Annotated in this window: 64 protein-coding genes and 1 other RNA gene (2 of these 65 cut by a window edge); 8 read left to right on the forward strand and 57 right to left on the reverse strand. The window is 45.9% G+C overall.

Going from position 1 to position 56,913, the window contains the following annotated elements; all coding sequences use genetic code 11:
- From tatC to AXG56_RS05250, 9 genes are all read right to left on the reverse strand, one after another.
- A protein-coding gene (gene tatC / locus AXG56_RS05210) for a twin-arginine translocase subunit TatC (protein ID WP_008640500.1) crosses the window boundary here: on the reverse strand, positions 1-330 show its beginning. 435 nt of this gene lie to the left of the window's left edge; 330 of the gene's 765 nt are visible here — the first part of the coding sequence; it begins with the start codon at positions 328-330; its stop codon lies beyond the left edge, outside the window.
- Between the two features lie 55 nt (positions 331-385).
- Positions 386-574: a twin-arginine translocase TatA/TatE family subunit gene (tatA, locus tag AXG56_RS05215; protein ID WP_008640498.1), complete on the reverse strand. Its 189-nt coding sequence runs from the start codon at positions 572-574 to the stop codon at positions 386-388.
- Between the two features lie 38 nt (positions 575-612).
- Positions 613-786, reverse strand: a complete 174-nt coding sequence (locus AXG56_RS05220) for a twin-arginine translocase TatA/TatE family subunit (RefSeq protein WP_062513489.1) — start codon at positions 784-786, stop codon at positions 613-615.
- Positions 787-910: 124 nt separating this feature from the next.
- Positions 911-1,498, reverse strand: coding sequence for a molybdenum cofactor guanylyltransferase (locus AXG56_RS05225; protein WP_062513491.1), 588 nt, complete (start codon positions 1,496-1,498; stop codon positions 911-913).
- Positions 1,495-1,995: a dihydrofolate reductase gene (locus tag AXG56_RS05230; RefSeq protein WP_008640485.1), complete on the reverse strand. Its 501-nt coding sequence runs from the start codon at positions 1,993-1,995 to the stop codon at positions 1,495-1,497. Before AXG56_RS05230 ends, AXG56_RS05225 begins: the two co-directional genes overlap by 4 nt.
- Before the next feature lie 22 nt (positions 1,996-2,017).
- On the reverse strand, positions 2,018-2,977 hold the full coding sequence (locus tag AXG56_RS05235; protein ID WP_062513492.1) for a thymidylate synthase: 960 nt from the start codon (positions 2,975-2,977) through the stop codon (positions 2,018-2,020).
- 13 nt (positions 2,978-2,990) lie between these two features.
- Positions 2,991-3,584, reverse strand: coding sequence for an HD domain-containing protein (locus AXG56_RS05240; protein ID WP_062513494.1), 594 nt, complete (start codon positions 3,582-3,584; stop codon positions 2,991-2,993).
- A 12-nt stretch (positions 3,585-3,596) separates the two neighbouring features.
- Positions 3,597-4,451, reverse strand: a complete 855-nt coding sequence (locus AXG56_RS05245) for a DUF72 domain-containing protein (protein WP_062513495.1) — start codon at positions 4,449-4,451, stop codon at positions 3,597-3,599.
- A 95-nt stretch (positions 4,452-4,546) separates the two neighbouring features.
- Entirely contained in the window at positions 4,547-6,217 is a 1,671-nt protein-coding gene (locus AXG56_RS05250; protein WP_082794441.1) for a formate--tetrahydrofolate ligase, read from the reverse strand.
- 298 nt (positions 6,218-6,515) lie between these two features.
- Between AXG56_RS05250 and AXG56_RS05255 the strand changes: the two genes are divergently transcribed.
- The 3 genes from AXG56_RS05255 to AXG56_RS05265 all read left to right on the forward strand — a co-directional run bounded on the left by AXG56_RS05255 (position 6,516) and on the right by AXG56_RS05265 (position 7,973).
- The gene (locus tag AXG56_RS05255) at positions 6,516-6,716 is read left to right on the forward strand and encodes a cold-shock protein (RefSeq protein ID WP_008640480.1); all 201 of its coding nucleotides are present in this window, start codon (positions 6,516-6,518) and stop codon (positions 6,714-6,716) included.
- A gap of 163 nt (positions 6,717-6,879) precedes the next feature.
- Entirely contained in the window at positions 6,880-7,557 is a 678-nt protein-coding gene (locus AXG56_RS05260; RefSeq protein WP_008640569.1) for a queuosine precursor transporter, read from the forward strand.
- Positions 7,558-7,568: 11 nt separating this feature from the next.
- A complete protein-coding gene (locus AXG56_RS05265) occupies positions 7,569-7,973 on the forward strand; it encodes a ribonuclease HI family protein (RefSeq protein ID WP_008640571.1) in 405 nt (134 codons plus the stop codon).
- Between the two features lie 2 nt (positions 7,974-7,975).
- On the opposite strand, the gene AXG56_RS05270 is transcribed toward AXG56_RS05265, so the two are convergent.
- The 3 genes from AXG56_RS05270 to AXG56_RS05280 form a co-directional block, all read right to left on the reverse strand.
- Entirely contained in the window at positions 7,976-8,275 is a 300-nt protein-coding gene (locus AXG56_RS05270; RefSeq protein ID WP_008640573.1) for a DUF6123 family protein, read from the reverse strand.
- A 316-nt stretch (positions 8,276-8,591) separates the two neighbouring features.
- Positions 8,592-9,104 carry an isoprenylcysteine carboxyl methyltransferase family protein gene (locus AXG56_RS05275; RefSeq protein ID WP_008640575.1) on the reverse strand — a complete coding sequence of 171 codons (513 nt, stop codon included), beginning with the start codon at positions 9,102-9,104 and terminating at the stop codon, positions 8,592-8,594.
- Between the two features lies 1 nt (position 9,105).
- Positions 9,106-10,191 carry a type III polyketide synthase gene (locus AXG56_RS05280; RefSeq protein ID WP_026577379.1) on the reverse strand — a complete coding sequence of 362 codons (1,086 nt, stop codon included), beginning with the start codon at positions 10,189-10,191 and terminating at the stop codon, positions 9,106-9,108.
- A 216-nt stretch (positions 10,192-10,407) separates the two neighbouring features.
- Here AXG56_RS05280 and AXG56_RS05285 point away from each other — a divergent pair, with 216 nt between their 5' ends.
- Positions 10,408-10,950, forward strand: coding sequence for a hypothetical protein (locus tag AXG56_RS05285; RefSeq protein WP_008640578.1), 543 nt, complete (start codon positions 10,408-10,410; stop codon positions 10,948-10,950).
- Between the two features lie 42 nt (positions 10,951-10,992).
- Here AXG56_RS05285 and AXG56_RS05290 read toward each other — a convergent pair whose 3' ends face one another.
- The 7 genes from AXG56_RS05290 to AXG56_RS05320 form a co-directional block, all read right to left on the reverse strand.
- On the reverse strand, positions 10,993-12,483 hold the full coding sequence (locus AXG56_RS05290) for a carboxypeptidase M32 (protein ID WP_062513498.1): 1,491 nt from the start codon (positions 12,481-12,483) through the stop codon (positions 10,993-10,995).
- A gap of 15 nt (positions 12,484-12,498) precedes the next feature.
- On the reverse strand, positions 12,499-13,635 hold the full coding sequence (locus AXG56_RS05295; protein WP_062513500.1) for a class I SAM-dependent RNA methyltransferase: 1,137 nt from the start codon (positions 13,633-13,635) through the stop codon (positions 12,499-12,501).
- A gap of 101 nt (positions 13,636-13,736) precedes the next feature.
- An RNA gene (gene rnpB / locus AXG56_RS05300) (RNase P RNA component class B) lies at positions 13,737-14,115 on the reverse strand.
- 85 nt (positions 14,116-14,200) lie between these two features.
- Positions 14,201-14,509 carry a cell division regulator GpsB gene (gene gpsB / locus AXG56_RS05305; protein ID WP_008638483.1) on the reverse strand — a complete coding sequence of 103 codons (309 nt, stop codon included), beginning with the start codon at positions 14,507-14,509 and terminating at the stop codon, positions 14,201-14,203.
- An 81-nt stretch (positions 14,510-14,590) separates the two neighbouring features.
- Positions 14,591-15,157 (reverse strand): SLOG family protein, encoded by a 567-nt coding sequence (locus AXG56_RS05310; RefSeq protein ID WP_008638484.1) that lies wholly within the window; start codon positions 15,155-15,157, stop codon positions 14,591-14,593.
- 97 nt (positions 15,158-15,254) lie between these two features.
- The gene (locus AXG56_RS05315; protein ID WP_008638485.1) at positions 15,255-15,743 is read right to left on the reverse strand and encodes a CotD family spore coat protein; all 489 of its coding nucleotides are present in this window, start codon (positions 15,741-15,743) and stop codon (positions 15,255-15,257) included.
- 152 nt (positions 15,744-15,895) lie between these two features.
- On the reverse strand, positions 15,896-16,297 hold the full coding sequence (locus tag AXG56_RS05320; RefSeq protein ID WP_008638486.1) for a cytidine deaminase: 402 nt from the start codon (positions 16,295-16,297) through the stop codon (positions 15,896-15,898).
- Between the two features lie 176 nt (positions 16,298-16,473).
- On the opposite strand from AXG56_RS05320, the gene AXG56_RS05325 reads away from it, so the two are divergent.
- Positions 16,474-19,542, forward strand: coding sequence for an efflux RND transporter permease subunit (locus AXG56_RS05325; RefSeq protein WP_062513502.1), 3,069 nt, complete (start codon positions 16,474-16,476; stop codon positions 19,540-19,542).
- Positions 19,543-19,581: 39 nt separating this feature from the next.
- Here the strand turns inward: AXG56_RS05325 and AXG56_RS05330 are convergent, their stop codons facing one another.
- Positions 19,582-19,932 (reverse strand): YppE family protein, encoded by a 351-nt coding sequence (locus tag AXG56_RS05330; RefSeq protein WP_008638489.1) that lies wholly within the window; start codon positions 19,930-19,932, stop codon positions 19,582-19,584.
- A gap of 55 nt (positions 19,933-19,987) precedes the next feature.
- Positions 19,988-20,254: a hypothetical protein gene (locus tag AXG56_RS05335; RefSeq protein WP_026577373.1), complete on the reverse strand. Its 267-nt coding sequence runs from the start codon at positions 20,252-20,254 to the stop codon at positions 19,988-19,990.
- Between the two features lie 499 nt (positions 20,255-20,753).
- Here AXG56_RS05335 and recU point away from each other — a divergent pair, with 499 nt between their 5' ends.
- Together recU and AXG56_RS05345 are read left to right on the forward strand one after the other, a co-directional pair.
- A complete protein-coding gene (gene recU, locus AXG56_RS05340) occupies positions 20,754-21,344 on the forward strand; it encodes a Holliday junction resolvase RecU (protein WP_008638494.1) in 591 nt (196 codons plus the stop codon).
- 16 nt (positions 21,345-21,360) lie between these two features.
- Positions 21,361-24,015: a PBP1A family penicillin-binding protein gene (locus AXG56_RS05345; protein WP_026577372.1), complete on the forward strand. Its 2,655-nt coding sequence runs from the start codon at positions 21,361-21,363 to the stop codon at positions 24,013-24,015.
- A 13-nt stretch (positions 24,016-24,028) separates the two neighbouring features.
- Here AXG56_RS05345 and nth read toward each other — a convergent pair whose 3' ends face one another.
- From nth to AXG56_RS05420, 16 genes are all read right to left on the reverse strand, one after another.
- Entirely contained in the window at positions 24,029-24,703 is a 675-nt protein-coding gene (nth, locus tag AXG56_RS05350; protein ID WP_026577371.1) for an endonuclease III, read from the reverse strand.
- 8 nt (positions 24,704-24,711) lie between these two features.
- Entirely contained in the window at positions 24,712-25,407 is a 696-nt protein-coding gene (locus AXG56_RS05355; RefSeq protein WP_026577370.1) for a DnaD domain-containing protein, read from the reverse strand.
- 99 nt (positions 25,408-25,506) lie between these two features.
- Positions 25,507-26,799 carry an asparagine--tRNA ligase gene (asnS, locus tag AXG56_RS05360; RefSeq protein ID WP_026577369.1) on the reverse strand — a complete coding sequence of 431 codons (1,293 nt, stop codon included), beginning with the start codon at positions 26,797-26,799 and terminating at the stop codon, positions 25,507-25,509.
- A gap of 21 nt (positions 26,800-26,820) precedes the next feature.
- Positions 26,821-28,005: a pyridoxal phosphate-dependent aminotransferase gene (locus tag AXG56_RS05365; protein ID WP_026577368.1), complete on the reverse strand. Its 1,185-nt coding sequence runs from the start codon at positions 28,003-28,005 to the stop codon at positions 26,821-26,823.
- 14 nt (positions 28,006-28,019) lie between these two features.
- Entirely contained in the window at positions 28,020-28,556 is a 537-nt protein-coding gene (locus AXG56_RS05370; RefSeq protein WP_235601464.1) for a DUF5590 domain-containing protein, read from the reverse strand.
- Positions 28,510-28,680, reverse strand: a complete 171-nt coding sequence (locus tag AXG56_RS19000) for a YpmA family protein (protein WP_008638509.1) — start codon at positions 28,678-28,680, stop codon at positions 28,510-28,512. The genes AXG56_RS05370 and AXG56_RS19000 overlap by 47 nt, the downstream gene beginning before the upstream one ends.
- Positions 28,681-28,767: 87 nt before the next feature.
- Positions 28,768-31,566 (reverse strand): ATP-dependent DNA helicase DinG, encoded by a 2,799-nt coding sequence (gene dinG / locus AXG56_RS05375; protein ID WP_062513504.1) that lies wholly within the window; start codon positions 31,564-31,566, stop codon positions 28,768-28,770.
- 84 nt (positions 31,567-31,650) lie between these two features.
- Complete coding sequence (gene panD / locus AXG56_RS05380) at positions 31,651-32,040, reverse strand: aspartate 1-decarboxylase (protein WP_026577365.1); 390 nt, start codon at positions 32,038-32,040, stop codon at positions 31,651-31,653.
- Positions 32,041-32,065: 25 nt separating this feature from the next.
- Positions 32,066-32,920: a pantoate--beta-alanine ligase gene (panC, locus tag AXG56_RS05385; protein ID WP_008638516.1), complete on the reverse strand. Its 855-nt coding sequence runs from the start codon at positions 32,918-32,920 to the stop codon at positions 32,066-32,068.
- An 11-nt stretch (positions 32,921-32,931) separates the two neighbouring features.
- Positions 32,932-33,753: a 3-methyl-2-oxobutanoate hydroxymethyltransferase gene (gene panB, locus AXG56_RS05390; protein ID WP_026577364.1), complete on the reverse strand. Its 822-nt coding sequence runs from the start codon at positions 33,751-33,753 to the stop codon at positions 32,932-32,934.
- Positions 33,746-34,738, reverse strand: a complete 993-nt coding sequence (locus AXG56_RS05395) for a biotin--[acetyl-CoA-carboxylase] ligase (RefSeq protein WP_035387990.1) — start codon at positions 34,736-34,738, stop codon at positions 33,746-33,748. The genes panB and AXG56_RS05395 overlap by 8 nt, the downstream gene beginning before the upstream one ends.
- Entirely contained in the window at positions 34,714-35,919 is a 1,206-nt protein-coding gene (locus AXG56_RS05400; RefSeq protein ID WP_026577362.1) for a CCA tRNA nucleotidyltransferase, read from the reverse strand. Before AXG56_RS05400 ends, AXG56_RS05395 begins: the two co-directional genes overlap by 25 nt.
- On the reverse strand, positions 35,912-37,039 hold the full coding sequence (bshA, locus tag AXG56_RS05405; protein ID WP_008638524.1) for an N-acetyl-alpha-D-glucosaminyl L-malate synthase BshA: 1,128 nt from the start codon (positions 37,037-37,039) through the stop codon (positions 35,912-35,914). The genes AXG56_RS05400 and bshA overlap by 8 nt, the downstream gene beginning before the upstream one ends.
- Before the next feature lie 7 nt (positions 37,040-37,046).
- Complete coding sequence (mgsA, locus tag AXG56_RS05410; RefSeq protein ID WP_008638525.1) at positions 37,047-37,460, reverse strand: methylglyoxal synthase; 414 nt, start codon at positions 37,458-37,460, stop codon at positions 37,047-37,049.
- A gap of 18 nt (positions 37,461-37,478) precedes the next feature.
- Entirely contained in the window at positions 37,479-38,279 is an 801-nt protein-coding gene (gene dapB, locus AXG56_RS05415; protein ID WP_008638526.1) for a 4-hydroxy-tetrahydrodipicolinate reductase, read from the reverse strand.
- On the reverse strand, positions 38,272-38,616 hold the full coding sequence (locus tag AXG56_RS05420; RefSeq protein ID WP_008638527.1) for a nucleotide pyrophosphohydrolase: 345 nt from the start codon (positions 38,614-38,616) through the stop codon (positions 38,272-38,274). The genes dapB and AXG56_RS05420 overlap by 8 nt, the downstream gene beginning before the upstream one ends.
- Positions 38,617-38,745: 129 nt before the next feature.
- On the opposite strand from AXG56_RS05420, the gene AXG56_RS05425 reads away from it, so the two are divergent.
- Complete coding sequence (locus AXG56_RS05425) at positions 38,746-39,645, forward strand: YitT family protein (RefSeq protein ID WP_035387989.1); 900 nt, start codon at positions 38,746-38,748, stop codon at positions 39,643-39,645.
- A gap of 39 nt (positions 39,646-39,684) precedes the next feature.
- Here the strand turns inward: AXG56_RS05425 and AXG56_RS05430 are convergent, their stop codons facing one another.
- From AXG56_RS05430 to menG, 20 genes are all read right to left on the reverse strand, one after another.
- A complete protein-coding gene (locus AXG56_RS05430; protein WP_008638529.1) occupies positions 39,685-40,359 on the reverse strand; it encodes a zinc metallopeptidase in 675 nt (224 codons plus the stop codon).
- A 63-nt stretch (positions 40,360-40,422) separates the two neighbouring features.
- On the reverse strand, positions 40,423-41,121 hold the full coding sequence (locus AXG56_RS05435; protein WP_062513506.1) for a hypothetical protein: 699 nt from the start codon (positions 41,119-41,121) through the stop codon (positions 40,423-40,425).
- A gap of 56 nt (positions 41,122-41,177) precedes the next feature.
- Entirely contained in the window at positions 41,178-41,762 is a 585-nt protein-coding gene (locus tag AXG56_RS05440) for a DUF1405 domain-containing protein (protein WP_008638531.1), read from the reverse strand.
- 69 nt (positions 41,763-41,831) lie between these two features.
- Positions 41,832-42,731, reverse strand: a complete 900-nt coding sequence (locus AXG56_RS05445; protein ID WP_062513507.1) for a menaquinol-cytochrome c reductase cytochrome b/c subunit — start codon at positions 42,729-42,731, stop codon at positions 41,832-41,834.
- 29 nt (positions 42,732-42,760) lie between these two features.
- Positions 42,761-43,435: a menaquinol-cytochrome c reductase cytochrome b subunit gene (gene qcrB, locus AXG56_RS05450; protein ID WP_008638535.1), complete on the reverse strand. Its 675-nt coding sequence runs from the start codon at positions 43,433-43,435 to the stop codon at positions 42,761-42,763.
- Between the two features lie 2 nt (positions 43,436-43,437).
- Positions 43,438-43,944, reverse strand: a complete 507-nt coding sequence (locus AXG56_RS05455) for a ubiquinol-cytochrome c reductase iron-sulfur subunit (protein WP_008638537.1) — start codon at positions 43,942-43,944, stop codon at positions 43,438-43,440.
- Between the two features lie 119 nt (positions 43,945-44,063).
- Positions 44,064-44,528, reverse strand: coding sequence for a DUF2487 family protein (locus tag AXG56_RS05460; RefSeq protein WP_082794442.1), 465 nt, complete (start codon positions 44,526-44,528; stop codon positions 44,064-44,066).
- Between the two features lie 147 nt (positions 44,529-44,675).
- The gene (locus AXG56_RS05465) at positions 44,676-45,236 is read right to left on the reverse strand and encodes a ReoY family proteolytic degradation factor (protein ID WP_008638541.1); all 561 of its coding nucleotides are present in this window, start codon (positions 45,234-45,236) and stop codon (positions 44,676-44,678) included.
- Between the two features lie 34 nt (positions 45,237-45,270).
- Positions 45,271-46,524 carry a lipopolysaccharide assembly protein LapB gene (locus tag AXG56_RS05470; RefSeq protein ID WP_062513509.1) on the reverse strand — a complete coding sequence of 418 codons (1,254 nt, stop codon included), beginning with the start codon at positions 46,522-46,524 and terminating at the stop codon, positions 45,271-45,273.
- Positions 46,525-46,542: 18 nt separating this feature from the next.
- On the reverse strand, positions 46,543-47,349 hold the full coding sequence (locus AXG56_RS05475) for a hypothetical protein (protein ID WP_235601465.1): 807 nt from the start codon (positions 47,347-47,349) through the stop codon (positions 46,543-46,545).
- A gap of 135 nt (positions 47,350-47,484) precedes the next feature.
- Positions 47,485-48,774 carry a 3-phosphoshikimate 1-carboxyvinyltransferase gene (gene aroA / locus AXG56_RS05480; RefSeq protein ID WP_026577356.1) on the reverse strand — a complete coding sequence of 430 codons (1,290 nt, stop codon included), beginning with the start codon at positions 48,772-48,774 and terminating at the stop codon, positions 47,485-47,487.
- A 12-nt stretch (positions 48,775-48,786) separates the two neighbouring features.
- Positions 48,787-49,884 (reverse strand): prephenate dehydrogenase, encoded by a 1,098-nt coding sequence (locus AXG56_RS05485; RefSeq protein WP_062513512.1) that lies wholly within the window; start codon positions 49,882-49,884, stop codon positions 48,787-48,789.
- Between the two features lies 1 nt (position 49,885).
- Positions 49,886-50,980, reverse strand: coding sequence for a histidinol-phosphate transaminase (gene hisC, locus AXG56_RS05490; protein WP_008638552.1), 1,095 nt, complete (start codon positions 50,978-50,980; stop codon positions 49,886-49,888).
- A gap of 4 nt (positions 50,981-50,984) precedes the next feature.
- The gene (aroH, locus tag AXG56_RS05495) at positions 50,985-51,356 is read right to left on the reverse strand and encodes a chorismate mutase (RefSeq protein ID WP_026577353.1); all 372 of its coding nucleotides are present in this window, start codon (positions 51,354-51,356) and stop codon (positions 50,985-50,987) included.
- Positions 51,349-52,431, reverse strand: a complete 1,083-nt coding sequence (gene aroB / locus AXG56_RS05500) for a 3-dehydroquinate synthase (protein ID WP_008638554.1) — start codon at positions 52,429-52,431, stop codon at positions 51,349-51,351. The genes aroH and aroB overlap by 8 nt, the downstream gene beginning before the upstream one ends.
- Before the next feature lies 1 nt (position 52,432).
- On the reverse strand, positions 52,433-53,602 hold the full coding sequence (gene aroC, locus AXG56_RS05505; protein ID WP_008638557.1) for a chorismate synthase: 1,170 nt from the start codon (positions 53,600-53,602) through the stop codon (positions 52,433-52,435).
- A 164-nt stretch (positions 53,603-53,766) separates the two neighbouring features.
- Positions 53,767-54,540 (reverse strand): protein-glutamate O-methyltransferase CheR, encoded by a 774-nt coding sequence (locus AXG56_RS05510; RefSeq protein ID WP_062513515.1) that lies wholly within the window; start codon positions 54,538-54,540, stop codon positions 53,767-53,769.
- 164 nt (positions 54,541-54,704) lie between these two features.
- Positions 54,705-55,154, reverse strand: coding sequence for a nucleoside-diphosphate kinase (ndk, locus tag AXG56_RS05515; RefSeq protein ID WP_026577352.1), 450 nt, complete (start codon positions 55,152-55,154; stop codon positions 54,705-54,707).
- Positions 55,155-55,242: 88 nt separating this feature from the next.
- Positions 55,243-56,214: a heptaprenyl diphosphate synthase component II gene (hepT, locus tag AXG56_RS05520; RefSeq protein ID WP_008638565.1), complete on the reverse strand. Its 972-nt coding sequence runs from the start codon at positions 56,212-56,214 to the stop codon at positions 55,243-55,245.
- A 12-nt stretch (positions 56,215-56,226) separates the two neighbouring features.
- Positions 56,227-56,913, reverse strand: partial view of a demethylmenaquinone methyltransferase gene (gene menG / locus AXG56_RS05525; protein WP_008638568.1) — the 3' portion only. Its footprint extends 24 nt past the window's final position; 687 of the gene's 711 nt are visible here — the last part of the coding sequence; its start codon lies off the right edge, out of view — the gene reads right to left on this strand; its stop codon occupies positions 56,227-56,229.

The raw sequence follows: 56,913 nt of genomic DNA on the forward strand, positions 1-56,913 counted from the left end.
GGACAGCGAAACTTTTCTTTCTTTCGGCGTAAGTGCCGGTTTAACAAACAACCACGCCTGAAAGGCTAGAACGGGAAGCGTCCCGATAATTGCAACAATGGTTGCGATGGTAAAGATGATCCAAATGATTTCTCCAGGGCTCGTCATATTCAATTCAAAAGGGAGGTCTTTCACAAAAAATGCCTGAATCGGTTTAACATAGAGGAAACCTGCAATGAAAAAAAGGACGAAGAAGAGAAGGGTCCAAATAATTCTTCTGCGCAGTTCACTCAAGTGCTCCGTTACATTCATCTCTATATCTCTGTCATATTTCTCTTCAGCCAATTCCATTACCTCCCATACGCGACGTGAAAAAAGATGCAAGGGAGTCCCCTTACACCTTTCATTATTCTTTGCCCGGCTTGTCTGCCTTCTGCTGTTCTCCGTCAGAAAGAATATCCCCTGCCGCTTTCTTAAATTCCCTCAGGGACGAGCCGAAAGCTCTTCCTATCTCAGGAAGTTTAGAAGGGCCGAAAACGACGAGAGCAAGCACAAGGATCAAGATAAGCCCTGGTATCCCTATATTAGAAAACAAGACAATTCCTCCATCCATTAGACAAAGAGACAGGACCTTTATTTCCCTGTCTTATCGTCTTTGCTCTCCTCTGTAAGCTCCCGTGTAGACTTCTTGAATTCCTTCAATGTTTCCCCGGCAGCCTTTCCAATCTCAGGCAGTTTCTTCGGTCCAAAGATGACAAGTGCAATCGTAAGTATGAGGATCAATCCAGGTACACCTATGCTGGCCATACAGCTTCACCGCCCTCTCAGATAACTTGCATTCTTAGTTTAACCGTTTTCATAAGAAAAAGACAGAAGCGGGAAAAGAAACCGCTCTTTCTTTCATCATACCATGTTCTGGTAGAGATTGTCTCTATCTGCCGGTAAATTTCGAGAGCTCTTTCGCTTGTTCAAACTCATTCCATGTATTCATGTTAAAGAAGTGCCTGTTTAGTATTTCGGGTTTTAATGAGCTGAAATCAGATACTTTTGTATAACCAGTCGTTTCCAGCAGTCCTCTCACGGATCTTCCGCCTTGATGAAGATAGCGGTCAAGTGTATCAAGCATCGTCCTTGGGTAAATGCCTGACATAGGCTGGAGGAGACCGTCAAAGGAAGGGATGACGGCCTTATCTTTTCTCTGCATAAGTAAATAAGTATAAACTTCGGGTTGAACAAAGGGCATGTCGGTTGCTGCTACGATGAACCAATCTTCTTCCCTTTCTTCCATAGCCGCATGGAGCCCGGACAGCGGCCCTGCATCATTCAGGTGGTCCATTACAGTCGGATACCCCGGGTAATCCCCTCGGTTCTGACTGATGACAACAATAGAAGTGAGCCGCTCCATTGTATCAATTACATGTGCAAGAACCGGACGATCTCCAAGGACGAGTGCAGACTTATCCGTCCCCATTCTCGTAGATTTACCACCGTTTAATACGAGTCCGCAAAGGCGGGTCATTTACTCCCTTCCTTTTTCTCGTATGTGCGGAAGTAATAATCATACGGATTCTTCTCGTCTTTCAACCCTTTCGTTTCAGCTACCAATTCCCAATCTTCCAACCGGAAAGCTGGAAAGTACGTATCCCCTTCAAAACTTTCATCGATATAGGTTAAATACATTCGATCCGCATGTGGAAGCATCTTTTCAAATAATACGGCTCCCCCGATGACAAACCATTCTTTATCAGGCTCGTCCCTTTCAAGCTTTAGGATATCTTCCATAGAGTGAATCACTGTGCAGCCGTCCCTGTCATAGTCCGGATTGCTGGTAATAACGATATGTTTACGCTCTGGAAGAGGCTTACCGAACGATTCAAACGTTTTACGTCCCATGATGATCGTCTTTCCCCATGTCATGTCTTTAAAAAATTTAAAATCGTTAGGTATATGCCAAGGAAGGTCGTTGTCCTTGCCGATTAAACGATTTTTATCCATTGCGAAAATGAAAGATATCATTTTTCCACATCCTTTATGTTTTTTAGACAGCTACAGGCGCTTTAATACCCGGGTGAGGCTCGTACCCTTCGATTGTAATATCTTCCATTTCAAAATCGAAGATGGATTTTTTATCCCGGTTCAGCTTCAATTGAGGGAAATCCTTCGGTGTGCGTGCAAGCTGTGTGTCGATCTGTTCTAAATGATTGCTGTAAATATGGGCATCTCCAAGCGTATGGATGAATTCCCCGACATCCAGTCCACATTCATGTGCAATCAGATGCGTAAGTAATGCGTAGCTCGCAATGTTAAAAGGAACGCCGAGGAAGATATCTCCGCTTCTTTGATACAGCTGACAGGAAAGCTTGCCATCTGCGACGTAGAATTGGAAAAGAGCATGGCATGGCGGCAGCGCCATATTGGATGGAACATCTTCCGGGTTCCAGGCTGTTACGATATGTCTTCTTGAATCCGGATTATGCTTAATTGCTGTTACGACATTTTTAAGCTGATCAATCGTATCTCCTCTTGACGTACGCCATTCCCTCCACTGTTTTCCATAAACAGATCCGAGGTCCCCGTAAGTTCTTGCGAATGCATCGTCTTCAAGAATACGATCCTTAAATGCTGCCATCTCTTTATCATAGCGTTCCTTGAAGGAATCATCCTCGAGACTCCGACGTCCGAAATCTGTCATATCAGGCCCTTGATAGGCATCACTTTCAATCCATTTCTGAAACGCCCATTCATTCCAAATATTGTTGTTATGCTTCAGCAGATACTGGATATTCGTATCGCCTTTAATGAACCAGAGCAATTCCGATGCAATCAAACGAAAGGGGATCCGTTTCGTTGTCAGCAGTGGAAACCCATCCTTCAAGTCAAACCGCATTTGATGACCGAAAACCGACTTTGTACCGGTCCCTGTCCGGTCCTGCTTTATCGTTCCTTCATTTTTCACCATTCTGCATAAATCTAGATAAGCCTGTTCATTCTTCACCATGTTGATTCTCCTTTTACTCTGAAGCTGTTTCCCTGTTGAATTGATTGATAAACTCTTCCATGAACTGATGCCGTCGATCTGCTTCCTCCCTGCCGGAGGGCGTATTCATTTTGTCTTTAAGAAGAAGCAGTTTCTCGTGAAAATGAGAAAAAGAGCTGCCCCCTTCTTTTCGATAAAGGGGTTGGTTCTTCGCGCCGCCGAACGCAAATGTTCGAGCAATCCCAATCGCACCAATGGCGTCGAGACGGTCCGCATCCTGCACGACTTTTCCTAATAGAGTGTCCGGAGTTTTCCCTTTTCGAAATGATACGGTCTCAATGGCATGATGGATATAAGTGATGTCTCTTTCCGAAAAATGAAGATTCCTCAACAGCTCATCCCGCTCTTTTATCGCCTCTTCCTTCGATGCAAACAGCTTGTCATCGCCAACGTCATGAAGCCACCCGGCCACCTCAGAAAGAAATGGGTCCGCGCCTTCCTTCACGGCAAGTAACCTCGACCACTCTGCGACCCTTTGCATATGATTATCATCGTGCCCTGTAACATCGTCATGGAAAAGCCGGAATACAAATGCTTTTATTTCTGTCAGTTTCTCCGCTTCCTTCAACAAAGATCCCCCTTAAAATCCGAATAGATCCATCTGCCTTGGATTGAGATCATGGTATTGAATCTTCAGCAGATCCTGCATTTCTTTTGCGTTATCTGCCGCATCTCCACCGGAATTATTATTAAAAAGCAGGGTGATCTCCGGTGTTTTTTTCTGCAGTTCTGTTATACGATCCGCCCACTCCTGCAGCTCTTCTGCGTTGTATCGGTATAAGAAACGAACTTTCCGCCAATCTTTCCGGCCGTTCTTGTTCCATCCATGAATATTTCGTCCATGGAAGCGTACCAGTGTTTTTTTGGGATGGGTGGGTACAAGCACTCGCGGGACAGAACCTTCCCCCGCCTGTGGTTCATCACAAATGGTATGAATCCACTCTTGATCTCTCATAAAATCCAATGTCTGTGCTTTATACCCCTCTTGGAACCAAGACCGGTTACGGAACTCCAGGGCCAAGGGGTATGATTCCATCCAGTCACGTATGTATCTCAATTTCCTTATGTTTTCTTTTCTGACATCAAACCAGGGAGGAAATTGGAACAAAAGGCAGTCGATCTGTCCTTTCTCCCACACTGGTTGAATGGACTCTTCGTACCGCTTCATTAAATCCCTGGCTTCCTGCACAGACCTGGATTCCCTGTCATGTCCGGTCAGCTGCTGAAAGGCCTTAATAACGAAGGAAAACGAATCGGGCGTCTCCTTCAGCCATTTCTCATACCTTTCTCTGGGCTGAATGGCATAAAAAGCCGTATCTACTTCCACCACCGGAAAGTGAGAACCATATTCCGCAAGCTTTTCTTCTGATCTGGTCTGTTCCGTATATAAAGCCGGATGGTCTCCCCAACCGGTTAAACCGATCTTCACGCCCACCCACCATACCTCCTTTACTCAAGCTTTCTTCACTTAAGACTATCGATATTGTACCAAAAAAGGACTCTTCCTGACTAGAAGAGTCCCGGTACTCCTTAAAACAAACCGGTGATGGTCCCGTTGTCCTTCACATCCATTTGAAGCGCTGCAGGGTTTTTAGGCAGCCCCGGCATTGTCATCACGTCACCTGTCAAAGCAACGAGAAATCCGGCACCCACAGAGGCATGAAATTCTTTCACATGAATCGAAAAGCCTTCCGGCCGGCCGAGCTTTTCCGGGTCATCCGTTAAAGAATACTGCGTTTTAGCCATGCAGACCGGCAAGTTCCCATATCCCAGTTCTTCCAGCTGGTTGATCTGCTTCTTCGCTTTGGATGACCATTCCACTTGATCGGCCCCGTACACGTTAACCGCAATCTTTCTCACCTTTTCTTCAATGCTGTCTTCTATATCATACATATACCTCATGGAACCCGTCTTTGCTGCCGACGCCGTTACAACTTTTTCTGCCAAGTCAATACCGCCTCTGCCCCCTTCTTGAAACACATTAACAAGAGAGACAACGGCTCCTTCATTCTCACACCAATCCACTAACGTATCTTTCTCCCGATCCGTATCTGTCGGAAATGCGTTGATGGCAATAACATAAGGAAGATTGAATTGTTCTATGGTCTCCATGTGCTTCTTCAAGTTCGCAACACCTCGTTTTAAAGCGGCGATATCTTCCGTCTCCAGCGCATCTTTTTTTACTCCACCATGCATTTTCAGAGCTCGGATTGTTGCGACTATGACGACAGCATCGGGTTCAAAACCACCGGCACGTGTTTTAATATTTAAGAATTTCTCTGCTCCGAGATCTGCACCGAATCCGGCTTCTGTAACTACATAGTCACCGAGTTTCGCCGCCAGTCGTGTGGCAATAACGCTGTTGCATCCGTGAGCAATATTGGCGAATGGTCCTCCATGGATAATGGCAGGCGTGTTCTCAAGCGTCTGGACGAGGTTTGGTTTTACAGCATCTTTCAAAAGAAGCGTCAACGCACCTTCAAAACCAAGGTCCTTCACATATACCGGCTGTTTATCGTATGTATAACCGACAACGATATTAGACAGACGCTGCTTTAGGTCTTTTAGATCTGTAGCGAGACAGAGGATTGCCATAATCTCAGACGCTACGGTAATCTGAAACCCATCTTCTCTCGGCACTCCTTTCACAGGACCTCCCAATCCTACTACGACTTGTCGAAGTGCACGGTCATTGATATCCAGGACGCGCTTCCATTCTATTCTCCGCGGGTCAAGGTTGCACGCATTCCCTTGATGGATATGGTTATCAATGAATGCTGCCAAAGCATTGTTCGCGGCCGTAATGGCGTGGATGTCTCCTGTGAAATGCAGGTTGATGTCATCCATCGGAACGACTTGAGAATATCCTCCGCCGGCTGCACCACCTTTTATTCCCATAGTCGGACCAAGGGAGGGCTCCCTTAAAGCGATGACGGTCTTTTTGTTGATTTGGTTCAGCGCCTGACCAAGACCGACAGTCACGGTGGATTTCCCTTCTCCTGCCGGGGTTGGATTAATGGAAGTCGTAAGTATGATCTTTCCATTTGGACGATCAGACAATTTATCGAGCAGGCGGTCGGATAATTTTGCTTTATAATGACCATAAGGCTCCCAATCTTCCTTACCTAAGGACAGTTGATCAATGATTTCATTAATCGGTCTCATCTTTGCTTCCCTTGCGATTTCTATATCTGTTTTCATGATGTCCTTCATCCTTTCCAATAAACGGTTTCGACCTTATTGTACCCCACTATCTACTATAGAAATAGGGAAGTGCTGAAACCTCTTATTCTTCACCCTTCATATAGTCTGAATATTGACGCTTTTAAGCGGATAAGATATATTGAAATCAAGCAAATATACTGAGCGTAATCACAAAAGCAAGGTAGCTCCCATAGAAATGCTTGGCGTTTTATTATTCCCTTGCCGTCTATGTTTTTTTCGTTTGGATATTTGTAATTCCCACGTTTTACGTGCAAGTTACAGGAGGAAGAAGCCTATGCAAAACGGAACAGTGAAATGGTTCAATGCTGAGAAGGGCTACGGTTTCATACAGGTAGAAGGCGGCAGCGATGTATTCGTTCACTTCTCCGCCATCCAGGAGGAAGGATTCAAATCATTGGAAGAAGGACAGGCGGTCACATTTGAAATCGTTGAAGGCGATCGCGGCCCACAAGCTGCCAACGTCGTGAAAGCATAAACAGAGCAGCCGAAAAAGGCAACCGCTGACGGTTGCCTTTTTCAGCTGCTTTCTAAAACTTTACATATTGCATTGTCTACCAATCCATCGTATAATTTAGGGCTGTTGGTCTATTACCGCGGTTCGAAACCTCCCGCGATACCAAAACTAAGGAGGAACTAAAATGAGTAACGAATGGATTTGGATAGGCTTTGCCCTTATTAATTTCCTACTATTGATATCTATGTACCGTCTGTTCGGTAAACCCGGGTTGTTCGTATGGATCGGGATGTCAACGGTACTTGCAAATATCCAGGTCGTCAAAACCATCGAACTTTTCGGGCTGAACGCAACGCTCGGGAACATTGTCTATGGGACTGCTTTTCTGGCGACGGATATATTGAATGAAAAATACGGAAGGAAAGACGCACAAAAAGCGGTTTGGATGGGATTCTCCACCCTGATCATCATGACGATGATCATGCAGACAGCACTGCTGTTTGCACCCGGGGAAAATGATATGGCCCAGCCGGCTTTGGAGACGTTATTCGGTATTGTACCTAGAATAGCAATAGGAAGCCTTGCCGCCTATATTGTCAGCCAGTATTTTGACGTTTGGCTTTACTCCAGATTGAAAAAGCTGTTTCCAGCCGATCGTCATCTATGGATCCGCAACAATGGAAGTACGATGATCAGTCAGCTGCTTGATACAGCAATCTTCTGTACCATCGCGTTTTACGGACTGTATCCAGGCGGAATTTTCTTGGAAATCTTCCTGACGACCTATATAATTAAATTTGCAGTGGCGGCGCTTGATACCCCGTTCTTCTATTGGGCTAAGAAGATCAAACCTTCAGAATAGGAGATGTTGCAATGATCGAAGCCTACACAGATGCAGCTTCCGGCGGTGATCCCGGACCGAGTGCCGCAGGGGTTGTTATCAAGAAAAAGAACCAAGTGTACGAGTTTCCTAAATATCTTGGGACTTGGTCCAATCATGAAGCTGAGTTTTTAGCTATCATCCATGCATTAGAAGTATGTGTACACCATTTCCCGGATGAAATCATTTCCATCCGGTCTGATTCTAAGACAGCCGTCGAGACGATTGAGAAGAACTTTACAAAAAACGGTAAGTTTCTTCCGCTCCTTGAACGGATACAAACCCTTCAGGCGTCCTTTCCTTTTGTATTTTATAAGTGGATTCCTGAGAAACAGAATAGAAACGCCGATCGGGTGGCTAAGCAATGCCTGATCCAACATGAGAGTCTGGACCATTAAGGTCAGACTCTTTTTTTTGCAGCTGACCCGCCGACGGAGAGCCGCTGATCAATGTGCCTGTAGGCGTGACGCTTTGTACGGATGGACGGGGCAGCAATTAATTCTAAAATACTGATATAAAAGCTTGGATCGAAATTTTGTTGGACTTTCAGAGTGGTACGTACAGCTATGATCGTCTTCCACTCGGAGGCATTGGTGGAATTCTTTCCAAAATAAATGAAGCGTACGTCTTCATCACTCAATTTGAAGCCCTTCGACCATAGATCTTCTAAGAAATAAGCGAGTGCATGCTTCTTCTCCATAATTCGCTCCTTTTCTTCCTGGAAATCACTATCCTTTGTATTCGTTCGACAATTTCTCTTTTCTTTCTACCAATCATAACAAAAAATAAAAGCCAAGTGGGAATCACCTGGCTGAAATAATTTGATCCTATTCATCTTTTTTATGATTAGATGCAGGCGGTATGGGCCGACCCTTCCACCCAGCCAATACCGACCGTGCGGGCTGAAAACCAATTTCCGATAATAAGGAACACCATCCCACTTCGCACCTTCCTCATTGAAAGTGTTTTCCTTAGTGGGTTAGAAATACAGTGGATCCAATGCCTGGCTGTAATAGTTACACACGCTCCCGTAGAGCCCTTTCTTCCGCGGGAATCCTCACCTGTAAAACAAGCAGGTGGAGAAATGGAAATACGAAAGCTGTTACATACGCTTGAAAAAGGACGGGAATGACGAGCAGTTCAAAAAAGACAATCACGTAATTCGGGTGTTTGATGTACCTGTACAGACCTCTGTTAATTGGTTCTTCGTCCGGCAGTACGATAATTCTGGTGTTCCACCTCTTTCCGAGCGTCCCTATACACCAAATCCGGAGCGCTTGTAAGACGATGAACGACAAAAGTGCTGTAAAGAACAGCGGTCCCGGCTCTGGAGCAGGGGTAAGGAGAAAATCTCCAAGCAGGGAAAGAAAGAATAACGTATGAAGAATCAGAAATAAAAAGTAATGACCCTTCCCCCATTCTTTGGCTCCCCGTTCCATCATCCACTCCTTGTTCCGGTCCGCTATTTGAAGCTCTGCCAATCGCTGAACGACTAAGAAGATAAGAATCAACCATAGAAGCAGTTCCATCTTACACCCACTCCAAACTGACGATTTCCGAACTGAATCCAGGTCCAAGGGAAGCCATAAGGGACTTCACTCCCTTATGCGGTCGATCCTGCAGAACCCGGTCTAGGACGAAGTGAACGGTCGGGGACGACATGTTCCCATGTCGGGCAAGGACTTCAGAAGAATGGCGTAAAACGCTTGGATCCAATCCGAAAATCTCTTGATAGCTCTCCAGAACTTTTCTTCCGCCGGGATGCGCAATCAAAAATGGCAGCTCCTCCACTCTCCAACCGTTCCGATCCAATACTTCCTTTGCATGTCCACTCCAAAAATCTCTAACCAATTTCGGAATGCTTTTATTAAAAATAACTTCAAATCCGGTATCTACAATACGCCAGCCCATCACATCCGTACTATGCTTCTTCGTCTTTGAATCGAATCCGGTTATCTTTGGAACAGAACCTCTCCTCTTCTCATTTAATGTTGAAGCGTCCCCGGTCAAGAGAACCGCAGAAGCTCCATCACCAAAAAGTGCGGTGCCTACGAAGTTGCTCACCCGAGGGTCTTTCCTTTGAAAAGTAAGGCTGCAAAGCTCCACACAAATAACAAGGACGTTCCCTTCCGGGTTACCAAGCAGCCATTCGTACGCCTTCCCCACCCCGCTCGTCCCTCCTGCACAGCCGAGGCCGAACAGCGGAGTCCGCTTTACATTTTCCCTCATCCCCATTTCGTTCATGATATAGGTATCGAGCGTCGGCGTTGCTATCCCCGTTGAAGAAACGAATAAGATATGGTCAATCTCCGAGGGAATTACCTTATCCTTCAACAATTCCTTGTTATTCAGACACTTCTCAACCGCACCGATCGAATAACGGAGTGCTTTATCCTGGTATATCTCGTTCCTTTCCTTTAATCCATGCGAGGTACGGAACCAATCGAGAGGCTGAGAAAATTGCCGCTCGGAAATATGAGCGTTCTCAAAAATAGGAAGCAATCGTTTCTTCTCATGGGGTTTCAATGGGAAAAGGTCATCGATCATATCCTGTACCGTACTCTGTTTGGCGGAGTAATCCGCTTCCTGAATACCACTTGTTAGTATGTAAGGCATGTTCTTCCGCCTCCTTTTTTCCTTATCATCTGCAAAAAGGAGAAAAATATTCCATTATTCTTCATTCCTGCGTAAAACTAAGAAAGACCCACCTCTAAAAGCAAAAAATAAATATTAGAATAATCAGTATAGTTTAACATTTTAGCAAATTCTTTACATTTTACTCCGTCTCCCTTAAAATGGAATTTGCTATACATATAGAAAGGGGTAGGTCACATGAAGAAATGGTTATTGGCTTTGGGCTTGACCAGTGCCATCGTCGTTGCAGGCTGCAGCTCGGACGACGAATCGGCAGAAGAAAACACGGATCAGACAGAACAAACAGATGAGAAATCCGGCGATGAACAAGACGCTAAAAAAGCCGTCATCGATGCGCAGATGAACATGAAGGACACGTTCCATCCTTATCAAGAAAAGATCACCGCTTATCAAACAGCAGCATCCGCGGAAGAACCGGATGCCGAAGCAGTGAAAGCTGCCGGTGAAGAAGCAAAAACAGCGGCTGATGAAGCAGCTGAGGCCGCTACTGGTTTTGAAGTAGAAGCGGATGTATCCGATGAGGTGAAGACACAGATTGAAGAAGCTGTTCCATCCCTGCAAGCGTACTACGAAGAAGTATCCAAGGCTCTCGATGAGAGCATCGAAGAAGCAGACTTCACAGCAGCCGATGAAAAAGCAGCAGAATTCAATGAAAAGATCGGAAAAGTATTTGAAGATGCTGGACTTGCAGCACCTGATATGATGAAAGAACTTTCCTAAAAACACACCCCCTGGTGCATCTGAGCACCAGGGGGTTTTTATTCAAAATTGATATATATGTTTATATTTGGTTTCGAGATAACGGAGCAGGTAGTCCGGATTAAGTCCTTCTCCTGTGACTTCCGTCAAAATTTCCAGCGGTTTTTTCATTTTTCCATGCCGGTGGATCTTTTCCTTCAGCCATTCCTTAATTATTCGAAAATCGCCTTCCCGAACAGCTTTGTCAACGTCGATTTCTTCTCTCATTTGCGCATCGAATTGAGCAGCGTACATATACCCAAGTGCATAGGATGGGAAATAACCAAAATCACCGCCGGACCAGTGAATATCCTGAAGGACTCCTTCCGCATCTGTATCCGGTCTTACACCGAGGTACTCTTCCATTTTGTCATTCCAGCGCGAAGGGAGATCTTTCGCATCCATATCACCGGCGATAAGGGCTTTTTCCAGCTCATAACGAATCATAATATGAAGGCAGTAAGTCAGTTCATCCGCTTCAATTCGGATAAGCGATGGTTTCACTTCGTTGACGGCAGCAAAGAACGAGTTAAGGGAAAGTTCGCGGAAATTATCCGGGGCATACGTTTGAAATAGCGGATAGTGATTTTCCCAGAACTGTTCACTGCGGGCGATGAAATTCTCCCAAAACAATGATTGAGATTCATGGATCCCCATGGACGTGCCTGTAGCAAGGGGTGTGAAAGATAGATCCTCAGATATATTTTGCTCATAAAGGGCGTGTCCGCCTTCATGGATTGTTCCGAAAACAGCCGTTCGGAAGTCGCTCTCATCGTACTTGGTCGTTACCCGTACGTCGTTCACGTTCAATCCGATGGCGAAAGGGTGAACGGTCTCATCCAAGCGTCCTGCATCGAAATCATAACCCATCCGCTTCAAAATTTCTTTACTGAACGCCGTTTGTTGATCTTTAGGAAAATGCCCTTTCAATACAGAAGGATCAGGTTGGGCCGGAGCTTCTTTCACACGACCGAGCAGTTCTGTCAACGCTTTTCTTACCTTTGGAAATACTTGATCCAGCAGTTCCACTGTCACTCCGGGTTCATAATTGTTCAACAACGCGTTATAACGATGTCCATCATAACCCCAATAGTCAGCGAAGGTACGATTGAATTCTACGAGCTTCTCTAAGTACGGGAGAAAACCTGCAAAGTCATTCTGCGCTTTTGCTTCGGACCACTTTGATTCTGCCTTTGACTGCAGGGTGACGTAAGCCCGATACTCATCTGTTGGAATTTTAGCTGTTTTATTATACGTTTCCTCCGCCTCTTCCAGGCATTTGATCACCACAGGGTCTGAAACATTCCCTTTAAGCTTATCGATGCAGTTCCGCATTGCTTCGGAGGTTTGAATTTCATGGACTTTCTGCGCTAGAACACCGAGGACTTCCGAGCGGTTATCCATCGCTTTTTTCGGTGCTTTTGTCCGCATATCCCATGCAATTAAACCAATCGTTTCCCCGTAGGAAGTTTGTTCCCTTAATAAATCCATGAACTCATTCACTGTTTCCTTCATCCCGCGACCTCTCCTTTATCGATTTCTTTTACCGAAATACTGATAATAGTCCGTCTTGATGAATCCGTTAAAAAGCTTCCGTCTCTTTGTAGCCGGCTTTCCATAAAGCTTTTCAAAACCTTCATGGGAAGTAAGGATGTACACGCTCCATGATGGATGATCACGCATGATCGAACCGAGATCCCGGTACATCTGTTCTACCTGCTCCTTCTCTCCCATCCGTTCTCCATAAGGAGGGTTGGAGACAATATACCCATCTTCCTGCTTAGGAGAGAGATCACTCATCTGCATTTGTTTCCACGTGATTAGATCACCCAGTCCTGCCTCCATTGCATTCTCTTTGGCGATATCTATCATCTTCGGATCGATATCGGAGCCTGTAATGGAAAGGGGTTGATCGTAGTTCGCCGCTTCTTCAGCTTCCTGAAAAGCATCATCCCATGCTTTCTGCGGGATAAAGTCCCATCCTTCAGAAGCGAATTCCCTGTTGAAGCCAGGTGCGATATTCTGCCCGATCAGCGCCGCTTCAATGGCAATCGTACCTGAACCACAGAAAGGATCTACAAAGGGTTTATCCGGGTGCCAGTTAGTAATTTGAACGAGAGCAGCAGCAAGGGTCTCTTTAAGGGGAGCTTCCCCCTGACCTGCTCGATAACCGCGTTTATGCAGCCCACTCCCGGAGGTGTCCAATGTGAGAAGAACCTCATCTTTATGAATAGCGACCTCCGTCCGGTAAAAGGCACCCGTTTCCTTCATCCAAGAAGAAACTCCATGCCTTTGTTTTAAACGGTCGACCATTGCTTTCTTAACGATCGATTGACAGTCCGGAACACTGTAGAGCTTGGACTTGACGGATTTACCTATGACAGGAAATTCTCCGTCTTCCGGTATGAATTGTTCCCATGGCAATGCTTTCGTCTGTTCGAACAAATCATCGAATGTAGTTGCTTTGAATCTCCCAACAAGAAGCTTGACACGATCAGCTGTACGAAGCCATAGGTTCGCACGTGGGATTGCGCTTACATCCGCTTCGAAAATAACGCGTCCGTTCTCCACCGTTACTTCGTCATATCCGAGATCCTTTACTTCTTTTGCTACAATTGCTTCCAAACCCATGGCTGCAGTTGCAATCAGTGTGATGTTCTTTTGCAAGTGATTACCTCCTTTAGTTATGTATAAACAGTAAAAAACCCTCCTAAAAAGCAGCGGCTTTTCAGAAGGGTGTATTGTCATCATAAAGCGACCTTTGAATACTCTGTAAGCCATGTTCTGTTCCATAGTACTGCAGACGGTGGTCAACCTCGTACTCCGGTGGCAATCATCTATCTGCCGTCTTACAACGACCTCTCCTTCCGTTTGATTCCTTCCAGAGAGTGCCCCTACCTATATTTGGGTTGCTCGCTCGCGGGGTTTACCTCGTTCCACCCGGCGTATTTCTACGACGGCTCCGTCACTGTGGCACTTTCAAGGTATTCCTTCCTTATCCGAAGACTTAGGAAGTTTCCCTGCCGTTAGTTCAAAAAGAACTACCTTGACTTATGGTTTCGTCAAGCACGAACACTACAGACATTTCAGCCTGTGCGAGCATGGACTTTCCTCTGCATGTAGGACATGCAGCGATTACCCGAGTATTCAAATGTTTGGTTGTGACGTACATAAGTGACGCACTTGACAAAGTATAGCAGATATTACTCTGTTTGTCATTGGTAATCTTGCATCAATCTGCGTATTTGTTGCCAAAAACCGCTTTTTCCAAATTGGAAACTCGTTTCAAAATATCATAGTTGACTTGGTGATTACCTGTATTGCTTTGTCTTTGGCGGGGCGCCTGTTCTCTTGATGAGAGCTTCTTCAAGCGTTCGTTTTCCTGTTGTAGACGCTCAATTTCCTGTTGAAATCGATCGTAATCCTGAATGATAAGGTCCAAATACTCATCGACCTCTTCCTGGTTGTACCCCCGCATGGAGGTCTTGAAATCTTTCTCCAGTATGGCCTTGCCTGTCAAGTGATATTCTTCTGAATTCATTATCATTTCACCTCTGTTCAGCACATTATATATATTTTTTCAAAAGGTTGGCCAAATGTCAATTTGACTTTATGGAAAGTTTCATTGATTCCAGTAATCCGGATCGCTCATACGCCTTTCCTCCACCGTTTCTTCAAGGTCCAGGGGAGTAATGTAAAGAATTTGATAATCTTTTGTTTCTTTATACTTTTCCGCCGTTTTAAGGAAATAATCAGGACTCCCCTTCGTATCTTCATCGTAAAGAACGAGGCAGCCGTCCGAGTGCTCAACCAGAAACTGGTCTCTGGCACGGAACTGATATGGTCCGTCATATCCTTTCTGGTAGAGGGGGCGGAAGAAGTCTGCCAGCATCGTCACTTCTTCATACACTTGCTGAAGATCTTCCGGCCAGCGCTCCTGCTGATTTTCGAACGGCGGGAGGATTCCAAGCCTAATATCATAGCCCTCCTCCTTCAAATCCAGAACAACCTCTGCTGTCCACAGTTCCACACCCATTTGACCGGAGTGGATCACCCACTCCAGCCCCTCTTCCATATAGGCTAACAATCGTTTACGTATCGTTTCTTTCACAAATTCAATTTTATGGTCGTTGGCTTTAAATATACCAATTTCCATCGGTTTGTATCCTGTGACGACGACAGTCTTCATTATGTACCCTCCTGCATCCGTGTAACCTTTCTCTATTTTAATACGGATATTGGGAAAAATAAAACAAGCCCCGGGTCCCGAGGCTTATTTTATTCTGTTATTCCATTTCAGGACCCATCATCATCGGCATTTGGTTCATCATCGGCATTTGGCCCTGACCCATCATTTGCTGCGGCATTTGGCCCTGACCCATCATCGGCATTTGATTCATCATCGGCATTTGGCCTTCCTGACCCATCATCTGCTGAGGCATCATCGGCATCTGCCCTTGACCGCCCATAGGCATCTGCCCCATATCCTGGTTCATATACTCCATCCAGTTATAGTCTGGAGATGACCCTTGCGGATAAGCGAACTCTTGAGTTTGGAAACTGTTCTGTTCGGATACCATATAAGGGAAGTAATGGAAGTTATTTAACAAATGATGATTTTGGACAAGCACGTGAGTCGGATGAATATAATCCTGATTTTCTACGAAGTGGTTATCTACCACACACTGTTGAACGGGACATACGATAGGTCGACGGTTGCACGCAGGTTGAGCAGCAGGACCGCAACCGCAGGAACCTTGCATTGAATGATGCATACAGCTTTCACTCCTTGTTCTGTTATTCCTTATCAGCGTATGTCATCATTCCTGAGAACGTACTGGGCGATATCACCATCTATTCCTATTTTATGCTGTGTCCCTTCCTTTTTCCATACAAAAAAAGGGTGCTCACACACCCTTTTGCATCATCATTCTCCGGTTAGATCGGTGGACTGGAACGAAAACGGCAGAATCTCGTCCATTGTAAACGTCTTCGTTTCGCCTCCTAGATTCGTCGTATAAATCGTAGTATCGGTTGTAAAGAATTCGCTCATTACTTGACGACAGGAACCGCATGGCGGTACCGGACGCTTTGTATCAGCGGCGACAGCCAGTGCCTGAAACCTGCTGTGACCTTCCGACACAGCTTTGAAAATGGCAACCCTTTCTGCACAGCAGCTGACAGGATATGCCGCATTCTCAATATTACAACCTGTGTAGACACTGCCGTCTTCTGTAATTAAAGCAGCACCTACAGGAAATTTCGAATAAGGAACATAGGCATGTTCTCTGATTTTTTTCGCTTCTTCGATCAACTGTGTATGATCCACGTTATCCCCTCCCTTAATATGGGAACGTAATTATATATAAATTTTCTGAATTTGTAAAGCGATTACAAAATAAGGGCTCAGCACATCGGCAGGTTAAATAGTTGACACCTGTGTCAGAAAAAAGTTTATACTTAGAATGCATCATATAAAACATAGATTTGGGAGGGAAAAACAAGGTGAAATCTATCCTTACTTACAAAAAGATTGTATGGGTGTTCATAGCGCTTCTCGTTTTCACGGGAATTTTCACTTATCTACAGCTTCCGAAAAGGGAAATTCCGGAGATCAACGTTAATGTAGCATCCATATCGACTGTATATCCCGGGGCAACACCGGAAGAAGTGGAAAGGACCATCACGAATCCTGTGGAAGAAGAACTTCTTTCCATTGAAGGTGTCGATGAAGTAACTTCCGCCTCCACTGCCGGCTTCGGTTCTATAACCGTGACCCTGGCCGGGGATGCGGATCGAAACACGGTAAATTCGAAAATCAATCAAGCTGTATCAGACGTTTCCAGAAGTTTTCCTGACGAAGTTCAAGACCCTTCTATTAATACGGACGTATCCGGCTCAGCAGTAGCTTCTTATCATCTGCTCGCGGAAAATACAGAAACTCTTTACGGTCTCCGCGATCAACTGAATGATTGGGAGGAAGAGTTAACATCGATTAACGGTGTGGATTCCATTATGATTAAGGGCCTTCCGGATCAGAAGGTTTCCGTTTCTCTCGATAATGAGCAGCTCGAAGAGAATCAAATTCAACCGTTCAACGTTATTAGTACTATTCAGGAAGAAATCGGTCCTGCAGCCATTGGAACGGAAGAACAGGACAATGAAATCAAACAGCTCATTTTCAACAAATTTAAGAGCGTGGATGAGCTGAATGATCTTGGGGTCGGAACGAACGACCAGGGAGATTCCGTCACATTGTCAGATATAGGCTCCGTATCAGTGGCAAATGAGGATGCGGATGATTTAATTACTTATGATGGTCAATCGGCACTTTCGGTTACGGTAATGGCCGATGAAGGAGTAAACATCTCCTCCGTTCAAGATCAAATTACTGAAAAGTTGGATACCTTGAAAGAAGAGCTTCCAAGCGAGATAACCGTCGATCGTTTTTATACACAAAGTACGATTATCGATGAAGTTTTTAATAACTTAATAACATCCCTTGCTATTTCATTCTTTGCAGTTATCGTCATCATGGTCTTGGGACTTCCATTGTCATCCGCCCTTTTGGTTGCTTTGGCCATCCCCATTTCCATTATCATCGGACTGATTCCGCTGCCTTATGCAGGGGTGGACCTCAATCAAATATCCATAATTGGAATGATTATAGCCATTGGTATCCTTGTTGATGACGCCATTGTCGTTAACGATAACATTCAACGAAGATTCCAGCTTGGAGACGGGCCTTTGGAAGGAACTGTTAAGGGTGTACAGGAAGTAGGTAAATCGATCATCACCTCTACGTTGATGATTATTTTCAGCTTCTTCCCGTTAACGTTCATCTCTGGTTCCAACGGCGATTTCATACGTGCCCTTCCTTCTGTACTCATCTTTACCGTCATTGCTTCAACCTTTATCGCATTGACATTCATCCCAACTGTTCAATACGCAAGAAAACGGAACAGTAAGAAGAAGACGAAAGCGAAGACGGGACTGCTTGGCGGCCTGTTCAATGGAATGGAGAAAGTTTATGCAGACAAAATCCTTCCGAAAACAACGAAGAAACCATGGTTAACGACCATATCCGGTCTTGTCCTTTGTCTGCTGCTTGCTTTATTGGCTATCAAAATTCCATTTGAGTTCTTCCCGGCAGCCGACCGCCAGGAAGTTACCATTTCCATCGAGAATCAGCAGGGTACACCTCTCGAGGAGACAAAAAATCAGCTGCAATCTATGGAAGAATACTTGGAAAGCAAGGATGAAAATATTACCGAAACGGCTGTTTATGCCGGATCCGGCCTTCCTAATATCTTTAATTCGGGTCTTCAGCGTTCTGGAGAAAATACCGGACAGCTGCTCGTTCGTATTGACAGAGAAAAAACGAGCGCATCCGATTTTATTAAGGAATGGGAAGAACCTTTAAGAGAAGAATTTCCAGATTCTGAAATATTCCTGGAAACGATTGTATCCGGACCACCTCCTTCTCCACCAGTTCAAGTGAAGATTCAAGGGCCGGAGCTTTCCCCACTTGTCGAGGAAGCGAAAAAAGCACGGGACCTGCTTTCGGATGTTGAAGGTGCAGAAATCGCGACCGTCAATGCTGGTGAAGGACAGTCCTTTATTGAATATAATCCGGATCGTGAATTACTCAAAGATAATAACATCACGATCGATCAAGTCACATCGCTCATCCAACTGGCAAATACCGGCGTGCCGCTTGGTACTTTCGACAATGGCGTGGAGCGTCTTCCAATAGAAGTGAAAATTGATGACGGAGTGGCGGACGGCGTCGACTTAAGTGCACTTTCCATTGCCGGAAACACGGCAGGCCAATCCGGACCTCCGGAAACTATATCTCTTGAAGACGCGATTTCTACCGAAGAGGTTGAACAAATCGGAGTAATTCCCCACCTTGACGGTACGAGGACGATTACCATTGAGGCCTATCCGGAGGAAGGTAAGGATCAAACGTTCTCTGCTGGAGCAGAAGACGTGATCGCAAAAATCAAAAACGAACTTCCGGAGAACTATTCCCTCGTTGAAACAGGTGAATCAGATGCTACAACAGACTTCTTCGTGGAAGTCGCTAAATTGTTTGTTATCGTCTTGTTCCTTATTTACTTGACGATTGCTATCCAGTTCAATTCCCTGTTGATGCCGCTGCTTATTACAGGAACGGTATTCTTGGCGATTACAGGTGCCATCGTAGGACTGTTTGTATCCGGTGAACCATTGAGCTTCCTTGCAGTTCTCGGTATTGTTTCTTTATCTGGAATCGTAGTAAGGAACTCGGTCATTCTGGTCGAATTCATCGAGCAGAACATTGAAAGGTATGGTTCTATAAGGGAAGCCGCCATCGAGGCAGGAAGGGCAAGAATACGCCCGATTGTTCTGACGTCCCTCACATCGATTGCTGCTCTTGTGCCAATTATCATTACAGGAGACGTATTGTTTAAACCACTCGCGATATCGATTGTCTCGGGTCTGTTGTTCTCGACCATACTAACCTTGTTGCTTGTTCCATCTTTCTATTTGATTATTGCAAAGGTCACGAAAAGAAAGACAGCAGAATAAAATGAAAAGAAGCTCCCGTCCGGGAGCTTCTTTTACATATCAATCCATATCTGAAAGGAGCATATCCAGTACATAATGAGAAGACTGGTACAATTCTTTATACCTTTTCCTCTCGACATCCAAATAATAGCTGTGCAAAATAATCATTTCGACATTCTCGTGGGTGGATTTCACCTGATTAGGATGAACTGAGGAATTACGGTTTTTCACGAATGCTTCCGCGGCCGCCATCCAATTGCTGGTAAGATCAAACAGAGGTGCGGTTTCTTTCTTAACCATTTGAAAAAATTCGTGGCTCCTTCGATCGACAGGCCCTTCTGTGTTGAGGAACTTTTGGTGAAGTTGGTCGATCATCTCTTTCATTTCTTCTGTATACGTTCTTATTGACATAGGACTCACCTTTTTACATCTACTTTAGCACGGAAGATAATATAGAAGCAAAAATTTAACCGACCGTCCTTTGTTTCGCTTCTTTAGCAGCTGAAAGAAGGTGTGCCCTTTGTAAAGCAGCGCCTGCACGCTGTCTGTTAACCGTCAACTGCATAACATCTTCCCTGACTTTCTCTATGTCCTTCCGATGGGAGACCGTCATCGAAAAGACGATTTCATCCGTCTTCATAGACAGCCGGCGCTCCAGCAAGGCGAACTTATCACGGATGTTGGACAGCTGCTGTTCGAATTCGACCGGTGTGACGACCTGACTTTTTTTCAAAAGAATCTCCTCCTCATTTCTGGTAATAACATTTTCGCCAGGGAATGCATAAGTCCTTCCCCGTTGACAAGACTAGAACTAAAGCTACAAAACAAGCCACTATCACAAGACCCTTCGACACAAAGGAGGTCATGACCATGGCGAAGAAAAAAGATCAAAAAGCAAAGAAACCGACACCTGCCAAAACGGGAAACCCGAAGCTTGAGGGGGAGAATCGTCCGTCCACCTAAGACGTCAGAGCTGCTGCTATGCTATAGCAGCAGCTTTTTTTCAACGATTCCCCCTTAAAACCTCAACCCTTGACGAATAAATTAGATGGGTTTCACGTTTGATGATTCCGGGTATAACATGCCGGTGCTCCCCAAAAAAGCTTGTCGGTTTTGTGAAAAAATGAAACTTTTTTGTTGTTCACACGTCTAACATATTTGAACCATTTTGATATATCCTTCGACCCTTATTTTTGTTATGATACTCTCATGGCTATAAGGAGGGATGGCGTTTGAATTATCCCAACGGGAAGCGCGCTATAAAGCATTCGCTCGCCCCAAAAGGTAAGACGAAGACAGATTTCAGCAACCGTGGGATGTCTTTGGAAGAGGATATTAATGTGACCAACGAGCACTACCTTGCGTCTCAGAAAGCCGTGGTCCATAAAAAACCGACACCGGTACAAATTGTAAATGTGGATTACCCGAAACGAAGCGCTGCCGTTATCAAAGAAGCATACTTTAAACAAGCTTCGACGACAGACTTCAATGGAGTTTATCGCGGGAAATACATCGATTTTGAAGCGAAAGAGACGAAAAACAAAACGTCCTTTCCCTTAAGTAACGTACACCAGCATCAGATCGATCATATGAAGGCGGTTCAACTTCACGGCGGCATCAGTTTTCTGATCGTCAAATTCACCCCTTTGGATGAGGTCTACCTCCTCCCTGCTCAAGATTTATTCGTTTATTGGGACGAGCAGTGGCAAGGAGGTCGCAAATCGATTCCCTACTCCTATATTAAACAAAAAGGAAGCTTGATTCCTTTCCGTTATCAGGCACGGGTCGACTATGCTTCTGTACTCGATAAGCTCTATTTTTGAAATGGAGGAAAGATAAATGTCCAACGACAGCCAATCGCGTTCAGCACGAAGAAAGCAAGCTCAAAGCACGAAAAAAGGAAAAAACAAGAAAACTGGAAAAGTAAAACGTATATTTATGATCCTCTTTACCATCGGCTTACTTCTGGCCCTCGGTGTAGGACTATTATTCAGCTACTACATCGTCACAGCACCGGAACTCGATGCATCGAAATTATCCGTTCCTTTCTCTTCGAAAGTGTACGATCAAAATGATGAACTGGTTGCTGACCTTGCCAGCGATGAAAAAAGAACGAAAATTACTTATGACGATATTCCACAAGTCATGGAGGATGCGGTTCTTGCGACAGAAGACGTTCGCTTTTATGACCATATGGGAATCGATTTCCGACGAATCGGAGGTGCCGTCATTGCGAACATAACCGGCGGCTTCGGAGCACAAGGTGCCAGTACTATAACCCAGCAGGTTGTCAAAGAGTCGTTCCTTTCCCAGGAGAAGACGCTTAAACGTAAAGTCCAAGAGCAGTACCTGGCAATAAAACTCGACCAGGAATACACAAAAGAAGAAATTCTTGAAATGTACCTGAACAAGATCTATTACGGGGACGGAGCCTACGGTGTCGCGGTAGCGGCCGAAACTTACTTCGGCAAAAAAGACTTGAGCGAACTCACGCTCCCGGAAGCCGCTCTGCTTGCAGGACTGCCTCAGCGTCCAAGCGGATATATGCCATACGATCATCCTGATTTGGCACAAAAACGAAAAAACACCGTTCTCAGCCTGATGGTCCAGCACGGAAAGATCACCGAAGCGGAAGCCGAAGAAGCGCGTAACGTGAAGGTGGAAGATATGCTTGTCGAACGCCAGACGGAAAAAGCAACACCTTACCAGGCGTTCATCGACCGCGTGGAGGAAGAAGTACGAGAGAAAATGGATGGTGCGGAAATCTATGAGGATGGATTGAAAATCTATACCACTCTTGATACCGACGCACAGGATAATGTCCAACAAATGCTGAGCAACGAAGGTCCAATCGCGTGGCCGGATGATGAACTTCAAACAAGCCTGGCAGTTACGGATACTAAGACCGGTGCGATCCGCGCCATCGGCGGGGGACGCAACTATCAGAAAGGCGGTTATAACTATGCAACAGATATCAATCGCCAGCCTGGGTCGACGTTCAAACCGATAACGGCTTACGGCCCTGCCATCGAATATGACAAGATCTCTACGTATCACCAAATTAAAGATGAGAAAACCGATTTCGGTAACTGGAGCCCAAACAACTTCGATAATCAATTCCGCGGATGGGTTTCTGCCCGTTATGCTTTAAGCAGGTCCTTAAATATTCCGGCTATTAAAACCCTTCAGGAAGTAGGCGTCGGCAAAGGGCAGGACTTTGCGGAAGGATTAGGCATCGACTTCGGTGAAGATGGAATGGCCTTAAACGATGCAATCGGCGGCGGTAATACCGGCGTCAATCCGGTTCAACTTGCCGGTGCGTATGCCGCATTTGGTAACGAAGGTGTGTATAATGAGCCGTTCACGGTAAGAAAAGTAGAAGTTCCCGGAGAAGGGACTATTGACCTTACTCCAGAGCCGGAATCAGCGATGAGCAGCTACACTGCTTATATGATTTCAGACATGTTGAAAACGACCATGACAGAAGGTTCAGGGCGTGCCGCCAATATTTCCGGGCTCCCTGTAGCTGGTAAAACAGGAACCACCAACTTTGGTGATGTGGCACCTGACTCCTGGTTCAGCGGCTATACGACGAATTATACGATATCGATCTGGACCGGATACGGAGAGGATAATTCACGCGGATTGTCCGATGCTTCGAAAGATATTCCGAAGCAAATCTTTAAACCACTGATGACCGAGTTGTCGCAAGGGGTGGAAACGAAAGACTTTAGTAAACCGGACACCGTTGTTTCCGTCGATGTAGAAGAAGGATCCAATCCTGCACGTCTTCCAAGTGCCTATACTCCGGAAAGCAGAATCGTGACCGAATTGTTCCACGTTGACAATCAGCCATCTAAAGTTAGTAAGACGTTCCAGAAACTGGATTCCGTTAAAGGATTAGCTGGTAAATTCAATGAAGAAACAGGAAGCATTGATCTGAGTTGGAAATATGGAGATGCAGATGGAGTCACCTTCCGGGTCGCAGCATCCATTGACGGCGGAGAGAGCAGAGAACTTACGACTACCGGTGATACAAGTCTGGAGATCACCAATGTCAATCAAGGTTCAAGCTACGAATTCTCTGTCACCGCCATCAGCAGCGATGAGGATGCTCAAAACAGCGATCCTGCTACCGTCCGTGTCGATACCCCTGGTTCCAATGAAGAACCAGAAGAAGAAGCAGAAGAAGAACAGGACGAGTCGCAGGAAGAGAACACAGAAGAACAGCAGGAAGATGATCAACAGCAGGAAAACGAACAAGAAAATCAAGATCAAAATGAAGGCAGTGAAAACGGCCAAGGAAACGAGAGCGAAGACGGTTCAGATAGTAGTGATCAAGGAAGCAACGATCAAGGGAACGGCGGGCAAGGCGAAAATAATAACGGCTCAGACGAGCAGCAAACGCCGGAACCTCCTCAAGAGGAACCACCAGCTCAAGATCAACCGGCCGATCAGCCTGATCAACAGCCGCAGGAAGAACCTGCTGCCTAACAAAAAAACACCCTCATTCGAGGGTGTTTTTTTCATGTTGTGCTTTTTTACGCATACGCTTTTGACCTTCTCTACATAAATCCAGCAGAGGACAGGCTTCACAGTTCGGGCGTTGTGCTTTGCAGTGATAACGCCCGAAGAAAATCATCCGGTGATGGGTATCGCTCCATTCCTCTCTCGGAATTTTACGCATTAACGTCTTTTCCACTTCCAACACAGAATCCTTCCATCTGCAGATCCCAAGCCTTTTTGACACCCTTTCCACATGGGTATCGACAGCGATCGCAGGTTCCCCGAATGCGACGGATGCGACAACGTTCGCCGTTTTCCTTCCTACTCCCGCAAGACTTTCCAGCTCTTTTTGAGTAGGCGGTACTTGACCGTCAAACTGGAGGATGAGTGTTTCGGATAATTTCTTGATGTTTTTCGCTTTATTGCGGAACAGTCCAATCCTTTTTATATCGTCCTGCAGTTCTTCCAGGGAAACATCAATATAATCTTTTGGTGTCTTGTATTTGGCAAACAACCCGGGAGTTACCTTGTTGACAAGGGCATCTGTGGCCTGTGCAGACAAAACGACAGCGACGAGCAGTTCAAACGGATTACTGTGATTCAGCTCACATTCCGCCTCCGGAAACATTTCTTCAAAGGTATCTAAACAGTAACGAATTTGTGTTTTATTCAGCATAACGGTTCTTAAGAGTCCTCCTCCAACCAGTTATAATACAACGATATATCCTTTTTCTTACTTTCCTGCGGACGCGTCTGTCTTGGCTGCTGGCCCTGTCTGAACTGCTTTCCCTGCTCCCTCGCCTGTTCGACAGTCCGAATTCCTTTCCTGTTCCACTCTCTTAGAATACGGTCAATATATTTGAAGTTCAATTTACTCATCAAAACAGCTTCCCGAAGCGCGGCTTTAATCAGTGCGGGTGATTGTTTTTCTTCATCCAGCCATATATTAATGGTTTCAATTTCAAATGGAGACAACGGCCTTCCAAACTCCTGTTCAAACAGCGGGAATATATTTTCATTGTAAGAAGCGGAACTACTCGTTTGGACTTCTCTCGTTACGGTGAAAAGTTTTTCAAACAGCGGTTCCATCGAGTAACTTTCATTCAAAACGTGATCGCTATGATTCTGTTCGATCGTCAGCATCCGTTTCTGGATAAGACTCCGCAATACTTTGGAACAGTCCTGAGCAGAAAGCGTGGAATGATCAGCTATTTCCTCGGGTGTAGGAAATCCGTTACCATCTGCACGGAAACGATGTATCTGCAACAAAATAACAAGTTCCGTTTCGCTTAAGTTCAGCTTCTTATAATGCATCAACAAATGCTTGGGAACGACCATTTGGTTGTCCATGATGTTTTGGAAGCTTTGGTATTTAGCCAAACAAATCCCTCCGATTTTTCGTATATACCTAAATGGAATGAAAAACACCGATCCGCCAGAGGCGAGGCATCGGTGCTTCTTCCACATTTCATGCAGTTCTTAAGGGTAAAGTCTGTTGAGCAGACGCGGAAATGGAATCGTTTCACGAACATGCTCGACGCCGGCGATCCAAGCAACTGTTCTTTCCAGACCCAATCCGAATCCGGAGTGTGGAACGCTGCCGTACTCCCGTAATTGAAGGTACCATTTATAAGCATCATCCGTTAAACCGTGCTCTTCGTACCGTTGTTTCATCAATTCGAGATCATCGATCCGCTGGGAACCTCCAATGATTTCCCCGTACCCTTCAGGAGCAATCAAGTCCGCACAGAGGACAACTTCCGGGCGTTCCGGATCAGGCTTCATGTAGAACGCCTTAATTTCAGCAGGGTAGTTGGTTATGAATACAGGTTTATCATAGCTTTCGGCGATAGCTGTTTCATGCGGAGCCCCGAAGTCTTCTCCCCACTCAATGTCATCGAATCCTTTGTCCTTCAAGAGCTGAACCGCATCATCATAACTGATGCGCGGGAAAGGTGCCTGAATTTGTTTGAGCTTTTCTGTGTCACGCCCAAGTGCTTCCAATTCAATGGCACAGTTTTTCAGCACAGACTGAACAACGTGGGATACGTACTGCTCCTGAACTTCCAGGCTTTCCACGTGTTCCATAAATGCCATTTCCGGCTCGATCATCCAAAACTCAATTAAATGACGGCGGGTTTTCGACTTTTCAGCACGGAAAGTCGGCCCGAAACTGAATACTCGACCGAATGCCATCGCAGCAGCTTCCATGTACAACTGACCACTTTGAGAAAGATAGGCATCCTCTTCAAAGTACTTAGTGTGAAACAGTTCTGTAGAACCCTCTGCTGATGAACCCGTCAGGATCGGCGGGTCGATTTTGACATAACCGTTATCGTTGAAGAATTCATACGTTGCACGAATAATTTCATTACGAACGCTCATGACGGCATGCTGACGTTTGGAACGCAGCCATAGGTGCCTGTGATCCATCAAAAATTCCGTTCCATGTTCTTTCGGTGTTATGGGATAATCGACCGCCTCGTGAATGATTTCGAAGTCCGTTACCTGCATTTCATATCCGAGCGGTGAGCGGGTATCTTCGGCAATCACACCTGTTACGTAAAGGGACGTCTCTTGTGTTAGCGCTTTGGCCTCTTGGAACTTGTCTTCTCCAATATCTGCTTTGACGACAATACCCTGCATGAAGCCCGTTCCGTCACGAAGCTGCAGGAAGGCAATTTTACCACTTGACCGCTTGTTGCTGAGCCAGGCTCCAATCGTTACTTTCTCTCCTATATATTTTGCTGCTTCTTTAATAGTTGTCTTCAAAATAATACCTCCAACATTGCTTTATGATTGATGATTTTCTACGAACCGTTTGATTCGTTCCGCAGCTTTTTCCAGCTGGTCTAATGAAGTTGCGTAGGATAGTCGGACATTATCCGGACTTCCAAAGCCGGAACCCGGAACGAGTGCTACTTTCTCTTCATCAAGAAGAGCCTTCACCCATTCATCCACATTTCCGAAACCGCCTTGCTCTGCTGCCTGTTTCACGTTCGGGAACAAATAGAAAGCCCCTTGCGGCTTCACGCATGTCACTCCCGGAACTTCCACAAGCCGTTGATAAAGAACATCCAAACGTTCTTTAAATGCTTCTTTCATTTCTTCCACCTTCTCTTCAGAGCCCGTGTACGCTGCCAGTGCTGCGTATTGAGCGATAGAAGTCGGGTTGGATGTCGAGTGGGAAGCCAGGTTGGACATCGCTTTAATAATGTCTTTGTTTCCAGCGGCAAATCCGATTCGCCACCCTGTCATCGAATGAGACTTTGACACACCGTTGATAATGACGGTCCGGTCGTATAATGCGTCAGAAATCTGAGCGATGGACACATGTTGCTCATCCGTATAAATCAGCTTCTCATAGATTTCGTCGGAAATGATAAGGATATCGTTTTCCTCGCATACGCTGCCGAGAGCTTCCAGCTCATCCTTGGAATACATCATCCCCGTCGGATTACTCGGTGAGTTGATGATGACCGCTTTTGTCCGTGACGTTATAGAATTCTTGAGCTGTTCCGGAGTTAATTTAAAGTGGTTCTCCTCTTCTGCTGCCACGATCACCGGATTACCTTGTGCAAGCTTGATCTGCTCCGGATAGCTGACCCAGTACGGTGCAGGGACGATTACTTCATCGCCCTCATTCAGAAGAACTTGGAACAGTGTAAATAAGGCATGCTTCGCTCCTGTAGTTACAATAATCTGTTCGTTTGTATAGTTCAACCCTTGATCGCGTTTCAGCTTGCTCGTAATACTGTTCTTCAATTCCGGAATTCCGCCAGCTGGAGTATATTTCGTCATACCTTCGTCCATCGCCCGTTTGGCAGCATCCAATATGTAGGACGGAGTATTGAAATCAGGCTCGCCTGCACCCAAACCGATTACATCGTGCCCTTCTGCTTTTAATGCTTTGGCTTTCGCTGTGATGGCCAGGGTGGTGGATGGCGTTAATGATTGAACACGTTCAGCTAATTGCATATTCTTCACTCCTATTATTGGGTTCGTTTAAAGGCGAAACGTTGATCGAAATTATCGCCGGATAATGTAAAATAGTCGAATACATAGCGGTTCTGCTCATCTATATACGTGAGCTGAAACACTGGTTCTTGTTCTTCATATCCATATTGAATATCTTTGAATTGGCATGATGCACACGATTGCTGCCACTGTTGTCTCATCGCTTCAGGAGATATTTGACCACTCATATCTTCCACCTTCAGCACCTTCTTTTCAGAAAGGTCGAGAAAAGCAAGTTGCTCTGTGCCATTCTCTGTACTTCCCTTTACGATATGGATAGGAATGTTACCGTTGTAGGTTGACACATTCTCCACATTTGCAAGGTCCGTCTCTGCTAATGCGAGAGCTTCCGCCTCTGTCTGACCAGCTTCTCTATCGTGACTGATGCTCGTGTACATCCATACAAGGAAGGAAAAACCAAGAAGCAGAACCACCGCCAGAGCTGTCAGAGAAAACCACACCCACTTAGGTACGGTAAATCGTGAAGACTGCTGTCTCAGCATCGTCATCATCTAAAGCCAGTCCAAACATGAGATTATTTTCTTTTAATGTCCGATTCAAGGTATCGACGACTTTATATAGGTCGTCTGATTTCTGAATCCTGACGGTCGATAATGTTTCAATTTTTTTGTCCATCGTCAAACCTCCATGGTACTTTGTATTACCAGTATTGAATTTCCCGTCTTACATTATAACAGTTTCTATTGATTTGTTCTGCGCTTATTACAACCAATTTTCAATTTTATCAATGAGCTGACGTGTGGATTGATAACTTACCGGCACCTCCGGGAGCGAGTCCAGGAAGTGTTTTCCATATTTGGCCTCCATAAGGCGCTGGTCACAGATGAAGATGATTCCTCTGTCGCTGTCACTTCGAATTAAACGACCGAATCCCTGCTTGAATCGAATAATGGCGTTTGGCAGAGATTTCTCCATAAAGGAGTTTCTCCCTTCTTTCTTGAAACGGTCTTTCCGAACCGCCTGCACAGGCTGATCAGGCGGTTGGAATGGCAGCTTGACCATCATGACGCAAGATAAATCATCACCGGGGATGTCCACCCCTTCCCAGAAAGAACTCGTACCGAGCAGAATCGATTGATCGAACGCCTGGAAGTTTTTCTTAAGCCTGTCACGACTCCCACTCGAAATACCCTGAGCAAAAATCATGAATTCTTCGGGATCAATAAATTCTTTAAGCAGCAGGTAGGTCTTCTTCAACATATCGTAGGAGGTGAAGAGGACAAGCATCCTGCCTTGGGTCACCTGCGCGATAGAATACACGGCTTCACTGATTGCTTCAATGAACGATTCAGGATCGTCTTTTACACTTGGGAAATCGTTCGGTACCATTACTTGAACTTGGTTGCGGTAATCGTAAGGAGAAGGAATCTGGACTTCCATGGTTTCCTTTAAATCCAATCCAAGGGAACGCCTCATATAGTCAAAGGAATGATCGGTGGCGAGCGTCGCACTCGTTAAAACGACACTCTCTTTTTTATGGAACAATTTCCTTTGGAGTAACCCGGCTACGTCAAATGGCTCACTGAAAAGATAGATGGAGTTTGCCGCACCTTCCCCTTCAATTTCAATCCATTTCACTTCGTCTTGGTCCAAGTCGAAATAATGAATCAGCTCTAAACGGACCGTCCTGCACAATTCCAGCTGGGTTTGTATCCGAGTAATGACCACGGGAATGCCATTATCTTCTTTCAAGGAAAGAAGAGTGGCAAGTTTCTCTTCCATAGCTGACATTTGAACGACCATTTTCTGAACGGCAGCAAGAAAACGATGGGACATTTCTTTCGCTGTTGTAATAAAAGACGGCAATGCCGAAGGCTGCAGCAGAAACTGCATTCTTCCTACATCGCTTCTTCCCTTATCGGAGCGCTTCTCTTTTTTTACATTCTGGTGTATATATTTGGACAGCTGACTCAATTCTTCTTTGGCCTCATCGACAGCGTACTGGCCTTTACGCAAGTGTTGAGAAAAGCCGGTCGGAAGCTTCCACGGGCGGTACATGCCCTTTTGGAATATCTCCCCGCATTGACTCAAATGACGCTGCAGTTCTTTGTAATCCATCCGAACTCCGAAATAACGGTTTGCCACCGACTCCAAGTGGTGGGCTTCATCGACGACAGCGCACGAATATTCCGGTAACACAGGGTCTTCCCTGACCATATCCATACAAAACAAAGCATGGTTCGTAATGATCAAATCCGCTTCCAAAGCCCTTTTCTGCGCCCATTGAAAGAAGGAATCATCTATGTAGCCCAATTGCACATTCTTCGATGACTGCTCAGCGGAAACTTTATGCCAAAACTGTCTTCCATTGGAAGGGAGTTGAATTTCATCTACATCACCAGTGCGCGTCCGTGTCAGCCATACGAGAATCATCCCTTTAGTAAGAGCAATATCATAGTTGTCCTGACTCGAATGCTCCAGTTCATAACGAAAATGAACGAGACTGATATAATGCCCTTTCCCTTTATAGAGAACGGCTTTCAGAGGCCTTGGAAACATCCGTTCAATTTTAGGGATTTCATCTTCAAGCAGCTGCTTTTGAAGGGAGGTCGTGTACGTTGTGATGACAACTCGTTTCTCTTCTTTTAAGGCATGAAAGGCAGAAGCAAGCAGATAAGCAACGGATTTTCCCGTCCCAGTCCCGGCTTCTATAATTGCGTGCCTCTTATTCTCCAGCGCACGATAAACGTGGTCGGTCATCTCCTTTTGACCAGCACGGTTTTCATAACCCTGAACGATGCTCTTCAATCCTTCATTCCCTTCGTAGACCTGGTTCTTCCAATTACGGAAATCCAGAAGGCGCGTTCCAGAAACATCGGTGCTCCGCTGCAGCTGTTTCCGGATGGGAATCCCGTGATGGATGTCGAATTCCCGACTAACAGTTCGTCCGTACCGCTTACCTTCCATATATTTTATTAAAAACGGCCGAAAATCACTTTTAAGCTTTGGTTCCACCTTTAAAAGGTGGTCGAGCGTCTTTTCAGGTAAACCCTCCATTTGCCCCAATAAATAGAGCAGTAAATCAGATGTTACCTGAGCATCGGATAGTGCTCTGTGAGGGCGGTCATGCCCTAATCCAAGACGTTCAGCCAGCTGACCCAATTTGAATGTCGGGGATGTGGGAAGCATAAGTCTGGCGAACTCCACCGTGTCGATGATCGGGTTATGTAGTGGCGGAAGTCCGCATCGTTTAAATTCGTCGTTAAGGAAGCCTAAATCGAACTCAATATTGTGCGCTACTATGTAGGCATGGTCAAAAAGAGGATGAATATCCTCTGCAATTTCTGAAAACAGCGGGGCTTCCAGGACATCCTCTTCCTTAATTCCTGTCAGGGAAGATACAAAAGGAGGGATCTCTCTTTCTGGATAAACAAGGGAGGAGAATTCCTCCAACGTTCTTCCCTCTTCCGTGACGACCACGACCCCTATCTCGATAATCCGGTCCCCTTTAGAAGCTGCGTTTCCTGTTGTTTCTAAATCTACGATTGCAAATGTAGTCATGTCATCCCCTACTTTCGTTCACAAAAAGCAAGGACCCTCACCTATCTTAATCGGCAAAGATCCCATGTTCTTCCTGGTATCTGTTCATAAAGGTATTGCCTGTAACGGTGGCTCTTCATCCACTACTTGTTGAATCTGGTTATCCGCATCCATTAACGCGATTTTCGGACGGAAGCTGCTTAGCTCCTCTTCCGAAAGCATCGCATAAGCTACGATAATTACAATATCATCTTTTTGAACAAGCCTTGCCGCCGCCCCGTTCAAACAAATCACACCCGATCCGCGCTCTCCAGCAATTACATAGGTTTCCAATCTGGCTCCATTGTTATTATTCACCACCTGGACCTTTTCATGTGGCAAGATCCCGACGGCATCCAACAAATCATGGTCAATCGTAATACTGCCGACGTAATTTAAGTTCGCTTCCGTTACGCGGGCCCGATGTATTTTGGCTTTCATCATCGTTCGAAGCATGCTCTGTTCCCCCTGGTTCCTGTCCTTATCCCCGGTCCGGTCGAAAAACAATATTATCGATCAAACGTGCCTGGTCATAAAAGACTGCCGCCGCAAGTATAACCTGTCTGTTAACAGCCTTAACCGGCTCCAGTTCCGGATAGGACAATAATTCAATATAATCTATCTTACCACGAGTTCGTTTCTCAAGAAACTCCTGGACTGCATTCAGCACAGGAGCACTTTCCACCTCGCCGTTCAATATCATTTCTTTGCCTTTCAGGAGGGCTTGATAGATAGCTGGGGCTTCCTGCCTTTCCACTTCCGAAAGATTAACATTTCTGCTGCTTTTCGCAAGCCCATCTTTCTCCCGCACCGTTGGAACTGGAACCAATTGTATCGGGAAGTTAAAATCATGGACGAGTGCATCCACCACTGCATACTGCTGGGCGTCCTTCATTCCAAAATATGCTTTTGTAGGCCTTGCAATATGAAACAGCTTTGTAAGGACGGTCACCACTCCGTCAAAGTGCCCGGGACGGGATTTTCCACATAAGACATCCGTCCGTTTTGTCACTTCCATTCGAATGGAAGGTGTTTCGGGATACATGGTTTCCGGGGTTGGCATAAATAACAGATCGACACCGGCTTCTGCAGCCAGAGCTGCATCGCGCTCTTCATTCCGAGGATAACCGGCAAGGTCTTCCGCTTCATTAAATTGAAGTGGGTTTACGAAAATGCTCAACAGGACGATATCGTTTTCTTCCCTTGCCTTCTGCAAAAGACGTAGGTGTCCTTCATGCAGATAACCCATCGTCGGAACGAACCCGATGGTCTTCCCTTTCTTAACAAAACCTTCCACCTTCGACTGCACGTCACTGATTCGATTCAAAACATCCATACTGCTTCTCCTTAATCTTCCGGTAAGTCCGAAACATCCATCGTATATGTATGTTTCTCTTCTGGAAACGTTTTTTCTTTCACTTCCGTCACATAGGAATGGAGCGCTTCTCCAAGAATCTGATTGCTGTCCATATAGGACTTCACAAATTTAGGAAGGCGTGTCACTCCGTACTGGAGCAGGTCATGATAGACAAGGACCTGACCGTCACAATCCACCCCTGCCCCGATACCGATTGTAGGTATGGAGAGTTTAGCCGTGATGAACGCTGCAAGCTGCCGCGGCACGCACTCCAGTACAAGAGCCATTGCACCTGCTGATTCAATCTCCAAAGCTTCCTCGAGTATACGGGAAGCATCCTGTGAATTTTTCCCTTGGACTTTGTAGCCGCCGAGAACGTTGACCGACTGAGGAGTAAGCCCAATGTGCCCGACTACGGGGATTCCTGCTCGGATGAGAAGTTTCATCGCTTCCGACACTTCCCCGCTGCCTTCAAGCTTCAGCGCCTGTGCGCCCGACTCTTGATATAACCGTTTGGCATTTCTCAACGTATCTTCCTTAGAAATGTGGTAAGACATAAACGGCATATCGATTACTTTGAATGTATCTTTTGCACCACGGGCTACGGCCCTTCCGTGGTGGATCATATCATCCATCGTTACTGGAATTGTAGAATCATAGCCAAGGACGGTCATCCCCAAGCTGTCTCCGATTAAGATCATATCGGAACCGGCATCTTCCGCCATCTTAGCGGAAGGGTAGTCATAGCTTGTAACCATGGCGATCTTCTCCTGACTTTTCTTCATCTGCAGAAAATGACTTTTTTTAAGCATGATAACCTCCCTTTCCCCAATGAATTTCAGCGGAATAAAGTTTTTCTTCTTTTCCTTCCTTGTCTCTGGCCAGCAGAGCTCCATCCGGTTCTATGCCGACAAGGACTGCCTCCCACGTCCGCTTCATCGTAGAAATGGTCACATCCTGCCCGATCCGGTATCCATAATGCTCCCACTCTTTTTTGACACGGTCGAACCCAAACTTCAGGAACTCTTCGTATGACTGTTCCAACAAGTGCAGAATATGCTGGATGGTGGTTTGAATGTCCCATTCCTCTCCTGCTTCCACTCGCAGTGATGTCGCTTTATGATGAAGTTCTTCCGGTATTTCTTCCCTACTTTGGTTGACGTTCATCCCCATCCCGAGAACGATATACTGGATTGTATCCTGTTCCGCCTGCATCTCGGTTAGTATACCGGACACCTTCTTATGATTAATCAGAAGATCGTTCGGCCATTTGATTTTCGGCTCAAGACCGGATCGTTCGGCGACCATCTTAGCCAACACGGTTGCTGCAAGCAAAGTCAGCTGTGGTGCCTGTACAGGTGGGAGATCGGGTCTTAGAAGGATACTCATCCATATCCCCTTCCCTTTCGGAGAATACCAATTTCTAGCCATCCGTCCTTTTCCTTTCACCTGCTCATCCGCGATCACAACCGTACCATGAGGTTTTCCTTGTTTAGCCATTTGATGTATGACGTCCTGCGTGGACTCCACTTGATCATAATGATGCAGTTCATGACCAAGCCATTTGGTATCAAGTCCCCATTGGAGGGTATTGCCGCTGATCTTATCCGGCGACGAAACAATTTTATATCCCTTTTTCTGCACCGCTTCAATTTCGTATCCGTCATTCTTCAATTCGTTCATATGCTTCCAAACAGCAGTCCTTGATATGGCCAGCTGCTCGGAAAGCTCCTGACCGGAAATGTAGCCCTCTTTTTGATCCAGCAGACGGATCAGTCGTTTACGGGTGGATTCCATGACACAGCCCACTCCTTTATCGCGTCGTATTCATTTTTCAATTTACCTGTAACAATCTCGTACTCCATCGCTTTCATCTTATCTGCAATCCACGGCCCTCTTTTTTTGTCCGGGAACATTGCAATTAGATCTTCCGCTTGAAAAGCTGCTTCCTTCAGCGTTTTAATTGGGAGTTCTTCATAAAGAGCATGGAGATCGGATAATACCTTTTGCTCCTGTGCCGTCCCCTCTGCCGCTGCCAGTCTACTGAAAGATGGAAACAACTCGAAAGGAAGACGGTACACGAGCCAGGGGCGGATGGCGTTCTGCTCCTGATAAGTGCAAAAAGCCTCCGTCAATTGGTCTGCTTCCCGGCGGATCCGGTTAGAGAGTTTCCACTGTTTGACGAATGTTGCCGGTGTGCATTCTGAAGACCTCAAACATAGAAATGCCGCCAATTCCCCCCAGCTGACAAGCCTGCCTGAAGGGATAATAGTAGAAAGTTCCATACCATGAAGGATTGGAAGCTCCTGCTTAAGGCTGGTACGCTCCAACAGCTGCAACGATTCTTTATAACCTTCTCCGGCGTACAGCTTTCTCATTTCTTCCGCAATTCGCTCAATGGATATGTGACGGAGCATCGATGCTTCTTTCTTCAATGCATCCTCTGTTTTCTTATCGAGCGTATACAAAAGCTGACTGTGAAAACGGGCAGCCCTCATCATCCGTAAAGGGTCCTCCCGAAAACGCTGGACAGGATCTCCAACAGCCTCAATCCGTTTAGCGTCTACAGCTTCTCTCCCGTTGAATGGATCTATAATTGTTCCATGCCGATCCATTGCCATAGCATTAATTGTGAAATCCCTGCGGGCAAGATCGTCGGAAATGGAGCGCACGAACGTCACTTCATCCGGATGCCGAAAATCGGAATAGGTTGCTTCTTTACGGTACGTTGTCACCTCATAAGATTCAGATCGGTAGCGGACGATGACCGTTCCGTGTTCGACGCCGACCGGTATCACTTTGTCGAAAATCTCCTGAATCCGTTCCGGTGGTTCTGATGATGCTATATCGATGTCCCCTACAGGACGACCACTCAAATAGTCCCTGACTGCGCCTCCAACGACATAGGCTTCTCCTCCAGCCGCTTCTATTTCAGCCAAAACCTCGAATGCCTCACGGAAAATAGAATTCCTACTCATCCTTCAACACCTGTTCATAGAGGTTTTCGTACTGTCTAAGTATCGTTTTCGTTGCAAACTTCTCTTGAGCCAGCCGCTTTGCTTCCTTTGACATGGATCGATGAAGCTCGCGGTCTTCCAGAATTCTGTTGGCGAAGTGCGCGATCTGCTCGATATTTCCAAGTTCCGTCACATAGCCGGCTTCACCATGGGTGATCACTTCCGGTATACCCCCGACGTTGGTACCGATGCAAGGTACCCCGCACGCCATCGCTTCCAAAAGAACAAGCCCGAAACTTTCTTTTTCTGACAGGAGCAATTTAAGGTCGGAAATGGAAAGCAGGTCACTGACGTTATCCTGTTTTCCAAGGAAAAGGACCTGTTCTTCCAATTCATACTCTCTGACGAGCTGGTGACAGTCGGAATACTCGGGACCGTCCCCTACAAGAAGGAGTTTAGCCGGACGTTCCGCTGCCACTTCAGCAAAGGTGTGTATGACATCCTGTACACGTTTGACTTTTCTAAAGTTTGAGATGTGAATGAGAACGGACTCATCTTCTTTAATCCCATACTGTTCTCTCAAGCCGAAATTGTCTTTTCTATGATATTCCCGTTCATCTACGAAGTTATAGATGACGTCGATATTACGGTCTGTCTGAATCATTTCTTTCGTTTGCTCCACAAGGCTGTGGGAGACGGCTGTTACTCGATCGGACGCTTCAATACCAAATTTAATCATCTGTTTTAAAGCGGAATCAATACCGAGTACCGTAATATCCGTTCCATGCAGCGTGGTAATAATCTTAACATCCCGTTGACACATTTGTTTGGCTAAAATAGCACAAATGGCATGCGGCATGGCATAATGAACGTGAAGGATATCCAATTCTTCCCTGTTTATAACATCGGCCATTTTGGCAGCCAGCGCTAAATCATAGGGTGGATGTTGAAAAACGGGATAATTACTGACCTCCACCTCGTGGTAGTAAATATTGGGATACACCCTGTTCAGCCGGAAGGGGACCTGAGATGCGACAAAATGGATTTCATGGCCTTCTTCTGCCAGAAGTTTACCTAACTCTGTCGCAATTACCCCCGAGCCACCAACCGTGGGATAACATGTGATTCCTATTTTAGCCATTACCTGCTCACTCCTGTTTTCTGTTGTGTTCTATGATGCTTTTCCACTCAAAGTCTTCATGGTCGAGCGCACGGATCATAATGTCTGCCCCTGCCCGGTTCGTTGCTACGGGAATTTGGTGAACATCACAAAGACGTAGAAGAGCGCTTATATCCGGTTCATGCGGCTGAGCTGTCAAAGGGTCGCGGAAAAACAAAACCATATGCATGTCTTCATCCGCAATTTTCGCACCGATCTGCTGGTCGCCACCAAGGGGTCCGGACTGGAAACGTGTAATTTCAAGTCCTGTTTCACTATGGATCTGCATCCCGGTCGTCCCTGTCGCATAAAGATCATGTTTCTTTAAAACCTCTTTGTATCGGTCCGCAAACTCTATAATATCTTTCTTTTTCTTGTCGTGAGCGATCAACGCGATTTTCATCTGTCCTTCTCCCTCTCTTCAGTCAAGTAAATGCTCTAAACCGTACACAAGCATATCCAGGTCCATTACCTTTTCGGAGGCAAGTTTAACACCACTCATGAAAGATTCCCGATGTATGGAATCATGCTTGACGGTAAGCGTCTCTCCAAGCCCTCCAAAAGTCACCTCCTGATGCGCCACAAGGCCCGGCAGGCGCATACTATGTATCCTCATACCTTCAACATCTGCTCCTCTGGCACCAGGCAGCGTTTCCTTTTCTTCCGGATGTCCCTGTTTGTGAGCCTCTCTCACTTCTTTAATGAGCTCCGCCGTTTTCAATGCCGTCCCTGAAGGTGCATCAAGTTTTTGATCATGGTGCTTTTCGATAATTTCCACATCAGGGAAATATTTGGCCGCCCATTTAGAGAACTGCATCATCAAAACTGCTCCAATGGCAAAGTTTGGAGCGATGACCGCACCAATTTTATTCTTTTCTGCAAGCGCCGTAAGTTCGCGGAGCTCCTCTTCCGTGAAGCCTGTTGTTCCTACAACCGGACGTACACCGTTCTCCAGCGCCAGCTTCGTGTGCTTATACCCGTTTTCAGGCGTTGTCAGATCCACAAGTACGTCCGCATCTGTTTCTGCGAGGCAGACGGCCGCATCGGTGTAAATAAGCGCTTCCGATTCAGTCAGTCCTTTAATCTCTTTTACCCGCATGCCGTCATTCTTACGATCGATACAGGCAGCAAGGATGAGCGATTCCTCTTTTTCAATCATTTGCAAAGCTTCTTTCCCCATCTTGCCACGCGGTCCTGCAACGATTACTTTGATTTCATTCATGTCCAGAACTCCCTTCTTTTCTTGTCCATCTATCTTTGTCTCTCGTCTCGATTTTACTCATGGATCGTTCAAACGCTTCTGACAAATCCATATCTAGAGAGTTGGCGAAGCAAGTCAATACGAAAAGTACATCTCCAAGCTCTTCTTCCAGTGCTTTATCCGCTTCCGTCTCTTTTTTTGGCTTTTCTCCGTACCTGTGGTTAATCTCCCTCGCCATCTCTCCGACCTCTTCCGTTAATCGTGCCTGAAGAGCAAGCGGCGAAAAATAGCCCTCTTTGAATTGCGATATGTAACGGTCCACACGTTCCTGAATATCATTCGTCGTGTAATTGCCCATGAAACCCCTCTTTTCTAGTATAAACTCTCTCTAAATGTTAGCCAATAGGACGGCTTTTGACAAATCATTTAGCTTTTCTACAAGACCATACACTATTGCCGGCTGTCGACACTATAACTATAATGGAAAATGGACAGATTTTATGGAGGTGGTCGTTTGAAAGTTTTCGGTTTGCGCTTGAAGAACATCCTGTTTATTTTGATCGGTTCCGCTGTTTTCTCATTTGGGCTGGTCCACTTTAATATTCAGAATCAGCTTGGAGAAGGTGGTTTCACAGGGATTACTCTGCTCCTTCTTTATCTGTTTAATTGGGACCCGGCCGTCATGAATATTGTGCTCAACATTCCAGTCCTTATCATTGGTTGGAAGAGCTTGGGGAGAGTCACGTTTTACTACTCTTTAATCGGTATCGTCGCTGTATCCGTCTTCATTAAAATTTCCCAATTGTATATGATCGATATCCCTTTATCGTCTGATATGACACTTGCGGCTTTATTTGCAGGGGTTTTCATAGGAATTGGGCTCGGAATCATCTTTCGATACGGGGGAACGACCGGAGGGGTGGATATCATTGCCCGCCTGATTAATAAATATTTCGGCTGGAGTATGGGACGGGCAATGTTCGCCTTCGACGCGGTCGTCATCCTTGTCTCGATCCTTACTTACCTGGACCATATCCGCGGCATGTACACTCTACTGGCCGTGTTCATAGGTGCCAGGGTCATTGATTTCATCCAGGAAGGTGCCTATGCTGCAAGAGGGACGACCATTATTTCCGAGAAAAGCGAGGAAATATCGAAACGTGTCATGGAAGAAATGGACAGAGGTGTAACGGTACTGGAAGGCCGGGGTTCATTCTCTGGCGCCAAGCGCGATGTCCTGTACTGCGTCATTGCCAAAAACGAAATCGTACGGTTGAAATCAATCATAGACCACATTGATCCGCACGCCTTCGTCGCAGTCAATCATGTACACGATGTCATGGGAGAAGGATTCACCTTGGATGAGAATAAAAATCCTATTGAATAAAAACACAAAAAACCCCCTCGGGATCCGAGGGGGTTCGTTTTATTCTTCGTTCATACCTACGAACATGAAGACGAATCGCAGCAATTCAGCGAGTGCGACCAGTGCAGCAGCGACGTAAGTCATCGCAGCAGCATTCAATACTTTCTTCGTCTTCCGTTCTTCATCATTACGGATAATGCCGGTGGAAACGAGTTGACTCATCGCTCTATTTGATGCGTCAAATTCGACCGGCAGCGTGACCAATTGGAACAACACGGCAGCTGCGAAGAAGATGATCCCCACAACAGCAAGCTGCATCATACCAAGAAGAAAACCACCGATAATTAAGAAGATGGAGATGTTGGAACCGAAACTCGCCACAGGTACAAGCGCGCTTCTGAAACGCAGGAACGCGTAATCCTGAGCGTCCTGGATGGCATGCCCTACTTCGTGAGCGGCAACAGCAGCGCCTGCAGCGGAACGTCCATGAAAATTATCTGTGGACAGACGGATAACTTTCGAACGTGGATCATAATGGTCTGTCAGCTGTCCACGTACTTCTTCGACAGCGACATTATACAAACCGTTGTCATCTAATATCTTTCGTGCGACTTCTGCTCCGGACATAGCGGATGATGTCGGTACTTTTGAGTATTTTTTGTACGTACTTTTAACTTTAGACTGGGCCCAGATCGGAATGATCAGAATCAGGGCGAAATAAATGAGAAAACTCATGGTTCACTCCTCCATCTTGGATGTATTAGCTTAGGTCAATTTTAGTCAAAATGTCGGACAAAATCAACTGTTTTGCCTTCTAAGGTTGTGTCTATTTTTTGAACGTGAGGGGTGTTTCCGAATGGCGACATAGGTTAAGGTGACAAGGATCGATCCGCCGACAACGCCAATCGCAAGCATGAACCCGTCTTCTTTGTGAGACTCTGCTTTTATATAGTTAAGCTCAGCCAACAGCTTCTCCCTTGCCGACATACTCCCACCTGTCATACTGCTCAAGCTGTTGGTAATGATGGAGACGGACTCCTGCCCCAGGATCTCTTCGTAATAAGGACGGTGCATTTCCCATTCATACGTAAGGACGGCTGCCGGAATATTCAGGTCTGAAGCACGATCTGCAAACGAATGAAGTTCTTCCATCATATCCATATCAGATCCGGACTTTTGGGAAGAGAGGGTTTCAAAAGCTTTAACGATCGTTTTCAGTTCCTCAGCGGACATCCTTTTGTTAACGCGATTCAGGACTGTGGACCAAACGAACTGTTCTTCCATAGATCTTGTCTCCATATAGTTTTCCATATCAGCGAAACGGTTATACAAGAGCTCTTCTGCAAGCTCCTCTTTCCCGTCGTAGACTAACCGTTCATACTGCTCCACAAAACCGTCTAAAGAAACAGAAAGATCCACCGTTTTCTCTCCATGAACAGCTACCGGAAATAAAAAGATAAGGGAAGCGATTAATATTATGCTCCATGCCCGTCCCATCCAGCTCTCCCCTCCCACTGAAGTCTTAATTAAAACGTATGTGAGAGAAGAGCTTTTTAGACCGTTGGTTTATGCCTTTGCGTCAGTATGTATGCGAGTGTTATGCACAAAATGCTCAGCCAAAACGTAAAATAGCCAATTTCATTCATATGTTCGACAATTGCCGGATAAATCGGCATTTGTTCAAAAACATAATCAATGACGTCATTATGGAGTGTCCACACGGCGGCGAAAGCCAGGTGTCTGAGCTGAATTGCGTAATACGGGGCATACAGAACTCCCTGAACAGCCATAGCGCTGTGAGAAATGATCAACATATATCCCGTCCACGGCAGGGAACCATATTCCATCATCGTCAGTATATTCATGATGACAGCCCAGACGCCGTACTTCATTAAGGTAATAAGCGCGAGGGCCTCTATATACGGGACGTTTCGCCCGAAAAGATAAAACCCAAGAAAAATGGTAAAGAACATACTTGCTGTAGGACTGTCAGGAACGAAAAGCAGGAACTTAGGTTCCGTGATGGACAACTGTGGTTCGTACCAAATAAATCCATAAATCGTTCCGAATAAATTAACTACAAATAAAAGGATAAGAAAAGAACGACTCGTTAATACATAGGAAATAAGACTTCTCATGTTCGTGGTGCCTCCTTACATAGATGAAGCCGCGCTTATATAAGCGCGGCGAAAAGATCGGTTCTTTAGTTATGATTCTTCCTCTGCAGCCTCTTCAGAATCAGCGGATCCTTCTTCTTCAGAAGCGTCATCCGCACCTTCCTCCGACTCCGCTGCATCTTCTTCAGCAGATCCTTCTTCCTCCGATCCGCCGCCTTCACCGGAACCGGCAGAAACGACAAACTCAGCGAGCTGCTGCAGTTCTTCATCCGTGCCGCCGAAAATACCAGCAGGCATTTCGCCTTTACCGTTAACGGCGATGTCTTTCACCTGATCCACCGTCAGCTCCGCATCAATGAGGGAAGGGTAGTTCCCCTGCCCTTGAAGCGCGTCTCCGTGACAGCTCAGGCAGTTCGCTTCGTACACGGCATAGCCCGGATCTGCTTTGTCAATCGTTGACTCGACTGCTTCTATATTAACACCATATTTCTCCGCACGCATCTCGTAATCGGCATGCGTAACAGATTCATATGTCAGCCAGAACGTAGCAATGAATCCGATGAGCATCAGCCCGACAGCGATCGGGCGTTTATGTGGACGACGTTCAGGTCCGCGGTCAAGAAATGGCGCGAGGAGCAGTGCTCCGAAAGCAAGACCGGGTATGACGATTGCTCCAATCACAATATAATCTCCGCCTGCGTACTGATACTTCAAGAATTGGTATAAAAACAGGAAATACCAGTCAGGCAGAGGAATATAACCAGCGTTGTTCGGGTCTGCCTGCTGCTCGAGCGGTGACGGGTGAGCAGCCGTCAATATCAAAAAGCCGATAAGGAAGACGGATCCGACGAGCCATTCCTTTAAAAGGAAGTTCGGCCAGAAAGCTTCCGTACGACCGGGATACTCGGAATAATCTTTAGGCAGGTTGGCTTTCTTCTCGGCAGTGACACGTGAATCACCGACAAACTTCATCCCTTTTCCCCTATGCACAGCTATCCCTCCTTTTTAATAAAAAACGTTTATAGTGGCCCTGAAATACCTTGTTTCCGGATTAAAATGAAGTGGAAGGCCATTAATCCGAATAAAGCTGCAGGAAGGAAGAATACGTGAATCGCGAAGAATCGTGTAAGCGTTTGGGCACCGACGATGTCCGGATCTCCCGCTAGCAGTGTGCGGATTTGATCTCCGATGAATGGTGTTGCTGCAGCGATTTCCAATCCAACCTGTGTTGCGAAGTACGCTTTGTTATCCCATGGAAGCAGATATCCGGTAAAGCCGAGGCCAAGCATGACGAAGAACAAGAGTACACCAATTACCCAGTTCAACTCACGCGGTTTTTTGTATGCTCCTTGGAAGAAAACCCGCAGCGTATGTAAAAACAGCATGACGATGACAAGGCTCGCACCCCAGTGGTGCATACCGCGGACAATCTGCCCGTATGCAACTTCACGCTGAAGATAGTATACGGATTTCCAGGCATTCTCGATATCGGGAACATAATACATCGTCAGGAACATTCCAGATAAAATTTGAATGACGGTAATGAAGAATGTCAGACCGCCGAAACAATAAACAAAAGCTGAAAAGTGATGGGCCGGGTTAACGTGTTCGGGTACTTCATGGTCGGCAATGTCTCTCCACAACGGGGTTACATCAACACGCTCGTCCACCCAATCATAAATTTTCTGCAGCATGATTATGAACCCCCTCTGTCTTTTGCTTCGCCCAAGTAGAGCATGCCCTCTTCCACTTTGTGTTCAAACATTGGGAGTGGAGCAGTTGGTGGTGTGCCGGGCACATTGACGCCATCCTTTGTATATCGTCCACCGTGGCACGGACAATAAAATTCTTTCGGATATTGTTCGTTGGAAGCCCAATCCACCGTACAGCCAAGGTGCGTACAAATTGGAGAAAGCGCTATTATTTCATCGTTTCCGTCTCTGTACACCCATGCGGTTTTTTGTACTTCTGATTCATACCAGGCGTCCACTTGGTCAATAGACCATTCGAAACGCTGCGGTTCATTCGTGATATCATCGACGGAAGCAACGGAGATGAAGTCGCCGCTTTCTTTCGTCTTCAGCACAGGATCGATGGCGAACCGCACCATCGGTGCCAGCATTCCTGCCGCCATGAAACCGCCTACACCTGTCAATGTATAGTTGAGAAACTGACGACGGGATACCCGTTTCTTATCACTCATTCCTTTCCCCCCTCTTTTCATCCATGCAACATGGATTTTCCACACCGTTTTACTGACATTTCCAATGATAGCGCAATCTTATAGCCCGGTCAATAAAATATCCAGTCTAGTCAAACTTTTCATAATTGCCAGTCATATTGGATTAATTCATTGATCTGACGGGCTTGTTCCCTAACAAAGGACTGCGTTTCTTTCGATTGGATGTCGCCCTCTTTCATTCCAGGAATCCAGAGCAGCTTTCCATTAAGCTTCGCCTCATATTTTCTCCATTTACTATCAAATGTAAACAGGAAAACATGTTGGAATGGCTGTGTATTAAAATGACTTATCCATTGATTCAGGCGCTCCCACTCGGTTTCATGGGTATTGCTTAAGTAATGATAGTCGGGAGCAAGAAAGATCCGCCCGTGGTATTCTTTCTCTATGAAGTTTGTAAACAGTTGGGTAAGCTCCCTGCGAAAAGCCTGCTCCGTCATCGATCCGTCCGAAGACGGGTCAAATGGAATCAATGGAATAAGGACGGTGTCGATGTACTGCTTTTCCGGTAAGTATTGAGTAGTATCTGCTTTTGTCCAGCGCATCATTCATTCCCTTTCCTAATACTATGTATCTTTTCCTCTATTTTACTATACATCCTGGAAAGCGCAAGCGCATTCATTTTTCAGAATCATATGGAAGTTCCGATCCAAGCAAAAAAAGAGGGGCAGCCGGTGCAGCTCCCCCTCTTTCCTTCATATAAATGTATTTAAATCCTGCTTCACCTGTTCCAGTTTTACACACAATTCCTGAAAGGTTTCTCTCTCCCCTGCGATCAACGCCTGGTCAATGCGATGCTCAATACTTTTTCTGCGGTAGTTGAGCAGGCTCAAGGACAGCAGCTGTTCCGCTTCGTTCTTATCACGGTCGTTTAAATAGTAATCTTTCGGAAGGTACGGATTCTCTTCTAGAACCAGCGCATACTTAGAGCATTGCTGAGCATTCTCGAAATTCATTTGAATGTAGACAGGCTCTCCCTGATTCATCCTGAGGTCATGAAAAGATTTCTCGGCATCGTTCGTCATCACCTGACCTTTATAAAAACGGAAAGGCGGGTCCGACACACCTTGAGCACTGATCTCCATCCCACGGGGGCAAAACTTCACTTCCTGGACGAAATGGACACTGGATAAAAGAGACTCATGGTTCATCAAATAATTCAGAATCCAGACGCTTTCTCTCTTTTTCAATTGAAAGTGGTTCAAAAACCAGCGGACAAAATCTTTTTTCTCATCCACAGAAATCGGTGTTTGCATAGGCGCCCCTCCTGCGCTTTATTAATCCATCTTGTTATCGTTCCTTTAACCGCTCCACGAAATCTTCCATCTCTGTATCAGCAGGATCGTGCTTGAGGTATTCTTCCAATACGTTCTTTCCTTCTTCCATTTTCCCGTCTTCCACAAGAAAGTATCCATAAGCCTTCAAAAAGTCCGTGTCTTCTTTAAGGGAAGGATAGGCTTGGTTGTATTGTTCATAGGCATCTTCAAACCGTTCTTCCTCTTCATATGCTTGTGCCAATTCCCATAGATAGTTCGGGTCTTCTTCTCCGAGCGCAATCAATTCATTGATTAAATCAATAATATTTTCATAATCACCGTCGGCTTTATAGTTCTCGATTAAGAATAAAACCGCTTCTTTATATCCTGGGTCGAGAGCGACGGCCTCTCTCACCCATTTATAGCCCTCTTCCTTATTTCCCTGACGATGGGACAATGTGCCTGCCAAGTGGTAGAGTTCCTTGTTGAATTCATCCTTAGCCAGACCTTTTTTAGCCATTTCCAGTGCCTCAGCAGGCATTCCTTCTGCTTCGTAGGCTTGGGCGAGCAGCGGATAGACCGACTGGAAATAAGCGTCTTTTTCAATCAATTCTTCCCAGACGTGGATCGCAATGTCGTTTCGGTTCGCCTGAAAGGCTACAAACCCGTAGCGGAACATTACATCAGGGTTGTCTTCTTCCACCTGTTGGAAAAATTCCAGAGACTGTTCAAATTCACCGTTCGCTGCATAGGCTTCTGCCAATCTTGTGGCGACTTCAATGTCCCCTATGACAGGCTGATGATGCATGGCATTTTCGTAATAGGGGATACACTTGGAGTATTCACCGTTTGAAAAGGCCAATTCACCAAGAGCAAAATCAATGATTGCCGAGTTGGGTTCCACTTGTTTGGCAGCCAGAAGCTTCTGCTCGGCTACTTCAAATAGTCCCTGCGCCTGATAAAGATCCGCCAGCTGTACTAACGCTTGTAAATAGTCTTCATCCTCCGGGCCGAATTGATTCAGAATTTCTATTGCCTCATCGTCTTCCTCGAGGTCGATATGGATCTCCGCCATCATCACTTTCAGTTCTAGTTCTTTCGGATAGCGCTGAATGAGTTCATGAAGGACCAGTTTGGCCTCTTCAAGCATTCCCCACTGCATGTAAAGCTCTGCAATGGTGAAGCGTTCCTCCTCATCCGCTTCCGGCAGGTAGTTGGTCAGTGTCTTTATCGCGTCTTCCGTCTTATGCGCTTCCATTTGACGGATTGCTTTTTGTATTTCCTCCATGATGACATCCTTTCCATCTCAAACAAAATGCTTGTGAATCTTCACTTTTATATGGGTACCGGGCGTGTGGGGTACAATGTTCTGCTGCACCTGCACCACACTTCCGTTCATAACTGTAACATCCGGAACAGAATCATGATATCGGAAATCATCGTCATCATCAAACGTTTGGACTGATTTCCTATAATAAAGATTGTAATCTGCGCTTGCTCCGGACAATAGATCCCCCCTGAGCGGGTAAATACCGCTGTCTCTAAGGTTTTGTACGGAAACTTCTTCTCCATCCGGGATATCTGTTAATTTAATCATACCATATTGTCTTGTAAGTGAAGACCACAATTCCTCATAGAAATTCGACGCATCTCGGCCTTCTTCGACCATTAATGATAGCGGCATCCGTCTGTAACTCTGCGCTTGCACAATCCATTCCCAACACACGTCAAGCAACTCTTCTCTCGACTTGATTCTGATACATAAAAAGGGGCTGCCTTTTCTAGAGAAAAAGCGGATGACCTCTGGACGCAAAAGCTTTACCGGAACGACCGGGAGCACCATGAAATTTACAGGAAGCTTCCTTAGTTTCTTTAAAAACTGTTCATATTGTACTTTGTAGTGACGTAAGCTAGTCACTAGGTGCTGTGTGAGTAAAAGCGTGCAGCCTCTTTTTATGTAAGATTCTGCGGTGGCATAAGGACTGCTGGACGTCTCGATTCGTTCTTTTCTGTCGATCCGTACACGGCCGGGGGTGATAAGAAAGTCCTTTACATCCAATTGTCGATAAGATAGGGGACCTGTACGGTTCTTTGTGAAATTCGCTTGATTCACTGCCCACTCCTCTTGTTCAGGCGGACCTTTCGCCCTTTTTACGTATCCGCTAAACCAATAAGCTCCCATACGATTCAAACCTCCAACTAGGCTTTTTATATCGTATGAGAGCTATATCAAAACTATGAAGTTAATTTACTTAAGCGACTGATTTAAATGGTCAAAGAAATTCGGGTATGATATATTGATGCAGTCTTTATCCTGAATAGTGACCGCCTGTTCACTTACAAGAGATGCGACAGCCCCCATCATTCCAATTCTGTGGTCCCCGTAAGAATGAATCACTCCCCCGGATAATTTCCCTTTTCCATGGATGATCAATCCGTCTTCCGTCGTCTCAACATCAGCCCCCAGAGTATTCAACGTATCAGCAACGGCTGATATTCTGTCCGTCTCCTTAAAGCGAAGCTCTTCTGCATCCTTAATGATGGTTGTACCCTCCGCCTGTGTAGCCGCGAGTGCAATAATCGGAATCTCGTCAATAACATTAGGGATAAGCTGTCCACCGAGTTCTATACCCTTCAGCGAACCTCCTTTGATGTAGACATCACCAACAGGCTCTTTACCGATATGCGTGTGGACATCCGCCCGAATGTCCGCCCCCATTTGCTGCATGGTTTGAACAATGCCGTTTCTAGTATTGTTTAAGCCTACATTCTTTATGACGAGATCACTGCCGGGCAGAAGGGCAGCTGCTACAATGAAGAATGCAGCAGAAGAGATGTCCCCGGGCACCTTAACATCAGCAGCTGTTGGCTGCTGGTTTCCAGTAATGCTGATTGTACGGCCATCCACCTCTACATCGACACCAAACTCCGGAAGCAGCATTTCCGTATGATTCCTTGTTTCGCCAATTTCCGTCACCGTAGTCTTCCCATCTGCAAGCATGCCGGCAAGCAGGAGGGCGGATTTAACCTGTGCACTCTTAACGGTGAGCTTATGATCATATCCTTGCAGGGACGTTCCATCAAAAGCAAGTGGGAGAAGGCCTCCCTTATTCCTTCCGCTGATCCTGGCTCCCATTTTGCGCAGAGGAACAGCGACACGATCCATCGGACGTTTGGAAAGAGACTCATCTCCAAACGCCGTCGTGAAGAACGAAAGTCCTGCAAGAACGCCGCTCATCAATCTTGCAGTTGTGCCGGAATTGCCAAAGTTGATCGGAACGACCGGCTCCTGCAACGCTGCGATTCCTTTTCCATGGATCGTCAAAGAATCATCGTCCTGCTCAATCTCTACTCCCATATCACGAAATGCCTGCACCGTGCGCAGACAGTCCTCCCCTGTCAGGAAATTAGTGATTTTCGATGTGCCCTCGGCGAGCGAAGCAAATATAACAGAACGGTGGGAAATGGACTTATCGCCGGGGACATTTAATTCTCCGATAATTTTCTTATCCGTCGGTTGTAATTGGATGTCAGACATTGATTTCCTCCTTCACTGCTGAATCATGACTTCATACTGCTTATCTAATATTTCTTTACTTTCAAGCTGCTCCCGGCTTGTAGCGAAACTTATCCGCAAAACACCGGTGATACCTTCTCTAATTTCAAGAATTTGAATGTTCTTGATGCTGATCGCATGCTGGGCAAGCAGACCGATCACATGATAGATAGCTCCAGGCCGGTCATGGATATCGACATAGATATCGTAAAAGGACGGAATTGCTCCTTTTTCACGCACAGGCAGACCATCCCGAAACTGCTTAGCATCAAATAGATAGCGGTATGTTTCTTCTTTCTCTTCGTCTGCTAAGTAGTTCCGAACCTTTTTCATCTCCTGAATCCAATCGTCAAGCATCGCGAGCAGCAGGGTTCGGTTTTGAAAGAAAATATCCTGCCAAAGCTTCGGGTTGCTGGAAGCGATCCGCGTAATGTCTTTGAAGCCCCCAGCAGCCAGCTGCTCAAGAAATGGGTGTTTCTCCTGCCAATTTCTCGCCTGATGTACGAGCGAAGAAGCGATCAGGTGGGGAAAATGAGAAATGACTGCGGTCATTTCATCATGTTCCTCTGTTGAAAATGTTAAAAAGCGCGCCTGTGTCTCAGAGAATAAATCGATTAAACGCTCCGCTTCTTCCTCCGTAGCGTGAACGGAAGGCGTAAGGACGTATATCGCATTTTCAAATAAGTGCGGTTTAGCGGCTGTGTACCCCTGCTTGTGGGAGCCCGCCATCGGATGCCCTCCAACAAAAGAGAGGAGCGGATGGTTCAGCTCATTTGCCGCTGCCAGCACTTGATTCTTTACGGAAGAGACGTCTGTCACTAACAGCCTTTTTTTCAGTTGTATATCATTCAATTGTTGAAGGTAATTTATTGTCACGGAAATAGGGGTCGCGAGCACACATACATCCGCCTCTATGGCTGCTTTCTTAAAATCGGAAGAAGCTTGATGGATGACCCCTTGTTTCAGAGCCATATTTAAGGTGGCTTCATCCCCGTCCACTCCTATTAAGAAGACATCCTCTTTCTTCGAAATATTCATGGCGAGGGATCCACCGATCAGGCCCAGGCCGACAATCAGTACTTTCTGTTTCATATCAAACTTCCCCGGCGGTCAGTTTCTCTTTGATCGCTTTCTGAACTTCTTCCATATCTTCTTCTTTACCAATGGTCAGACGGATGGTATTAGGAAGACCAAGCGCTTCTCCGGACCGGACTATGAACCCTTTCGTCAGCAGATGTTCGAACATTTCATCACCACTGCAAGGAAGGTGGATCAACAGGAAGTTTGCCTGAGTATCATAATAGGACAGCCCGACTTCCTCACAGAATTCTTTTAGAATTTGTTTGTTCTTCCTGTTCTCCTCAACCGTTTCCTGAATGAACTTCTGATCATCCAGAGCGATGATCGCAGCCGCCTGGGCCACGGTGGAGGTATTAAACGGTTCCCTTGCCGGTTCCAGACTGCGGATAATGTCCGGGTGTGCCACACCGTACCCGATCCTTAAGCCGGCCAGGCCGTATGCTTTAGAGAAAGTACGTAATATTATAGTGTTGGGGAAACGATCGAGCGCGCTAATAGAGTCGAACGCATCTGCAGCATCCATATATTCAAAGTAGGCTTCATCAATGACGACCAAAACATGATCCGGACATTTTTCAAGAAGGGCTTCCATCTGATCTTTTACAATATGTACACCTGTAGGATTGTTCGGAGTACAGATCCATAATACTCTCGTTTGTTCATCCACCTCTTCAAGCATGCGATCCAGGTCATGATGACCGTCTACAAGAGGAACTTCTCTTACTTCGGCTCCTTCTATTAAAGCATTATGACGGTACTGAGGGAACGTAGGAGCCGCCATGACCGTATTCGCTCCGGATTCAAGGAATGTACGGCAGATGATTTGGACAATCTCATCCGAACCATTCCCGAAAATCAGTTGTTTCTCATTGACCGCGAGAAACGAAGCAAGTTTTCGACGGATTTCCGCCCCGTAACCATCCGGATAAATCTCTAAACCGGAGATAAGCTTCGGGAGCTCTTTTTCCACTTTTGGAGAAAATCCAAATGGATTCTCATTGGAAGCGAGCTTTACGATTCGTTCGAGTCCGTACTCTTTCTTTACTTCTTCAATCCCTTTTCCCGGTGTATATGGTTTCATGGTTTTCAATATTTCTTTTGCCTTCATACAATCACTCCTCCGTACTCTTCAAATCTGGTCTCAGCTGCTTTGCTTCATAGTGGTAGATATGCCGGATCTCCTGCTGGGTCCGCTCCGTCTCCACCGTCACCATCACACGAATGCACTTCTCAAGACTTCCCGGCACGGGAATCTCTCTCATGCACATGACAGGAACGTACGTCCATCCGTCCAAACGTCGAAGAGCCTTTGCCGGAAATACGGCGTCAATATCATCTGTTACGGTGAAATAGACGGAAGTGACATCCTCTGGTGCTATATCGTTTGAAGATACGATGTCTATCATTAATTCCGCTGCTCGCTCAATAATTTCTCCCGATTCGTTTTTCAACACGGTCGTCGCGCCGCGAACACCTCTATTCATTTCCAATCACCTCATTCATCCAACATCTCAAAGCATCCATGATTACCTCGTCATCCACTTGTTGGACTACCGGTTGACCGATGGAATCAAGAAGCACAAAATTAATGTGCTGGTGTACTGTCTTTTTATCCCATTTCATGCGATGGACAAGCCTGTCACTATTCAGCGTTTTCAGGATAGAAAGGGGGTAACCATTTGCGTTGAGCCAGTTTACATATTCTTTTTCCGGTAAATCAGAACCAAGTACCTTGCTGCTTAATCGAAAAGCGAAGGATAATCCTATCGCTACCGCCTCACCGTGTGTCACTTCTCCATAACCAAGTTCCGATTCCACTGCATGAGCCAAGGTGTGACCCAAGTTGAGATATTTCCGAACGCCGGCTTCTTTTTCATCCTGCTCAACGATGGACGCTTTGACGCGTATGCCTTTTTTTAAATCTGTTTGAAGCTGAGCTGAAGAGAGGCGGGACACATTTGTTTCAAGCACTTCCTCCACCCATGCTGCATCGCTGAGAAAAGCGTGTTTAATTACTTCTCCATACCCGGAGCGGATCTCTTTCTCCGGCAGTGTTGTAAGAGTTTCCAGATCATAAATGACGTGTACGGGGCTGTAAAAGCTGCCGATCAAATTCTTTCCCTGCGGGTGATTGATCGCGACTTTACCACCGACGCTGCTGTCATGGGCGAGAATGGTTGTCGGCATCTGTACATAAGGAACTCCCCTTAGGTAGGTAGAGGCAACAAAGCCCGCCAGATCACCAATCATCCCCCCGCCGAGAGCAATGATAAGAGCACGGCGGTCCAGTTTCGCTTCCACGCATCTATCAAGGAGATAGCTGTACTGATCCATGCTTTTCGAGCCCTCACCTGCGGGTACAACAGCAGTGTGTACGGATCCGATCGAACCCACCGCTCTTTTAACCTCCTCTAGATACCTCCCGGCGACGGTTTCATCCGTGATGATTAAAACTTGGGAATAATCACCCTCCAGGAGAGTCGTCATCCGATGTCGTATGCCTTCTTCTATCGTTACATCATAGACATGTGTACTGGAATGGATGCGTATGGTGGCCATATCAGAAACTCCTTACTTCTTTACGATAGTCATCGACTGCCCGCTTCAATCGTGGGAAATAGTCGGACGGGAATTCCTCCGTAATTGCTTTTGCCAGTTCGAATGCAACCACATGCTCCATGACCACGGACGCAGCCGGTACCGCACAGGAGTCCGATCGTTCAATGCTCGCGCTGAACGGTTCTTTTGTTTCAATGTCCACACTTTGAAGCGGTTTATATAAAGTAGGGATCGGTTTCATGACACCTTTTACTACAATCGGCATTCCGGTCGTCATGCCGCCTTCAAAACCTCCGAGACGGTTGGTTCTACGTGTGTACCCTTCTTCCTTACTCCAGAGTATTTCATCGTGGACCTGGCTTCCAGGACGGCGTGCAGCCTCAAAACCGATTCCGAATTCCACCCCTTTATAGGCATTGATACTCATGACGCTTCCAGCAATCTTCGCATCAAGTTTACGGTCATATTGAACGTAAGAGCCGATTCCAGCAGGCATCCCTTCTACATACACTTCCGTCACTCCGCCGATGGAGTCCCCTTCCTTCTTCGCTTCATCGATCGCCTGCATCATCTTTTCAGCCGCTTCTTTATCAAAAGTTCTGACAGGGGACGCTTCGGATATATCGCGACGCTCAGCAAGGGTCATCGTTTCATCCACTTCACTTACGATTCCAGCGATTTCACGGACATAACCCGTCACCTCAATACCAAGTTCTTTCAGCAGCACCTTAGCTACAGCACCTGCAGCAACGCGCGCTGCTGTTTCACGGGCTGAAGATCTCTCCAGGACGTTTCGCATATCCCTGTGTCCATATTTCATGCCTCCGTTCAAATCGGCATGACCCGGACGGGGTTTAGTAACGGTGCGGCGGATGTTACCCGTGTCTTCAGGAAGAGGGTCCTCGCCCATGATATCCGTCCAATGCTTGAAGTCATCATTATGTACGACGAGCGTGATTGGTGAACCGAGCGTGTATCCATGACGCACACCGCTTGTTACTTCTACCAGATCTTTCTCAATCTGCATTCGTTTTCCGCGGCCGTATCCGCCCTGCCTGCGAATCAAGGATTCGTCTATTTGTTCTCTTAATAATGGTAAGTGGGATGGAACTCCTTCTATGATTGTCGTCAACTGTTTTCCGTGTGATTCACCTGCTGTTAAGTAGCGCATATATTTATAAACCTCCTGTTATTCACTTTCGCACGTTAAACCGTGTAAGTGTTATGAATTTTAGATACTACTATATCATATGGTCCTGCGTTTGTGGCGAATAAAATGCTTATTTTTTGAAAAAATTCGTAAAACAAGGAGGAAGAACGGTTATTCTGTCGGGATCACTGCTGTTTCTGATAGAAAAACGTATCGTACACCTGAAATCCGTACGATTGTGGAGAGAAGATCTGTTCTGTGCTGCCCACAAAAAAGATTCCATCTGAGTTTAGTGATCTGCTGAAACGATGATATACCTTTTCCTTCGCTTCCTCGGTAAAATATATAAGGACATTCCGGCACACAATCAAGTCAAACCCTTCCTCATACGAATCCGACAGCAAATTGTGACTACGAAAAGTCACACATTTTTTTATCGCCTGATCAACAAGGTACTCCGAACCTTCCTTCGTGAAGTACTTTTCTTTTATATCCGGCTCTACTTCTTTGAGGGATCGTTCATGATACTTTCCATCCCTCGCCTTAGCAAGAGCGTTGCGGTCCAGATCTGTCGCCAGAATCGAAACATTAGAAAGCGATGTATGCCTGTCTAAAATCATAGCAAGTGTGTAAGGTTCTTCCCCCGTGGAGCAGGCCGCACTCCATATTTTAAGCTTTTTTTTCTTTTTCAACAAAAACGGAATAACTTTTCTCTCCAATACTTCAAACCGTGTCCGGTTACGATAAAATTCAGACACGTTAATGGTCATTCGATCCAGGAATTCATCAAGGAGAGCCGCGTCCTTCTCGAGACTGGAAAAATACGCACGAAACGATGAATGGCCCCGTTTGTCCCTTAGTGAAGTAAGGCGCCTTTTCATCTGCGCTTCCTTATATAATGATAAATCAATGCCGGTCTTGTGATTGATCTGTTGAATAAACTGTTCGTAATCGGTCATTCTTCCAATCTCCTCGCCAATAGGTTCTTCCTAAGGGTACTCTACATAAAAGGGATTGTAAATGTTCAAGAATTCAGAACTTTCCACTTGTTTAATAACACTGGTATCGTTCTCAGATTAAATATAAAAAAAGCCGACCTCTGTATAGGACGGCTTTTTTGTATTCATTCATATACCCAATTTGAGATGTCTTTGTCATAGGAGAGGATTTCCTCTTCCTTGAAGAACAAGCCGATTTCCCGCTGTGCGCTTTCCGGTGAATCAGAACCGTGGATAATATTTTTCCCTACTATCACACCGTAATCTCCTCTTATCGTTCCAGGAGCTGCTTCTGAAGGCTTCGTCGAACCCATCATCTGACGTGCCGTCAAGATAATGTCCTCCCCTTCCCATACCATTGCAAATACAGGACCTGAGGTGATGAAATCAACCAATTCGCCGAAGAATGGTTTTTCCTTATGTTCTCCGTAATGTTCTTCTGCCAATTCAGCGGGGATCTTCATCAGCTTTGCCCCTGCCAATTTAAAGCCTTTTCTTTCGAACCTTGCCGTAATGTCACCGATCAAATTTCGTTGTACACCGTCTGGTTTTACCATCAAAAAAGTCTTCTGCATGACATACACCTCTTTATGTATTATGTGAAAGCGCTTTTAATAAGTGCCATAAAAAAGTCTAACAAACAATGAAGGGAAAGGCAATAGATCATGCCCTTCTTTTTCCAATATACTTGGCGATTCCCTTCAATGTTTGTTTCGCTCTTCCTGCAGGCAGTTTTGCCAAGGATTCATAGGCTTTCTTTAAATAGCGATCACTTATTTCCAATGACTGCTCAATGGAACCGTTTGTCTGGACTGTTTGAATGATTGGACGAAGTTCCTCTTCATTTACATCTTCTTTTTGAAGAAAGGCTTTAGTCAGCTGATCCTTGAAGGTTGGATCCTGCATGGAAAACAGTACGGGCAATGTGATATTTCCCTGAAGCAGATCACTGCCGGCAGGTTTTCCAAGTTCCTCTTCGGAAGCTGTAAAATCAAGAACATCATCTATAATCTGATAAGACATCCCAACATTATATCCATATTCATAAAGAGCTTTTTCCTGTTCGGGCTTTACATCCGAAGCAATGGCTCCAAGCCGACAGCTTGCTGCGATTAATAGGGCTGTCTTCCTTTTGATACGCCGCAGATAAACCCTTGTATTCTGCTCTACGTTATATTTATCCTTGATTTGTTCAATTTCACCAAGGCACAGCTCCACCATTGTCTTGGCGAGAATTTGATGTGCTCTAGGATTGTTCAATTTGGACAAATTCTCCAAAGACCGCGCAAAAATGTAATCACCGGTGTACATTGCGATGCGGTTATCCCAGCGCGCTTTGATGGTTGGTTCCCCACGCCTCAACTCCGCTTCATCAATGACGTCATCATGGACGAGGGAGGCAGTATGTATGAGTTCCAAGGATACCGCAACTGCTTTCATCCGCTCGATATCATAGTGGCCGAACTTACCACCTAGAAGAACGAAAACAGGGCGGATCCTTTTGCCTCCCGCCTTCAGGAGTTGGCTTGAAGCCTGTCTTAACACGTCATTGTCTGACTGGATCGTATCATTGACGGCCTCTTCCATGATTGCTAGATCATTTTTTAGAAACGAGTAAATCATTGCTAGTTTCATTGCGCTTCATCCTTAAGTTTGCTTTTGACCCATATGCATGGCAGCGACGCCGCCGGTATAGGATTTTACGTTGACGTTATGAAATCCGACTTCTTTAAACATTGCCTTTAATTCTGCTTTACCAGGAAAATCTTTCGCCGATTCGTGAAGCCAGCTGTACTCCTGATAGCTTTTAGCAAACAGCTTACCGAAAATCGGCATGATGTTACCAAAGTAAAAATAATAAAGTCTTTTGAACACAGGATTGGTCGGCTGTGATGTCTCCAAGCAGACGACCTTTCCACCAGGCTTAACGACCCGGTACATTTCTTTTAACACCTGTCGGTAATCGGGAACGTTCCGAAGACCGAAGCCTATGGTCACGAAGTCAAAAGAATCGTTCTCATAAGGAAGTTCCATTGCATTACCATGCTGAAATTCCACCTGTTTGACCCGGCGCGCAAGCTTCTTCTTAATACCGACCGAAAGCATATTTTCGCTGAAGTCAAGACCGATCACTTTCCCGTCCTTACCAACCGCATCCGCGAGTGTCATTGTCCAATCGCCCGTGCCGCAGCACAGGTCCAACACACAGTCTCCCCGACGCACGTTCATTCTTCGCATGACATCTTTACGCCATAGCCGGTGCTGCTGGAAAGAAATGATGGAATTCATGCTGTCATATTGATTGTAAATTTTTTCAAAAACGTTGTGTACACG

Source organism: Halobacillus sp. KGW1 (assembly GCF_001592845.1).
Taxonomy (GTDB): Bacteria; Bacillota; Bacilli; order Bacillales; family Halobacillaceae; genus Halobacillus.

Excerpts from the sequence above, each read along its gene's own strand:
- AXG56_RS05310 (WP_008638484.1), bottom strand. The coding sequence starts at position 15,157 with ATGAAGACTGTCGTCGTCACAGGATACAAACCGATGGAAATTGGTATA.
- nth (WP_026577371.1), bottom strand. The coding sequence starts at position 24,703 with ATGCTGAATAAAACACAAATTCGTTACTGTTTAGATACCTTTGAAGAA.
- AXG56_RS05465 (WP_008638541.1), bottom strand. The coding sequence starts at position 45,236 with ATGCAAACACCGATTTCTGTGGATGAGAAAAAAGATTTTGTCCGCTGG.
- AXG56_RS05435 (WP_062513506.1), bottom strand. The coding sequence starts at position 41,121 with ATGGGACGGGCATGGAGCATAATATTAATCGCTTCCCTTATCTTTTTA.
- AXG56_RS05430 (WP_008638529.1), bottom strand. The coding sequence starts at position 40,359 with ATGAGTTTTCTCATTTATTTCGCCCTGATTCTGATCATTCCGATCTGG.
- AXG56_RS05470 (WP_062513509.1), bottom strand. The coding sequence starts at position 46,524 with ATGGAGGAAATACAAAAAGCAATCCGTCAAATGGAAGCGCATAAGACG.
- AXG56_RS05225 (WP_062513491.1), bottom strand. The coding sequence starts at position 1,498 with ATGACCCGCCTTTGCGGACTCGTATTAAACGGTGGTAAATCTACGAGA.
- AXG56_RS05440 (WP_008638531.1), bottom strand. The coding sequence starts at position 41,762 with ATGAGAAGTCTTATTTCCTATGTATTAACGAGTCGTTCTTTTCTTATC.
- aroA (WP_026577356.1), bottom strand. The coding sequence starts at position 48,774 with ATGTCTGACATCCAATTACAACCGACGGATAAGAAAATTATCGGAGAA.
- mgsA (WP_008638525.1), bottom strand. The coding sequence starts at position 37,460 with ATGAAAATCGCGTTGATCGCTCACGACAAGAAAAAGAAAGATATTATA.
- AXG56_RS05280 (WP_026577379.1), bottom strand. The coding sequence starts at position 10,191 with ATGCCTTACATACTAACAAGTGGTATTCAGGAAGCGGATTACTCCGCC.
- AXG56_RS05330 (WP_008638489.1), bottom strand. The coding sequence starts at position 19,932 with ATGTCAATAAGAACGTATACAGAAGAAATGAAAGAGATGATCGACCAA.
- AXG56_RS05255 (WP_008640480.1), top strand. The coding sequence starts at position 6,516 with ATGCAAAACGGAACAGTGAAATGGTTCAATGCTGAGAAGGGCTACGGT.
- AXG56_RS05420 (WP_008638527.1), bottom strand. The coding sequence starts at position 38,616 with ATGGGCAATTACACGACGAATGATATTCAGGAACGTGTGGACCGTTAC.
- panD (WP_026577365.1), bottom strand. The coding sequence starts at position 32,040 with ATGCTTCGAACGATGATGAAAGCCAAAATACATCGGGCCCGCGTAACG.
- AXG56_RS05275 (WP_008640575.1), bottom strand. The coding sequence starts at position 9,104 with ATGGAACTGCTTCTATGGTTGATTCTTATCTTCTTAGTCGTTCAGCGA.
- AXG56_RS05510 (WP_062513515.1), bottom strand. The coding sequence starts at position 54,540 with ATGACCGATTACGAACAGTTTATTCAACAGATCAATCACAAGACCGGC.
- AXG56_RS05235 (WP_062513492.1), bottom strand. The coding sequence starts at position 2,977 with ATGGTGAAGAATGAACAGGCTTATCTAGATTTATGCAGAATGGTGAAA.
- dinG (WP_062513504.1), bottom strand. The coding sequence starts at position 31,566 with ATGACTACATTTGCAATCGTAGATTTAGAAACAACAGGAAACGCAGCT.
- AXG56_RS05265 (WP_008640571.1), top strand. The coding sequence starts at position 7,569 with ATGATCGAAGCCTACACAGATGCAGCTTCCGGCGGTGATCCCGGACCG.
- aroC (WP_008638557.1), bottom strand. The coding sequence starts at position 53,602 with ATGCGCTACTTAACAGCAGGTGAATCACACGGAAAACAGTTGACGACA.
- ndk (WP_026577352.1), bottom strand. The coding sequence starts at position 55,154 with ATGCAGAAGACTTTTTTGATGGTAAAACCAGACGGTGTACAACGAAAT.
- AXG56_RS05400 (WP_026577362.1), bottom strand. The coding sequence starts at position 35,919 with ATGAGTAGGAATTCTATTTTCCGTGAGGCATTCGAGGTTTTGGCTGAA.
- AXG56_RS05260 (WP_008640569.1), top strand. The coding sequence starts at position 6,880 with ATGAGTAACGAATGGATTTGGATAGGCTTTGCCCTTATTAATTTCCTA.
- AXG56_RS05290 (WP_062513498.1), bottom strand. The coding sequence starts at position 12,483 with ATGAAGGAAACAGTGAATGAGTTCATGGATTTATTAAGGGAACAAACT.
- gpsB (WP_008638483.1), bottom strand. The coding sequence starts at position 14,509 with ATGAATTCAGAAGAATATCACTTGACAGGCAAGGCCATACTGGAGAAA.
- aroH (WP_026577353.1), bottom strand. The coding sequence starts at position 51,356 with ATGAATAGAGGTGTTCGCGGCGCGACGACCGTGTTGAAAAACGAATCG.
- hisC (WP_008638552.1), bottom strand. The coding sequence starts at position 50,980 with ATGAAGGCAAAAGAAATATTGAAAACCATGAAACCATATACACCGGGA.
- AXG56_RS05250 (WP_082794441.1), bottom strand. The coding sequence starts at position 6,217 with ATGAAAACAGATATAGAAATCGCAAGGGAAGCAAAGATGAGACCGATT.
- panC (WP_008638516.1), bottom strand. The coding sequence starts at position 32,920 with ATGGATGTTTTGAATCGAATCAGTGACGTGCAGTCGAAGGTGGAAGGT.
- AXG56_RS05270 (WP_008640573.1), bottom strand. The coding sequence starts at position 8,275 with ATGGAGAAGAAGCATGCACTCGCTTATTTCTTAGAAGATCTATGGTCG.
- AXG56_RS05370 (WP_235601464.1), bottom strand. The coding sequence starts at position 28,556 with ATGATGACGATGCTGAGACAGCAGTCTTCACGATTTACCGTACCTAAG.
- hepT (WP_008638565.1), bottom strand. The coding sequence starts at position 56,214 with ATGAAACTAGCAATGATTTACTCGTTTCTAAAAAATGATCTAGCAATC.
- AXG56_RS05345 (WP_026577372.1), top strand. The coding sequence starts at position 21,361 with ATGTCCAACGACAGCCAATCGCGTTCAGCACGAAGAAAGCAAGCTCAA.
- panB (WP_026577364.1), bottom strand. The coding sequence starts at position 33,753 with ATGCTTAAAAAAAGTCATTTTCTGCAGATGAAGAAAAGTCAGGAGAAG.
- AXG56_RS05230 (WP_008640485.1), bottom strand. The coding sequence starts at position 1,995 with ATGATATCTTTCATTTTCGCAATGGATAAAAATCGTTTAATCGGCAAG.
- AXG56_RS05285 (WP_008640578.1), top strand. The coding sequence starts at position 10,408 with ATGAAGAAATGGTTATTGGCTTTGGGCTTGACCAGTGCCATCGTCGTT.
- AXG56_RS05395 (WP_035387990.1), bottom strand. The coding sequence starts at position 34,738 with ATGGAATCCACCCGTAAACGACTGATCCGTCTGCTGGATCAAAAAGAG.
- AXG56_RS05485 (WP_062513512.1), bottom strand. The coding sequence starts at position 49,884 with ATGAAACAGAAAGTACTGATTGTCGGCCTGGGCCTGATCGGTGGATCC.
- qcrB (WP_008638535.1), bottom strand. The coding sequence starts at position 43,435 with ATGCTGCAGAAAATTTATGATTGGGTGGACGAGCGTGTTGATGTAACC.
- AXG56_RS05455 (WP_008638537.1), bottom strand. The coding sequence starts at position 43,944 with ATGAGTGATAAGAAACGGGTATCCCGTCGTCAGTTTCTCAACTATACA.
- AXG56_RS19000 (WP_008638509.1), bottom strand. The coding sequence starts at position 28,680 with ATGGACAAAAAAATTGAAACATTATCGACCGTCAGGATTCAGAAATCA.
- bshA (WP_008638524.1), bottom strand. The coding sequence starts at position 37,039 with ATGGCTAAAATAGGAATCACATGTTATCCCACGGTTGGTGGCTCGGGG.
- dapB (WP_008638526.1), bottom strand. The coding sequence starts at position 38,279 with ATGAATGAAATCAAAGTAATCGTTGCAGGACCGCGTGGCAAGATGGGG.
- aroB (WP_008638554.1), bottom strand. The coding sequence starts at position 52,431 with ATGGCCACCATACGCATCCATTCCAGTACACATGTCTATGATGTAACG.
- AXG56_RS05365 (WP_026577368.1), bottom strand. The coding sequence starts at position 28,005 with ATGCAATTAGCTGAACGTGTTCAATCATTAACGCCATCCACCACCCTG.
- AXG56_RS05425 (WP_035387989.1), top strand. The coding sequence starts at position 38,746 with ATGGACAGATTTTATGGAGGTGGTCGTTTGAAAGTTTTCGGTTTGCGC.
- AXG56_RS05315 (WP_008638485.1), bottom strand. The coding sequence starts at position 15,743 with ATGCATCATTCAATGCAAGGTTCCTGCGGTTGCGGTCCTGCTGCTCAA.
- AXG56_RS05220 (WP_062513489.1), bottom strand. The coding sequence starts at position 786 with ATGGCCAGCATAGGTGTACCTGGATTGATCCTCATACTTACGATTGCA.
- AXG56_RS05460 (WP_082794442.1), bottom strand. The coding sequence starts at position 44,528 with ATGATGCGCTGGACAAAAGCAGATACTACTCAATACTTACCGGAAAAG.